At 32.4% G+C, this 57,671-nt stretch carries 59 protein-coding genes and 1 tRNA gene (1 of these 60 running past the window's edge); 32 read left to right on the top strand and 28 right to left on the bottom strand.

Annotation, left to right across the window (positions count from 1 at the left end):
• A protein-coding gene (locus ACIQ2J_RS08790) for a M1 family metallopeptidase (RefSeq protein ID WP_396168685.1) crosses the window boundary here: on the bottom strand, nt 1–492 show its 5' end (the start). Its footprint begins 1,758 nt before the window's first position; the window shows 492 of its 2,250 coding nt (coding positions 1–492); its start codon is at nt 490–492; its stop codon lies off the left edge, out of view.
• A gap of 96 nt (nt 493–588) precedes the next feature.
• Nucleotides 589–870, bottom strand: a complete 282-nt coding sequence (locus tag ACIQ2J_RS08785) for a hypothetical protein (protein WP_396168683.1) — start codon at nt 868–870, stop codon at nt 589–591.
• Between the two features lie 87 nt (nt 871–957).
• Here ACIQ2J_RS08785 and ACIQ2J_RS08780 point away from each other — a divergent pair, with 87 nt between their 5' ends.
• Nucleotides 958–1,812 carry an aldose 1-epimerase family protein gene (locus tag ACIQ2J_RS08780; RefSeq protein WP_396168681.1) on the top strand — a complete coding sequence of 285 codons (855 nt, stop codon included), beginning with the start codon at nt 958–960 and terminating at the stop codon, nt 1,810–1,812.
• 16 nt (nt 1,813–1,828) lie between these two features.
• The gene (locus tag ACIQ2J_RS08775) at nt 1,829–2,389 is read left to right on the top strand and encodes a GNAT family N-acetyltransferase (RefSeq protein ID WP_396168679.1); all 561 of its coding nucleotides are present in this window, start codon (nt 1,829–1,831) and stop codon (nt 2,387–2,389) included.
• Between the two features lie 2 nt (nt 2,390–2,391).
• On the opposite strand, the gene ACIQ2J_RS08770 is transcribed toward ACIQ2J_RS08775, so the two are convergent.
• From ACIQ2J_RS08770 to ACIQ2J_RS08760, 3 genes are all read right to left on the bottom strand, one after another.
• The gene (locus tag ACIQ2J_RS08770) at nt 2,392–2,625 is read right to left on the bottom strand and encodes a VF530 family DNA-binding protein (protein ID WP_396168677.1); all 234 of its coding nucleotides are present in this window, start codon (nt 2,623–2,625) and stop codon (nt 2,392–2,394) included.
• A gap of 95 nt (nt 2,626–2,720) precedes the next feature.
• The gene (locus ACIQ2J_RS08765; RefSeq protein ID WP_396168675.1) at nt 2,721–3,344 is read right to left on the bottom strand and encodes an outer membrane beta-barrel protein; all 624 of its coding nucleotides are present in this window, start codon (nt 3,342–3,344) and stop codon (nt 2,721–2,723) included.
• A 234-nt stretch (nt 3,345–3,578) separates the two neighbouring features.
• Nucleotides 3,579–4,259: a DUF4294 domain-containing protein gene (locus tag ACIQ2J_RS08760; RefSeq protein ID WP_396168672.1), complete on the bottom strand. Its 681-nt coding sequence runs from the start codon at nt 4,257–4,259 to the stop codon at nt 3,579–3,581.
• An 81-nt stretch (nt 4,260–4,340) separates the two neighbouring features.
• Between ACIQ2J_RS08760 and ACIQ2J_RS08755 the strand changes: the two genes are divergently transcribed.
• The 5 genes from ACIQ2J_RS08755 to ACIQ2J_RS08735 all read left to right on the top strand — a co-directional run bounded on the left by ACIQ2J_RS08755 (nt 4,341) and on the right by ACIQ2J_RS08735 (nt 8,397).
• On the top strand, nt 4,341–5,429 hold the full coding sequence (locus ACIQ2J_RS08755; protein WP_396168670.1) for a M42 family metallopeptidase: 1,089 nt from the start codon (nt 4,341–4,343) through the stop codon (nt 5,427–5,429).
• Between the two features lie 132 nt (nt 5,430–5,561).
• Complete coding sequence (locus ACIQ2J_RS08750) at nt 5,562–6,107, top strand: RNA polymerase sigma factor (RefSeq protein WP_396168668.1); 546 nt, start codon at nt 5,562–5,564, stop codon at nt 6,105–6,107.
• Nucleotides 6,104–6,634: an anti-sigma factor gene (locus tag ACIQ2J_RS08745; protein ID WP_396168666.1), complete on the top strand. Its 531-nt coding sequence runs from the start codon at nt 6,104–6,106 to the stop codon at nt 6,632–6,634. Before ACIQ2J_RS08750 ends, ACIQ2J_RS08745 begins: the two co-directional genes overlap by 4 nt.
• Complete coding sequence (locus ACIQ2J_RS08740; RefSeq protein ID WP_396168663.1) at nt 6,606–7,673, top strand: hypothetical protein; 1,068 nt, start codon at nt 6,606–6,608, stop codon at nt 7,671–7,673. The genes ACIQ2J_RS08745 and ACIQ2J_RS08740 overlap by 29 nt, the downstream gene beginning before the upstream one ends.
• Before the next feature lie 4 nt (nt 7,674–7,677).
• On the top strand, nt 7,678–8,397 hold the full coding sequence (locus ACIQ2J_RS08735; protein WP_396168661.1) for a head GIN domain-containing protein: 720 nt from the start codon (nt 7,678–7,680) through the stop codon (nt 8,395–8,397).
• Nucleotides 8,398–8,455: 58 nt separating this feature from the next.
• On the opposite strand, the gene ACIQ2J_RS08730 is transcribed toward ACIQ2J_RS08735, so the two are convergent.
• The 3 genes from ACIQ2J_RS08730 to ACIQ2J_RS08720 form a co-directional block, all read right to left on the bottom strand.
• Nucleotides 8,456–9,406 (bottom strand): phosphoribosylaminoimidazolesuccinocarboxamide synthase, encoded by a 951-nt coding sequence (locus ACIQ2J_RS08730; RefSeq protein ID WP_396168658.1) that lies wholly within the window; start codon nt 9,404–9,406, stop codon nt 8,456–8,458.
• A 76-nt stretch (nt 9,407–9,482) separates the two neighbouring features.
• Nucleotides 9,483–9,932, bottom strand: a complete 450-nt coding sequence (locus tag ACIQ2J_RS08725; RefSeq protein WP_396168656.1) for a hypothetical protein — start codon at nt 9,930–9,932, stop codon at nt 9,483–9,485.
• Nucleotides 9,933–9,989: 57 nt separating this feature from the next.
• Nucleotides 9,990–10,940 carry a PhoH family protein gene (locus tag ACIQ2J_RS08720; protein ID WP_396168654.1) on the bottom strand — a complete coding sequence of 317 codons (951 nt, stop codon included), beginning with the start codon at nt 10,938–10,940 and terminating at the stop codon, nt 9,990–9,992.
• Nucleotides 10,941–11,048: 108 nt separating this feature from the next.
• Here ACIQ2J_RS08720 and ACIQ2J_RS08715 point away from each other — a divergent pair, with 108 nt between their 5' ends.
• From ACIQ2J_RS08715 to dnaN, 7 genes are all read left to right on the top strand, one after another.
• Entirely contained in the window at nt 11,049–11,873 is an 825-nt protein-coding gene (locus tag ACIQ2J_RS08715) for an S-adenosyl-l-methionine hydroxide adenosyltransferase family protein (RefSeq protein ID WP_396168652.1), read from the top strand.
• 14 nt (nt 11,874–11,887) lie between these two features.
• Entirely contained in the window at nt 11,888–12,466 is a 579-nt protein-coding gene (locus ACIQ2J_RS08710; RefSeq protein ID WP_396168650.1) for a hypothetical protein, read from the top strand.
• Nucleotides 12,467–12,469: 3 nt separating this feature from the next.
• Complete coding sequence (locus tag ACIQ2J_RS08705) at nt 12,470–12,766, top strand: putative quinol monooxygenase (protein WP_396168648.1); 297 nt, start codon at nt 12,470–12,472, stop codon at nt 12,764–12,766.
• A gap of 98 nt (nt 12,767–12,864) precedes the next feature.
• Nucleotides 12,865–13,590 (top strand): gliding motility-associated ABC transporter permease subunit GldF, encoded by a 726-nt coding sequence (gene gldF / locus ACIQ2J_RS08700; RefSeq protein WP_396168646.1) that lies wholly within the window; start codon nt 12,865–12,867, stop codon nt 13,588–13,590.
• Nucleotides 13,590–15,281 (top strand): gliding motility-associated ABC transporter substrate-binding protein GldG, encoded by a 1,692-nt coding sequence (gldG, locus tag ACIQ2J_RS08695; RefSeq protein ID WP_396168644.1) that lies wholly within the window; start codon nt 13,590–13,592, stop codon nt 15,279–15,281. Before gldF ends, gldG begins: the two co-directional genes overlap by 1 nt.
• A gap of 145 nt (nt 15,282–15,426) precedes the next feature.
• Complete coding sequence (locus tag ACIQ2J_RS08690; RefSeq protein WP_396168642.1) at nt 15,427–15,564, top strand: hypothetical protein; 138 nt, start codon at nt 15,427–15,429, stop codon at nt 15,562–15,564.
• 62 nt (nt 15,565–15,626) lie between these two features.
• Complete coding sequence (dnaN, locus tag ACIQ2J_RS08685) at nt 15,627–16,745, top strand: DNA polymerase III subunit beta (RefSeq protein WP_396168640.1); 1,119 nt, start codon at nt 15,627–15,629, stop codon at nt 16,743–16,745.
• An 82-nt stretch (nt 16,746–16,827) separates the two neighbouring features.
• On the opposite strand, the gene ACIQ2J_RS08680 is transcribed toward dnaN, so the two are convergent.
• Entirely contained in the window at nt 16,828–17,658 is an 831-nt protein-coding gene (locus ACIQ2J_RS08680) for a universal stress protein (protein WP_396168638.1), read from the bottom strand.
• Between the two features lie 179 nt (nt 17,659–17,837).
• Here ACIQ2J_RS08680 and mnmE point away from each other — a divergent pair, with 179 nt between their 5' ends.
• The 4 genes from mnmE (at nt 17,838) to ACIQ2J_RS08660 (ending at nt 24,065) form a co-directional block, all read left to right on the top strand.
• Entirely contained in the window at nt 17,838–19,244 is a 1,407-nt protein-coding gene (gene mnmE / locus ACIQ2J_RS08675; RefSeq protein ID WP_396168636.1) for a tRNA uridine-5-carboxymethylaminomethyl(34) synthesis GTPase MnmE, read from the top strand.
• A 272-nt stretch (nt 19,245–19,516) separates the two neighbouring features.
• Nucleotides 19,517–21,430 carry a hypothetical protein gene (locus ACIQ2J_RS08670; protein WP_396168634.1) on the top strand — a complete coding sequence of 638 codons (1,914 nt, stop codon included), beginning with the start codon at nt 19,517–19,519 and terminating at the stop codon, nt 21,428–21,430.
• A gap of 6 nt (nt 21,431–21,436) precedes the next feature.
• On the top strand, nt 21,437–22,552 hold the full coding sequence (locus ACIQ2J_RS08665; RefSeq protein WP_396168632.1) for an endonuclease/exonuclease/phosphatase family protein: 1,116 nt from the start codon (nt 21,437–21,439) through the stop codon (nt 22,550–22,552).
• A 103-nt stretch (nt 22,553–22,655) separates the two neighbouring features.
• A complete protein-coding gene (locus ACIQ2J_RS08660; RefSeq protein ID WP_396168630.1) occupies nt 22,656–24,065 on the top strand; it encodes a TlpA family protein disulfide reductase in 1,410 nt (469 codons plus the stop codon).
• A 382-nt stretch (nt 24,066–24,447) separates the two neighbouring features.
• On the opposite strand, the gene ACIQ2J_RS08655 is transcribed toward ACIQ2J_RS08660, so the two are convergent.
• On the bottom strand, nt 24,448–25,488 hold the full coding sequence (locus ACIQ2J_RS08655; protein WP_396168628.1) for a WD40/YVTN/BNR-like repeat-containing protein: 1,041 nt from the start codon (nt 25,486–25,488) through the stop codon (nt 24,448–24,450).
• Nucleotides 25,489–25,612: 124 nt separating this feature from the next.
• On the opposite strand from ACIQ2J_RS08655, the gene ACIQ2J_RS08650 reads away from it, so the two are divergent.
• The 4 genes from ACIQ2J_RS08650 (at nt 25,613) to ACIQ2J_RS08635 (ending at nt 31,317) form a co-directional block, all read left to right on the top strand.
• Nucleotides 25,613–26,692, top strand: a complete 1,080-nt coding sequence (locus ACIQ2J_RS08650) for a hypothetical protein (protein WP_396168626.1) — start codon at nt 25,613–25,615, stop codon at nt 26,690–26,692.
• Nucleotides 26,693–26,863: 171 nt separating this feature from the next.
• Complete coding sequence (locus tag ACIQ2J_RS08645; RefSeq protein ID WP_396168624.1) at nt 26,864–28,849, top strand: KUP/HAK/KT family potassium transporter; 1,986 nt, start codon at nt 26,864–26,866, stop codon at nt 28,847–28,849.
• A gap of 149 nt (nt 28,850–28,998) precedes the next feature.
• Nucleotides 28,999–30,213, top strand: a complete 1,215-nt coding sequence (locus tag ACIQ2J_RS08640; RefSeq protein WP_396168622.1) for an RsmB/NOP family class I SAM-dependent RNA methyltransferase — start codon at nt 28,999–29,001, stop codon at nt 30,211–30,213.
• Nucleotides 30,214–30,219: 6 nt separating this feature from the next.
• Nucleotides 30,220–31,317 (top strand): endonuclease, encoded by a 1,098-nt coding sequence (locus ACIQ2J_RS08635; RefSeq protein ID WP_396168620.1) that lies wholly within the window; start codon nt 30,220–30,222, stop codon nt 31,315–31,317.
• A gap of 146 nt (nt 31,318–31,463) precedes the next feature.
• Here ACIQ2J_RS08635 and ACIQ2J_RS08630 read toward each other — a convergent pair whose 3' ends face one another.
• From ACIQ2J_RS08630 to ACIQ2J_RS08560, 15 genes are all read right to left on the bottom strand, one after another.
• On the bottom strand, nt 31,464–31,895 hold the full coding sequence (locus ACIQ2J_RS08630; RefSeq protein ID WP_396168618.1) for a hypothetical protein: 432 nt from the start codon (nt 31,893–31,895) through the stop codon (nt 31,464–31,466).
• A 1-nt stretch (nt 31,896) separates the two neighbouring features.
• The gene (locus ACIQ2J_RS08625) at nt 31,897–32,241 is read right to left on the bottom strand and encodes a YtxH domain-containing protein (RefSeq protein ID WP_396168616.1); all 345 of its coding nucleotides are present in this window, start codon (nt 32,239–32,241) and stop codon (nt 31,897–31,899) included.
• Nucleotides 32,242–32,265: 24 nt separating this feature from the next.
• Nucleotides 32,266–32,910, bottom strand: coding sequence for a porin family protein (locus ACIQ2J_RS08620; RefSeq protein WP_396168613.1), 645 nt, complete (start codon nt 32,908–32,910; stop codon nt 32,266–32,268).
• Between the two features lie 50 nt (nt 32,911–32,960).
• Nucleotides 32,961–33,119, bottom strand: coding sequence for a lmo0937 family membrane protein (locus ACIQ2J_RS08615; protein WP_396168611.1), 159 nt, complete (start codon nt 33,117–33,119; stop codon nt 32,961–32,963).
• 116 nt (nt 33,120–33,235) lie between these two features.
• Nucleotides 33,236–33,715 carry a universal stress protein gene (locus tag ACIQ2J_RS08610; RefSeq protein ID WP_396168609.1) on the bottom strand — a complete coding sequence of 160 codons (480 nt, stop codon included), beginning with the start codon at nt 33,713–33,715 and terminating at the stop codon, nt 33,236–33,238.
• A gap of 12 nt (nt 33,716–33,727) precedes the next feature.
• Nucleotides 33,728–34,198, bottom strand: coding sequence for a Dps family protein (locus ACIQ2J_RS08605; protein ID WP_396168607.1), 471 nt, complete (start codon nt 34,196–34,198; stop codon nt 33,728–33,730).
• Between the two features lie 241 nt (nt 34,199–34,439).
• Nucleotides 34,440–36,821: a glycosyltransferase gene (locus tag ACIQ2J_RS08600; RefSeq protein ID WP_396168605.1), complete on the bottom strand. Its 2,382-nt coding sequence runs from the start codon at nt 36,819–36,821 to the stop codon at nt 34,440–34,442.
• On the bottom strand, nt 36,811–37,845 hold the full coding sequence (locus ACIQ2J_RS08595) for a pesticidal protein Cry7Aa (RefSeq protein ID WP_396168603.1): 1,035 nt from the start codon (nt 37,843–37,845) through the stop codon (nt 36,811–36,813). Before ACIQ2J_RS08595 ends, ACIQ2J_RS08600 begins: the two co-directional genes overlap by 11 nt.
• A gap of 127 nt (nt 37,846–37,972) precedes the next feature.
• A complete protein-coding gene (locus ACIQ2J_RS08590) occupies nt 37,973–38,188 on the bottom strand; it encodes a hypothetical protein (RefSeq protein WP_396168600.1) in 216 nt (71 codons plus the stop codon).
• Between the two features lie 175 nt (nt 38,189–38,363).
• Nucleotides 38,364–38,924: a helix-turn-helix domain-containing protein gene (locus tag ACIQ2J_RS08585; RefSeq protein WP_396168598.1), complete on the bottom strand. Its 561-nt coding sequence runs from the start codon at nt 38,922–38,924 to the stop codon at nt 38,364–38,366.
• 43 nt (nt 38,925–38,967) lie between these two features.
• On the bottom strand, nt 38,968–39,321 hold the full coding sequence (locus tag ACIQ2J_RS08580) for a cupin domain-containing protein (protein ID WP_396168596.1): 354 nt from the start codon (nt 39,319–39,321) through the stop codon (nt 38,968–38,970).
• 124 nt (nt 39,322–39,445) lie between these two features.
• The gene (locus ACIQ2J_RS08575) at nt 39,446–39,883 is read right to left on the bottom strand and encodes a response regulator (RefSeq protein WP_396168594.1); all 438 of its coding nucleotides are present in this window, start codon (nt 39,881–39,883) and stop codon (nt 39,446–39,448) included.
• A complete protein-coding gene (locus tag ACIQ2J_RS08570) occupies nt 39,883–42,705 on the bottom strand; it encodes a response regulator (protein ID WP_396168591.1) in 2,823 nt (940 codons plus the stop codon). Before ACIQ2J_RS08570 ends, ACIQ2J_RS08575 begins: the two co-directional genes overlap by 1 nt.
• Nucleotides 42,706–42,709: 4 nt before the next feature.
• On the bottom strand, nt 42,710–43,276 hold the full coding sequence (locus ACIQ2J_RS08565; protein WP_396168589.1) for a helix-turn-helix domain-containing protein: 567 nt from the start codon (nt 43,274–43,276) through the stop codon (nt 42,710–42,712).
• 720 nt (nt 43,277–43,996) lie between these two features.
• Nucleotides 43,997–44,071 (bottom strand) — tRNA-Pro (locus ACIQ2J_RS08560).
• A 149-nt stretch (nt 44,072–44,220) separates the two neighbouring features.
• Here ACIQ2J_RS08560 and trxB point away from each other — a divergent pair.
• Nucleotides 44,221–45,168, top strand: coding sequence for a thioredoxin-disulfide reductase (gene trxB, locus ACIQ2J_RS08555; RefSeq protein WP_396168586.1), 948 nt, complete (start codon nt 44,221–44,223; stop codon nt 45,166–45,168).
• Nucleotides 45,169–45,270: 102 nt separating this feature from the next.
• Here the strand turns inward: trxB and ACIQ2J_RS08550 are convergent, their stop codons facing one another.
• Both ACIQ2J_RS08550 and ACIQ2J_RS08545 read right to left on the bottom strand, forming a co-directional pair.
• Nucleotides 45,271–46,947, bottom strand: a complete 1,677-nt coding sequence (locus ACIQ2J_RS08550; protein WP_396168584.1) for an amino acid permease — start codon at nt 46,945–46,947, stop codon at nt 45,271–45,273.
• 214 nt (nt 46,948–47,161) lie between these two features.
• Nucleotides 47,162–47,746, bottom strand: coding sequence for a hypothetical protein (locus ACIQ2J_RS08545; protein WP_396168582.1), 585 nt, complete (start codon nt 47,744–47,746; stop codon nt 47,162–47,164).
• Between the two features lie 260 nt (nt 47,747–48,006).
• Here ACIQ2J_RS08545 and ACIQ2J_RS08540 point away from each other — a divergent pair, with 260 nt between their 5' ends.
• The 8 genes from ACIQ2J_RS08540 (at nt 48,007) to ACIQ2J_RS08505 (ending at nt 56,641) form a co-directional block, all read left to right on the top strand.
• Nucleotides 48,007–50,379, top strand: coding sequence for a carboxypeptidase-like regulatory domain-containing protein (locus ACIQ2J_RS08540; protein ID WP_396168579.1), 2,373 nt, complete (start codon nt 48,007–48,009; stop codon nt 50,377–50,379).
• A gap of 4 nt (nt 50,380–50,383) precedes the next feature.
• Nucleotides 50,384–51,196 (top strand): DUF4249 domain-containing protein, encoded by an 813-nt coding sequence (locus ACIQ2J_RS08535; RefSeq protein ID WP_396168577.1) that lies wholly within the window; start codon nt 50,384–50,386, stop codon nt 51,194–51,196.
• A gap of 248 nt (nt 51,197–51,444) precedes the next feature.
• On the top strand, nt 51,445–52,107 hold the full coding sequence (locus ACIQ2J_RS08530; RefSeq protein ID WP_396168575.1) for a thiamine diphosphokinase: 663 nt from the start codon (nt 51,445–51,447) through the stop codon (nt 52,105–52,107).
• A 52-nt stretch (nt 52,108–52,159) separates the two neighbouring features.
• On the top strand, nt 52,160–53,113 hold the full coding sequence (rlmF, locus tag ACIQ2J_RS08525; RefSeq protein ID WP_396168573.1) for a 23S rRNA (adenine(1618)-N(6))-methyltransferase RlmF: 954 nt from the start codon (nt 52,160–52,162) through the stop codon (nt 53,111–53,113).
• Between the two features lie 38 nt (nt 53,114–53,151).
• The gene (locus ACIQ2J_RS08520; protein WP_396168571.1) at nt 53,152–53,370 is read left to right on the top strand and encodes a hypothetical protein; all 219 of its coding nucleotides are present in this window, start codon (nt 53,152–53,154) and stop codon (nt 53,368–53,370) included.
• Entirely contained in the window at nt 53,355–53,660 is a 306-nt protein-coding gene (locus ACIQ2J_RS08515; RefSeq protein ID WP_396168569.1) for a type II toxin-antitoxin system RelE/ParE family toxin, read from the top strand. Before ACIQ2J_RS08520 ends, ACIQ2J_RS08515 begins: the two co-directional genes overlap by 16 nt.
• A 42-nt stretch (nt 53,661–53,702) precedes the next feature.
• Nucleotides 53,703–55,691, top strand: coding sequence for an excinuclease ABC subunit UvrB (uvrB, locus tag ACIQ2J_RS08510; RefSeq protein WP_396168567.1), 1,989 nt, complete (start codon nt 53,703–53,705; stop codon nt 55,689–55,691).
• 62 nt (nt 55,692–55,753) lie between these two features.
• Nucleotides 55,754–56,641 carry a WG repeat-containing protein gene (locus ACIQ2J_RS08505; RefSeq protein ID WP_396168565.1) on the top strand — a complete coding sequence of 296 codons (888 nt, stop codon included), beginning with the start codon at nt 55,754–55,756 and terminating at the stop codon, nt 56,639–56,641.
• A gap of 11 nt (nt 56,642–56,652) precedes the next feature.
• Here ACIQ2J_RS08505 and ACIQ2J_RS08500 read toward each other — a convergent pair whose 3' ends face one another.
• Nucleotides 56,653–57,057 (bottom strand): TerB family tellurite resistance protein, encoded by a 405-nt coding sequence (locus tag ACIQ2J_RS08500; RefSeq protein ID WP_396168563.1) that lies wholly within the window; start codon nt 57,055–57,057, stop codon nt 56,653–56,655.
• A 48-nt stretch (nt 57,058–57,105) separates the two neighbouring features.
• Here ACIQ2J_RS08500 and ACIQ2J_RS08495 point away from each other — a divergent pair.
• The coding region (locus tag ACIQ2J_RS08495; protein ID WP_396168744.1) for an alpha/beta hydrolase at nt 57,106–57,671 on the top strand (566 nt) is incomplete at its 3' end.

The following is a 57,671-nucleotide window of genomic DNA, read 5'->3' as shown; positions in this document are numbered from 1 at the left end:
AGTATCTACAACTGTGAAAGTAGCCTCTTTTTCAACAGACTTACCTCCAACGGAAGAAATTATTTTAATGGATTTAATTTTAAAACCTCCATCAAAATCTTGCCCTTTGGCACCATTTCTACTTCCTTTTAAAGGAATAATTGCATTACCACGAGAATCTTTTTTGAATAAATTTTGATCTACATTCATCCACAAAAACCCTAATTTATCAGGACTATTGTTGGTATATGTCAAAATTTCAGAACCAATTATTTCTTTCGTTTGCTCATTAAGAGAAGCAGTTAACGAATAATCGGCTCTATTTTGCCAATATTTTGCACCTGGCTGTCCGCTTGCAGAACGAGTATAGGTACCATTTTTAGTATAAAAATTGTTTGCGAACGTTTCATTATAATTGTAGTTCGATAGTGGTTTAACTTCTTGTGCAAACACAGAAGAAAATCCAAAAAATAAAGCGCTTAATGTGAAGGCTTTAGTGAAAAAATTTTTCATAAATTGGAATTGGTTAATTGATAAAACAAATAAAAGAAAAAAATGCTTTTGTTTTTCACAAAAGCATCTTAATATGTCTTAATAAAATATTATTTGTTACACCGATTTGTAAATTCGGTTAATTGGTATCACATTTCCTTGTTTTAAAATCACTCTTTGGTCGGTTAATCCCCATACCGTTGTTTCCACAACTTTCTTAGATTGGTCGTCTTCAAAATAAATTTTAATTTTGGAGTGTTCTAGATTTCCCAATGAGAGTGCCCGATTCAAATTTGAAAATCGTTCTTTTATTTGTGCAGTATCCTGTAAAACATCCGTTTTTGGAAAAACCAATTGGGAGATGCTTTCTTTTTCTATGGTTTCAAATTGAAGATTCATAATTCATTTATTTAAAATTGGTTTAACTAAAATTAATAAATATATTTACCCTACACTAATATTAGACCTTAAATTTTTCTTAAAACTATGATTGTAACGCTTACAAACGCCTTTTTATCTGCACAAATTAATACCAAAGGTGCCGAATTATGTTCTTTAAAATGCCTAAAAAACAACCAAGAATACCTTTGGGAAGGCGATCCTAAACATTGGGGTAAGCACTCCCCTGTTCTGTTTCCTATTGTTGGAACTTTGAAAGATAATTCCTATTTCTATAAAGATCAAGAATATAGTTTGTCCCGTCATGGTTTTGCAAGAGACCTTGATTTTGAAGTAATTATCTCTACGGAAAGCCAAGTTGTGTTTTCATTAAAAGCATCGGAAGCAACTAAAAAAGTGTATCCTTTTGCGTTTGAATTGCAATTAACCTATACATTATTAGAAACTAAATTAGAACTAAAATATACTATAATTAATAAGGACTCTGTAGCAATGCCATTTTCCATTGGAGCGCATCCGGCATTTGCTTTGCCAAAGAATTTTGAAAGTTATGCTTTAGAATTTGAAGCACAAGAAACCTTAACTTGTTATGCTTTAGAAAACGATTTGGTATCGGATACCAAATTTGAAATTAATTTAACCGATAAAAAACTTCCATTGCATTATGCTACTTTTGAAAACGATGCCTTAATTATGAAAGCATTGCAATCTAAAAAAATTACTATTTTAGATAAAAAAACACCTTTGCTAAAAGTAACTTTTGAAGATTTTAATAACACTGGAATTTGGACCAAAGTTGGTGCGCCATTTATTTGTATTGAACCGTGGTTGGGCTATTCGGATACTATTTATTCTAATGGAAATATTTTAGAAAAAGAAGGAATTCAAATGGTGTCTCAAAATGCAAGTTTTATTTGCAAATTCTGTATCGAAATTTTATAAATTCAAAAAAACTCAAATGCTAGAAATTAATTTTCATCCTTTTAAAAATTTAGAAACCGAGCGTTTACTACTTAGAAGAGTTGCAGAATCAGATGTTGCGGAAATTTTGGAACTTCGTGGTAATCCAGAAACGATGCAATACATTCCTCGACCATTAGCGAAAACCAAAGAAGAGGCATTGGCACATTTTAAAATGATTGACGATAAAATTGAAAGTAATGAAGGTATTAATTGGGCAATTACTTTAAAAGGAAGTCCTAAATTAATTGGAATTATTGGGCATTATAGAATACAACCCGAAAACCATCGCTGCGAAATTGGTTATATGATTTTGCCACAATATAACGGACAAGGAATTACAACAGAAGCCATTAAAGTAGTTTTAGAATATGGCTTTGAAGATTTGCAAATGCATTCTATTGAAGCGGTAATTGACCCTGAAAACAAAGCATCGGAAAGGGTACTACAGAAAAATGGCTTTGTAAAAGAAGCACATATTCTAGAAAATTTACTTTATGAAGGAAAATTTTTAGATGCTGTAATTTATTCGATTTTAAAAAGAAATTTTAAAAGATAATTTTATTCTTTAGATAATTTAGGCAAAGTTCTAATATATAATTCTTCCACTTTTTTGCGCGCCCAATCGGTTTTTCTGAGGAAATTTAAACTCGATTTTATAGTTGGGTTATCTGTAAAACATTTAATTTTAATTAATTCACCCAACGTATCAAACCCGTAAAAAAGAACTAGTTGTTCTAGAATATTCTTTAAAGTGATTCCGTGTAATGGATCTTTTGATTTGTTGTTTTCCATGCAACAAATATACACATAAAAAAAAGTCACCACTATGAAATGATGACCTTTTCGTCCTATGTTACTCGGAACTAACCAATAAATTATTTTTTTTATTAGAAAATAAATTTGAATCCAAATGACAATGGAGTTGTTAAAGTTCCACCTTCAAGAAGATTAGCATTTGCAACGTGTGCTAATGCGAAATCTGTAGTTGTTGTTTTGTCACCTACTAAAGGTGTTGTTGTAGTTTGGCTTAGGTTAATCAAGTTGTAAGAAAACTCAACAGATAATGATTTAGTTACAAAATAGTCAAAACCACTTGAAACAGCTACACCATATTGAGAAAGTTTAGTTTCAGAAACTTTATCTTTTCCAGAAATAATTGGTAAAGCAGCTTGTCCAAAAAAGTATAAACTTCCAGCAACATTATAATATTTTCTCACTAATGGTTGAGCAACAAAAAGGGAATAATTTGCTGTAGTTGTTGTTGCATTATCTATTTTATATCCAATAGTACCAATTCCAACTCCTACAGCAACTGATGGTGAAACAAAAGTCCCTACGATAGGTAAAATTGTAGAACCTGTTATTTTGTTATCACCAGTTTTAGATTGGTTATAACCCACTTGTGCAGTAGCAAACCAAGCTCCTTGTAATCCTTTACTTTCTTTTTTGTCTTGCGCATTTGTAGTTAACGTTACTAAAGCGATAGCTACAACTAATAAAATTTTTTTCATTTTGTTTGGGGTTTTAAATTTTCGATTTAAATTATACTGCAAATCTATTACCCTTGGATAAACTAAAAAGTGATATTAATCATGTAATGTGATTTTTTTCTTACATTTTTTCTCGATGCTGGAAGTTTAGCCCTGATTGAGCCGATAGCTCTCGTGGAGGAACGGAACGAGACTAAAGGCGAAAGCAGGAATTACCTTTACTAAAATGCCCAAGCCATTCGCTCCTGAAAAAAATTATTTTATATTAATTTGTTGCGCAAGTTTTTCCCAATGCTCATTTAGTTCGTCTATCTCAACTGGATTAGCAGCTTTTTGTTCTTGCAATCGACCATTGGAAAAGGCTCTATATAAGATAGTCTCAATTAGATAATCTTCGTTGTTGTTTAGTGGTTCGTAAATTTCTTTAAGATTAATATCGAAAAGGCGTGCAGCATTGTTAGACCAAAAGGCTTTCCAGCCACTTTTGTAGTCTTTGATAAGGTTATAAGTGGAGATTCCGGTTTGGCGGTAGATTAGTTTTACTAATATTTGTCCTTGTTTGTGGGATAATTTTTTTAGTTTTTCTTTGAATTCGTTATTGATAAAGTCTTCTACAATCTTAAAATAGCGCTTTTTTTCTTTGTTAGACTGAAGCACTTCCATATTTTTATTCAATAATGAAAGTCTGTCGGAAGCGGTTTTTGCAAATGGATATACTTTATAAACTCGGTTTTGGAGTAGCAAGAATTGTTTTTTTTGTTCGGGATCCATTTTTACTTTAGAAAACGAGACATCGCTCAATAAAATAGTGTCCATTTTTATGGAGTCGAATTCTTTAATATTGATTTCTTTTTCGGGAACATTGTTAGTAATAACCTGTGCAAAAGTTGGTGCCGATATAAAAAAAACGAATAGAAAAAATGCTTGCTTGAACATAGCTGTTAATTTTAGTGTAAAAATATAGAATATACTTAACAAGTGTAATGCCAAATTTATATTTTAGCAAAAAATAATTTTATGTCAACAAAATCTATACTTACAGAATCGTCTATTGCTTTTTTAGAAAAATACTTAAACAATCCTTCGCCAACTGGCTATGAAGCTGGTGGGCAGAAGATTTGGATGGAGTATTTAAAACCTTATGTAGATACTTTTATTACGGATACGTATGGAAGTGCCGTGGGAATTATAAATCCGGATGCTAAATTTAGAGTGGTGATTGAAGGACATTCGGATGAAATTTCTTGGTATGTTAATTATATTACGGACAATGGATTGATTTATGTAATTCGCAATGGTGGTTCCGACCATCAAATTGCGCCTTCCAAAAGGGTGAATATTCATACTAAAAACGGAATTGTTAAGGGGGTTTTTGGTTGGCCTGCCATTCATACTAGAAATCGTGGCAAGGAAGAAGCTGCTACTATCCACAATATTTTTATTGATTGTGGTTGTGAAACCAAAGAAGAAGTAGAAAAATTAGGGGTTCATGTGGGTTGTGTAATTACGTATCCTGATGAATTTATGATTTTGAACGAGAATAAATTTGTTTGTAGAGCCATCGATAATCGAATGGGCGGTTTTATGATAGCCGAGGTTGCTCGTTTATTGAAAGAAAACAACAAGACGTTACCTTTTGGATTGTACATTGTGAATTCGGTTCAGGAAGAAATAGGTCTTCGTGGTGCTGAAATGATTACGCAAACCATCAAACCCAATGTTGCTATTGTGACGGATGTTTGCCACGACACTTCTACTCCGATGATTGAAAAAAAGATAGAAGGCGATTTGCAAATGGGTAAAGGCCCAGTTATTGCTTATGCTCCTGCTACGCAAAATATCCTTCGGGAATTAATTGTAAGTACTGCTGAGGAAAAGAAAATTCCGTTCCAGCGTCATGCTACTTCCAGAGTTACTGGTACCGATACGGATGCATTTGCCTATAGTAATGGAGGCGTTGCTTCGGCATTAATATCCCTTTCGTTGCGATACATGCACACCACTGTAGAAATGGTGCATCGTGAGGATGTGGAAAATGTAATTCAGTTGATTTATGAAAGTTTGTTGAAAATTGAAAATAACCATGATTTTTCTTACTTTAAATAGTATTTACAGCATCTAACCAACTTTAAAATCCGAAATACTACTTCGGATTTTTTTATTTTATATATTTATGAAATCAAACTGTAACAATTAAAACTTTCAAGTGTCTTTAGTATAGATAAACCTACCAACTATTTGAAAAACCAAAATCTGGATATAGCAATTCTTCTAGAACGCTGTGCGGCTAATGATGAAAAAGCACAACTCGCACTTTATAATAGATATTATAAGGCTATGTTCAACGTGTCTTATAGAATTATAAGCGATCACGCTTTGGCGGAAGATATTATACAAGAGTGTTTTTTAAAAGCATTTAAAAAACTAGATTCCTTTAGCGGAAACGTAACTTTTGGAGCCTGGTTAAAGAAAATTGTAGTGAATGCAAGTATTACGGAATTAAAAAAAACCAATAAATATCCTGTAGAATCGATATCGGACGGAATGGAAATTGCCGATTGGGAGGCTGAGGAATCTATTAATTACAACGAATTAAAAGTAGAAACTGTTTTGAAAACGATACAAAGTTTGAAACCTAATTATAAAATAATCTTAACACTATTTTTTATTGAGGGCTACGATTTGGAAGAAATAACTGGTATATTAAATATTACCAATGAAAATTGTAGAACGATGATGAGCAGAGCAAAAGAAAGTTTACGAAATAAAATGTCTCAATTATGAATAATCTAAACAACCTGAATTCTTTTTTTAAAGACCAAGATTCTTGGGATTTGGAAGAACCTATTACCGGTCATGAAAAACGATTTTTAGATAAATTAAAAATAAACAAACCAAAGAAAAATCAAAATTGGATTCCGTTATCTATTGCGGCTTCCCTCCTGCTTGGATTTGGTATTTTATATTTGAATTTTATAAATCCTACTAAACAAGAAATTGTTTTTTCTCCACAAGTACAACAGGCCCACGACTCTATTTCCTCAATAATAAACAACGAATTATTAGCATTAAAAGAAAAGGAAACTCCAAAAAGCAAAGCACTTATTGTGGATGCCATGAAACAAATGAATTCCTTAGAAAAAGATTATGATAATCTAAAACTTGAAATTGCAAAAAATGGGGAGAATAAACAAATTGTTTATGCCATGATTACCAACATGCAAACTAGAATTTCTTTTATAAAATCGGTTTTAGACCAGGTGGAAAGTGTTAATAAAATTAATGAAAACGATAATGAAAACCGTATTTAAATTACTGCTAATCCTCTTATTTCCGTTATTTTCTTTTGGAAATAATTACGAAGATTATGCCTATACTAAAGAAAAAAATGTATCAAAATCATTTATTGTAACTTCGGATGCTATGTTACAAACATCCAATTCTTATGGAAATATTAATGTGTATTTGTGGGATGAAAACAAAATTTTTATTCAAGTGATCATTAAAGTTTCTGGAAACAATGAAAACAAAGTAAATGAGAAACTCAATTCCATTGATATTGCATTTGATGCTTCCGATTCTAAGGTAAGTGCTGCAACTATTTTTGGAAATAGTAATTGGAAAAGTGGTACCAACCTAAACTATGAAATTAATTATACTATTAAAATTCCAAGAAATGGCAATATTTCTTTAGCAAATAAATACGGAAATATTGGCATTGAAAAATTAAATGGAACTTCAAGTATAACATGCCAATACGGAAATATTAGTTTGGGAAGTTTTACCAATAAATCCAATAACATTTCGCTTTCCTATTCGGGAGATTCCTCTATAACTTCCATTGACAAATTGAATATTAACAGCCAATATTCGCAAGTGGAAATTCAAAATATAAACCAACTAAATATTGATGGAAACTATAATGGTTTTGTTTTACAAAATGTGGGAACCCTTATGATGTCTTCTAATTATACTAAAATAAGTTCGAAATCCATTCAGAAATTCAATTGTAATGGAAATTATCTGACGCTTAAATTGGGAGATATTGGACAAAGTTTGGACATAAATTCTAATTACAGTGACATTAGTTTAAACACTACTTTTAAGACTAAAGATATTGTCATTAACGGAAATTATTCTACTACTAGAATAACCTGTGCACCAGAGGTTCCTTTTGATTTTGATATTAACTTGAAATATGGTGGTTTTAAAGATCAAATTGGTTTAAAATATTCTGAAAAATCAGAAAAAAATAATTCAAAAAATTATAGTGGTTATAATATAAGTACTGGAAAATCTTCAATTTCGGTAACCACCAATTATGGAAGTGTTCAACTTTTAAACAAATAAAACAATGAAAAAAACAGCAGTATTAGTAGCCTTTTTATTTATTTCAATAGCAAATGCTCAAAATTGGGATAAAGAAAAAATTAAAGGAAACGGGAATCCAACTACAATCTCTAGAACTACAGAATCGTATGATGAAATTAGCGTTACAGGGTCTTTCGATGTAGAATTAGTTTCTGGAAAAGAAGGAAATATTACGATTAATGGTGATGAAAATATCATAAATCATATTATTACCGAAGTTGTAGGATCAAAGCTTAAAATTCACTTTGAAAAAAACAAAAGTTATTCTTACAATTCAAAACTAATTATTACTGTGCCATTTGAAGAAATAAGCAAGGTATCGTTAAACGGTTCGGGGGATATTGAAACAAAAGATACAGTTAATGCCAAAAAATTTGAAATTAATTTAACCGGTTCTGGTGATGGTATTTTTAATGTAAATAGTACCAACTTAAATGTATCTTTATCTGGTTCGGGTGATGTAAAAGTAATAGGAATTACCAAAGATTTAGATGCTAAAGTTGCAGGATCTGGTGCTATTGATTGTTCTAAATTAGAAGCTCAAAATGCCGACGTGAATGTTGCGGGTTCTGGAGATTTAAAAGTAAATTGTATTAAAAACCTAACTGCTAGTGTTGTGGGAAGCGGTGATATTCACTATAAAAACAAACCAGAAACAGTAGATAAAAAAATAGTGGGTTCTGGCGATATTACAAGTTATTAATTGGGTTAGTTATTAAGAAAAAAAGTCCCAAAACTTAATTGTTTTGGGACTTTTTTCTTTATTTATTTTTCAAATATTCAGTGACATTTTTTTCAATTCGTTCTTGGATATTAGTGATATCTGCTTTAACAAATTTTTCTCCTAGTATATTTTCATACAACTCAATATAGCGATTGGAAACGGTTTCTATATATTCCTCTGTCATATCTGGAATTGTTTGCCCTTCTTTACCTTGGAAATTATTTTCTATCAACCAACGGCGCACAAACTCTTTAGACAATTGTTTTTGTTCTTCTCCACTATCTTGACGCTCTTGGTAGCCATCGGCATAGAAATAACGAGAAGAATCGGGAGTATGAATTTCATCAATTAAAACAATTACACCGTCTTTGGTTTTTCCGAATTCGTATTTGGTATCCACCAAAATTAATCCACGGGAAGCAGCAATTTCGGTTCCCCGTTGGTATAAAGCAAGAGTGTATTTTTCTAAAACTAAATAATCTTCTTCCGTTACAATTCCTTCTGATAGAATGGCTTCGCGAGAAATATCTTCATCGTGAACACCCATATCGGCTTTGGTGGTTGGAGTGATTATTGGCGTTGGAAATTTATCATTTTCTTTCAAACCTTCTGGCATCGTAACGCCACAAAGTGTTCTTTTTCCTAAAGCATATTCTCTAGCAGCATGTCCCGATAGGTAGCCACGAATTACCATCTCCACCTTAAATGGATCACATAAATGCCCAACTGCCACGTTTGGATCTGGAGTAGCAATTAACCAATTCGGAACAATATCTTGCGTTAATTGCATGAATTTAGTTGCAATTTGGTTTAAAATTTGTCCTTTGTAAGGAATTCCTTTTGGCATTACCACATCAAACGCAGAAAGCCTATCGGTGGCAACCATAACCAAAAGTTCGTCGTTAATGTTATAAACCTCGCGAACTTTGCCTCGGTAAACTGATTTTTGATTAGGAAAATGAAAATTAGTAGTAGTTATAGTGTTCATTTTAGTAGTTAGTTGTTTTTGCAAAAATAGATTGTTTCGCTATAATACACAACGAAGAAACCGTTTTTAATGAAATTTAAGAAATTAGTTGTTTCCATTGGGATAAAATATCCAATCCTTTGGTTTCAACGTTAGTGAGTTTTTCAGAATCTTCTATCCCATTAGCGTTATAAAAGTGAATAGTAGCCTCATTTTCCTGAAGAATAATATTTATAATTTTGGAGGTTGGAATTTTATACCGTTTTCCCGTTTCTCTTTTTAAATAAGCAAAAGTTCCAAGTCCTAATAATACAATTCCAAAAGGTATGGAACCACTTTTGGCTTTAGAAAGTATTAGAATTATTAAACAGGCAACTACAAACAAATAGATATAAATTTTAAATTCTTTAAAGTTGTTTTGCCGAATAGACTTTGGAGATTTCTCTAGTAAATTCAAGGTTTCCGACCAGTTGCCAGAATTAGTTAGAAATAAATTTTCATCGTTAAGGTTTACAAAACCATTGGCATATTTGAAATATTCTTTCATTATTTATTTTAAAATGAGGCATTAAAAAAGGTAAGATTAAAATTATTCAACCTTCTTCTAATCATTATTTTCTATACTCTTGTAAGCATCAATTACTTTTTTCACCAAACGATGGCGCACTATATCTTTATCGTCTAAATATATTATTCCGATGCCTTCAATATCTTTCAAGACTAGTATGGCTTCTTTTAACCCAGAGATGGTTCTTCGAGGTAAATCTACTTGTCCAGGATCGCCGGTAATAATGAATTTGGCGTTTTTACCCATACGGGTTAAAAACATTTTCATCTGCGAATGGGTGGTGTTTTGCGCTTCATCCAAAATAACAAAAGCATTATCTAAAGTTCGTCCACGCATGAATGCCAAGGGCGCAATTTGAATAATTCCTTTTAGAATATAATCTTCCAGGGTTTGCGGAGGCAACATATCGCGCAAAGCATCGTACAAAGGCTGCATATAAGGATCTAGTTTTTCTTTCATATCGCCAGGCAAGAAACCCAAGTTTTCTCCAGCTTCAACCGCAGGACGGGTTAAAATGATTCGCTTTACTTGTTTTTCTTTAAGAGCTTTAACTGCAAGAGCAACACCAGTATAGGTTTTTCCAGTACCAGCGGGACCTACAGCAAAAACCATATCGTTTTTAAAAACCGATTCCACCAATTTATGTTGGTTGGGCGTCATGGCTTTAATGAGTTTACCTCCTAGCCCATGCACCAAAATCTTTTCGTGATCGGGCATGCGCTGTTCTTCTACCGAATTGCTTTGAATTACCCTTTCAATAACATTGGAATCAATATTATTATAACGGGTAAAATGCAGCATCAATCGGTTGAATCGGTTTTCAAATTCATCCAATTCGGCTTTTTCTCCAAATGCTTTTAGTGTAGTGCCGCGTGCAACAATTTTCAATCTAGGATAGTATTTTTTAATGGTTTCAAGATGTGCGTCTTGCGTGCCCCAAAATTCTTTTGGAGCGATGTCGTGTAATTCAATGATACGTTCGTTCAAATGGGTGGAGTTTTTTAATTATTTTTTTATTAAATAGTAGTAGCTTTGCAGTCATTTCAAATTTAAGAAATAGAGCAGTACAAATCGCATTTAGTTATAAACAATTTTATGTCAATAATTACCCTTACTACCGATTACGGACTCAAAGACCACTTTGTTGGTGCTTTGAAAGGGAAAATTCTATCGCAACATCAAGATGCTGTGTTAGTTGACATCACCCACCATGTAGATCCCTTTAATATTAGTGAAGCGAGTTATCTCATTCAAAGTGCGTATTCTAGTTTTCCTAAAGGAACGGTGCATCTTATTGGTGTGGATATCGAATTAAAAGAGAACAACCAACATATCGTAGTGCAATGGAACGACCATTATTTTATTACTGCCGATAATGGTATAGTAAGTCTTTTAATTGCCAAATTTAAACCCCAAAAAATGGTCGTTATTAACATCCACGACCGTTTATTACCCGAAGCAACCGATATGGATGTTTTGGTAACGGTAGCGGTTCATATTGCTAAAGGTGGTTCGCTAAATGTAATTGGGAAAGAGATAAAAACTCTAAAAGAAATAACCGAATTGCAACCTGTGGTGGCATCGGATGCCAATTCTATAAAAGGATATGTAGTTTATATTGATAATTTTGGAAATGCAATTTCTAATATTTCTAAAAATTTATTTTTAGAAACTGCTAAAGGAAGACCTTATGAAGTGCATTTTAAAAACAAAAAAGTAAAAACTATTTTCGCTAAATATTCGGATATTGAAACCATTGAAAAGCAATCTTTATCTAATATTATGGGGAAATCTTTAGCAATATTTAATGAAGCTGGATTTTTAGAAATAGGAATCTATAAAAGCAACCCAAAAATTGGTTCAGCTACTAGCTTATTAGGATTAGAATACAGGGATTTTGTTATGATTTATTTCAGTTAATTTATAATCTTTAAATGAAGAAAATCAATCTCCTTATAACACTGTTATTTCTTTCCACTTTTGCTAAAGCACAAAACTTAGATAGTATTTATGTGAAATTCTACACCTATTCTGACTATCTAAAATCGAATGCTAAAGCAGGAGAAATAAATTCAAATGTCTATTCCATTGTAGCAAAATTTAATTCGCTTTCGCCAAAAGAATATATAACGGAAACAATTTCCTTGTTGAAAAAGGAACAATTCAACGAAGCTAGTTTTATTTTTTTATTGGGCTCCATGCGTTGGAAGTATTATGAGAATTTTTCTAAATTCAATCCGGAACAATACCAAGAAAAAGATGAAATTGAAAATATTATTTATGCGTTTTTAAGAAGCAACGTTTGTAATTTTGCAGCCATTATTAAGATTGCTTCCCAATACCATTTAACTAACGATTATGTTTTTTGTTCCCGAAAAAAGAAACCATTATATTATGATGAAGCTGCAGGATTTTATTCTAGATTGGGCACTCAAATAATACTAAATGAAGCTTATTTTACCACTATGTGGAGCAAGGAAAGACGCGATTTTGAAAACGATTTAAAAAAATAACATATGTTTGTACGAATAGTAAAAATGTCTTTTCACGAAGAAAACATTCCAGCATTTCTAGAAAATTTCGAATTAATGAAATCCCACATACGAAATGCACCAGGAAATCGTTTTCTAGAATTGTATCAGGACAAAAATAATCCAGGAATTATGTTTACTTATAGCTATTGGGAAACCGAAGACGATTTGGAAAACTACCGAAAATCGGCTTTATTTGATGAAGTTTGGACGTTTACCAAAAAGTTATTCAACGATAAACCCGAAGCTTGGAGTGTAGATAAATTAGTTTCTTTAGAATAGAATATAGAGAATAGAATATAGAGAATAGAATATAGAGAATAGAATATAGAGAATAGACAAAACCTTTGTGACTTAGAGCCTTCGTGGCAAATTAAAACATGAAATCAATACTATTAAGAGAAATAAAATCCTTTTTTGGTTCGCCAATTGGGTATTTGGTAATCGCAATTTTTCTATTGCTTAACGGATTATTCCTTTGGGTTTTCGTAGGAGATTACAACATTTTAAACAGCGGATTTGCCGATTTATCGCCATTCTTCACTATTTCCCCCTGGATATTAATTTTTCTGATTCCTGCCGTTACGATGCGCAGTTTTTCGGATGAAATGAAACAAGGAACCATCGAGTTATTACTTACCAAACCAATTTCTATTTGGGAAATTGTAGGCGGTAAATTCATTGGTGCTTTCTTATTGATTGTAATTGCCATTATTCCAACCTTAACATACGTTTACGTACTTTATGGTTTGGGAATGCCCGCAGGAAATATCGATATGGGAAGCACGATGGGATCGTATTTTGGGTTGTTATTTTTAATTTCTGGATATACCGCAATTGGGGTCTTCACTTCTACCCTATCCGAAAATCAAATTGTTGCCTTTATTGTTTCCGTTTTCTTGTGTTTTATACTTTATTTCGGATTTCAAGGAGTGGCATCGCAATTTAAAGATTGGCAGGAATTAATTGCTTTCTTCGGAATGGATTACCATTTTAAAAGTATGAGTCGAGGAGTTATTGATACTCGGGACACCCTTTATTTTATAAGTATTACCTTACTATTTTTATCCTTGACTGTTTACAAACTTAAATCGCTAAAATCGTAATGGAAAATAAGAACTTAAAAAATCTGCTTACTATTCTAGGGATTATAGTATTATTAAATTTTGCTGGGCATTTCTTTTTTAAACGTTTCGATTTAACTGCCGATAAACGCTATACCCTTTCTCAAACTTCTTTAAACATTATAAAAGAAGTTAAAGAACCTTTGTATGTGGATGTATTTTTGGAAGGAAATTTCCCGGGAGAATTCAAGAAATTACAAACGGAAACCCAACAATTATTAGAAGAATTCAAGGCCTACAATCCGAATGTAATTTTCCAATTTGTGAATCCTTTAGACAAAGAAGAAGATCGCGATAAAATCATGCAGAAATTTTACGACAGAGGCTTAACTCCTTTAAACGTAACAATGGACGAAAAAGGAAAGCAAACCCAAGAAGTGGTTTTTCCATGGGCAGTGGTAACTTATGGCAGTAAAAGTGCCAAAGTACCTTTGTTGAAAAACATGATGGGAGCCTCTACAGCTCAAAAAGTGGTAAGTTCGGTACAACATTTAGAATATGCTTTTGCAAATGCTTTCAACACCGTTTCTAAAACCCGGGAGAAAAAAGTAGCGATAATTAAAGGAAATGGCGAACTACACGATTTGCTTATTGCCGATTTCTTAAAGTCGGTTCGAGAGAATTATTACATTGGGCCATTCACTTTAGATTCGGTTGCTAAAAGCCCTGAAAATACTTTAAAAGCTTTACAAAAATACGATTTAGCTATTATTGCAAAACCTACCGAAGCCTTTACGGATGAGGAGAAACAAGTGCTAGATCAATATCTTATGCATGGCGGAAAAACGCTTTGGTTGGTAGATCAAGTGAACATGGAAATGGACAGTTTGATGGCAACAGGAGAAAATTTAGCTTATCCAAGAGATTTGAATTTGAACGATATGTTCTTTAAATATGGCGTTCGAATTAAGCCCGATTTGATTAAAGATGTCATGGCTACTCCTATTTCGTTGGCTACTGGCCAACAAGGAAGCGCTACCCAATATACTAAATTTCCTTGGTTGTATTCGCCTATGATTTACCCTGTGGCGACTGTGGATAAATCGAAAATAAGTCCGATTGTGAGTAATTTAGATGGTATTAAATTTGAATTTACCACTCCGATTGAAGTGCTTAAAAACGATATTAAAAAGACTGTTTTATTACAAAGTTCTCCGTATTCTAAATCGGTGGGAACGCCGGTAGAAGTGAATTTGAAAATGGTAGAAGACCGACCAAATCAAAAAGATTTTTCGGGAAGCGGAAATATGCCTGTGGCGGTCTTGATGGAAGGGAAATTCCATTCGGTGTATCAAAACAGAGTATTGCCTTTTAAAGATAATGGCTTTACTCCTATTGGAAAAGACTCTAAAATGATTGTCATTTCGGATGGGGATGTGATTAAAAACCAATTGGATAAAAACTTTCAACCCCTAGAGTTAGGCTTTGACAAATGGACCAATAATCTGTATGCCAATAAGGAATTCATGATGAATTGCGTGAATTATATGTTGGATGATAACGGACTTATTAACATTCAAAGTAAGGAAGTGGACTTGCCTATTTTGGATAGCCAAAAGGTTACTGAGGAATATACCTATTCCCAAATTCTAACTATTGGAGTACCTTTGGTGGTATTATTAATCTTTGGATTGGTGTTTACGTTCTTGCGTAAAAGAAGGTATAGTAAGTAGTTTTGTAGGTTTGGGGTTTGGGGTTTGGGGTTTGGGGTTTGGGGTTTGGGTTGTAGGTTAATATAATAACTTGTTGTTTTTTATATTGGTTTTGTTTTGAAACTTTTTTTTCACAATAGACAAAACCTGCTTAGCCCTGACAGAAGTGGAAATCCTGGCATTGCGAACCGATTTAGTGGTATTAAACTTCTTGGTTCTTAGCAATGACAGATTGCAACGGATGGCAGGAATTACCTTTACTAAAATGCCCAAGCCTTTCGCTCCAGAAAAAATAATTGCATAAATGTTAATAAAAATCTTTTTGAAATCTATTTCTTTAAGATATATTTGTAAAAAATAAAGAAAATGAAGTTTATTGTATCGAGCTCGTATTTATTAAAACAACTACAAGTTTTAGGTAGTGTTATCAATAGTAGCAATACCTTACCAATTTTAGATAACTTTTTATTTGAATTGAATAAAAAAGAGTTGACTGTTTCGGCTTCGGATTTAGAGACTACTATGTCGGCTACTTTAGAAATTGAGTCCACCGATAAAGGAAGTGTGGCAGTGCCTGCTAAATTGTTGTTGGATATCTTGAAAACGTTTCCAGAGCAACCGTTAACGTTTACTGTAGAAGAAAATAGCACTATAGAAATAAGTTCTAATTCGGGGAAATATGCTATTGCGTATGCTCCTGGTGAGGAATTCCCAAAATCGGTACAATTGGAAGATCCTTCTTCTACTTTGGTTCCGGCTGAAGTTTTGGCAACTGCAATAAGTAAAACTATTTTTGCTGCAGGAAATGACGATTTAAGACCGGTTATGTCGGGTGTTTTCTTTCAGTTTTCTCCAGAAGGTTTGATTTTTGTGGCTACCGATGCTCATAAATTGGTTAAATATACTCGTACGGATGTGAAAGCGTCGCAAGTTGCTGATTTTATTATGCCTAAGAAACCTTTAAATATTTTGAAAAGTATTTTGGGTGCTTCGGATGCAGAAGTTAAAATTGATTACAACGATGCTAATGCAACGTTCTCGTTTGAAAATTACTTGTTAATCTGTAGATTGATTGATGGGAAATATCCAAACTATGAAGCGGTAATTCCGAAAGAGAATCCAAATAAATTATTGATTGATAGAGCACAGTTTTTTAGTTCGGTTCGTCGTGTAGCTATTTTTTCTAATAAAACTACACACCAAATTCGTTTGAAAATTGCGGGTGCCGAATTGAATATTTCTGCAGAAGATATTGATTATTCTAATAAAGCCGAAGAACGATTGACTTGTGATTACCAAGGTGATGATATGCAAATTGGTTTTAACTCTCGTTTTTTATTGGAGATGTTATCCAATTTACAATCGGATGAAATTCAATTGGAAATGTCGATGCCAAATCGTGCCGGAATTCTTACTCCTGTTGATGGTTTAGACGAAGGTGAAACGGTTACTATGCTTGTGATGCCAGTAATGCTGAACAACTAAAAATATAATTACCCAACCTAAACCAAAATAAAAACCGTTTTCAGAAATGAAAACGGTTTTTTAGTTTTAATGAAGTCCCTACTTATTCATGCATAGCTAAAACTGGAATTGTAGATTCAAATGCCATTTCTTCGGTAAAACTTGAAGTAAACAACCATTGGAAGAAAGTTCTTTTATAAGAAATCATAGTTAGTACATCAATCTCTTGGCTAGTAATAAAATCTTCAATGGTTTCGCGTGCATATTCACTAGGAATTATAAAAAATTGCACGGGCTCGTGTTTGAACAAGGTTTCCCATTCTTGATACACCGTTGCGCTATTATCAGACTCATTAGTCTCTACATAAAGACATTTTACCACCGCTTTGGCAGCTTTAGCAATTTTAATAACATTTTGTAGGGCTACTTTATCTTTCTCTCTAAAACGTGTAGTAAAACCTATAGTATCTATTTTAGAGTACTTTGCTCCTTCTGGAATGCTAAAAACTGGAACTTTTAAACTTGTAATTGCCTCGCCAGTATTGGTGCCAAAAAGTTTTTCAAACCATCCGCTAGCACCAGAAGTTCCCATTACTACATAATCTATTTTTTCTTTTTTGACTGTTTCTTTGATGCTGTGCAATAAATCGCCATCGGTAAGAATGTGACTCATTTTAATAGATTCAAAACCATTTTCTTCGGCAATTTTACGAAGTTTTGGAATTTCCTCTTTAAACATATCCAAATTAGATAACTCAATGGAATCATAGACCTCTTTGTAATTTTGGATACCAAATTGATTATCCATAATTGGTAATTCGTAAGTGTGAAGCAAAATCAATTCACCGTGAACCAATTTAGCCAATCCTAATGCATGCAGAAAGGCATTTGTTGCCACATTAGAAAAATCTGTAGGGAAAAGAATTTTTGTCATTTGATTTAAATATTAGTTTGTACACTAAAGTTACTCATAAAATTTTAAATGAAATAGGACATTTATCATATTTACAAATATTTAACATTATGGATATTGGATTTAAATAGTTCTGATTTTTGTGTTTTAAGAAGCATATAAAAATGATACCTTTGCAATTCAATAAAAAAGAAACAAACATGATAGATTCAAATACTATTGTTGCTCTAGCAACGCCTTCTGGTGCTGGTGCTGTGGCAATCATCCGAATGTCGGGTGTAAATGCTATTAGCATAGCATCAGAAGTATTTCAATCGGTTTCTGGAAAAGACATTACCACACAAAAAACACATACCATTCATTTGGGAACTATTGTAGATAACGGAAAAATTTACGATCAAGTACTGCTTTCTATCTTTAAAAACCCCAATTCGTATACTGGAGAAAATGTAATTGAAATATCGTGTCATGGATCTACTTTTATTCAACAACAAATTATTCAGTTGTTGTTGCGAAAAGGTTGCCGAATGGCGCAAGCCGGTGAATTCACGCTTAGAGCCTTTTTAAACGGCAAACTAGATTTATCTCAAGCAGAAGCCGTTGCCGATTTAATTTCGTCGGATAACGAGGCTTCACATCAAATTGCGATGCAACAAATGCGTGGCGGATTTAGTAGTGAAATAAAAAAATTACGGGAGGAATTACTCAATTTTGCTTCGTTAATTGAACTCGAATTGGACTTTGCTGAAGAAGATGTAGAATTTGCAGATAGAACCCAATTTCATGACTTACTGAACCGAATTGAGTTTGTATTAAAACGATTAATCGATTCGTTTGCGGTGGGTAATGTAATTAAAAACGGAATTCCGGTTGCTATTGTTGGTGAACCTAATGTAGGGAAATCTACTTTATTGAATGCTTTATTGAATGAAGAACGTGCCATAGTATCTGAAATTGCAGGAACTACTCGCGACACTATAGAAGACGAATTGGTAATTGGCGGTATTGGTTTTCGATTTATTGATACTGCAGGAATTCGGGAAACAATGGATGTCATTGAAAGCATCGGGATTAAGAAAACGTTCGAGAAAATTGAGCAAGCGCAGGTGGTTCTTTTTATAATTGATAGTTTACAATTGATAATTGATAATGAAAATAATTTGAAAATTGAAATTGAGAAAATCAGAAATCAATTTCCACTAAAACCGCTAATAGTTGTTATTAATAAAATTGACTCCTTAAATAAAGAGCAAACCAAACTACTCCTAGAAAAATTATCCATTATTAATTATCCATTATCCATTAAAATATCCGCTAAAAACAAAACCGGAATTGACGAACTTAAAAATCAATTGCTGTCATTTGTAAATACTGGCGCATTGCGCAATAACGAAACTATCGTCACGAATACAAGACATTACGATTCTTTACTTAAAGCATTGGAAGAAATACAAAAAGTAAAATTCGGATTGCATAGTGGCATCCCTTCCGATCTTATGGCGATAGATATTCGTCAGGCTTTGTACTACTTTGGGGAGATTACGGGTGAAGTTACTAGTGATGAATTGTTGGGTAATATTTTTGCGAACTTTTGCATTGGCAAGTAAAATATACTTTTTAATTTCCAATTTAATTAATTTTTTTGCGGTAAATAACGCTACTAATCACCGCAATATTTGCGGGGATTAGTAGCGTTATTTAATTTAATTTCCAAAAACAATACATTTTCATCAAATTCATCATTATTTCCATTTTCTAAATCACCTAAAAAAACAACTTAAATTTTCATTTTAACATGAAAATTTATTTGTAACTACTTGACTGGCTTTATTATTTTTTTTAAATTTAATAGTAGTATTAATTTTTAAAAATAAATGATATGGCTACTAACACTACTAAAACCGAGGATTTTCATGTAGGACTAACGATGGCTGGAGCAGTTTCTGCAGGATGCTATACCGCAGGAGCAATGGATTATCTTTTTGAAATTTTGGATTTGTGGGAAAATTCCAAAGAAAATAAACTTCCAGAAGGATGGAGTGAAGAAATTTTAAAATTCATCCCTAAACACAATGTAATTATAGATGTAATGGGTGGTGCGTCTGCTGGTGGAATGACCACGGCAATGGCTGCCATTTATGCTTTGAAAGGAAAAATAAATCCTGTTGTTGACCCTGCCAATATTACTGCTATTAAAGATAATTTGCTTTATGATAGTTGGGTTTTAATGGGAGATTCGGATAATGAAAGAGCAAAATTATTTGAAAAAACATTAGCTCTAGACGATTTATCATCAGATAAAATTCCATCACTTTTAAATTCCAATTTTATTGATGCCATTTGTGATGCTGCTTTTATTGATGATGTGGGAGAAAGCAAAAAAATGCCAAACTATATTTCTAAAGAATTAGAGATTCTTTTGTCGCAAACCATGTTAAGAAGTGTGCCTTTACCAATTGATTTTTCTACTCCGTTTGGAACTTTAAAAATTAAAAAGGAGAATCCAAAATACAACACTTTTGAACATTTCGTTATTTCACATTTCAAATTAGATTACGATGCTTCAAATCCTTTGCACAAAGATTTTTATCTCCCGTTAGACCCTTTTGATAATAAAAAAGAAGTCGAACGATTAAAGTTGGCAACCATTGCTACGGGTGCTTTTCCGATTGGTTTAAGTTTTAGAAAGTTTTTTAACGATGAGTTTACCGTTGAATATATAAAAAATAATTCCAGAAAATTAATTAACGATAAAATACAACCCGAGAATATTCCGCAAAATCCTAGAATTGAATTTGATACTCTTTCCAATCCTTTTCAATTTATTGGTGTTGATGGTGGCGCAATAAACAACGAACCCATCGGTGAAGTGTTGAATGTATTAAAAGAGCGTTATGGCGAGAAAAAAGAAGGCGATTACGATAAGTTTGGATTAATCATGATTGATCCTTTTCCTGATCATGATTATAACATTACGGAATACAAACAACCTGACGATATTTTTAGTGTAATTCCTTCCATAATTGGCACACTTCATGACCAAGCAAAAGTGAAAAGAAGAGAAATGCTAGAATTTCATACCCAACATTATTTGCGTGGTGAAATTTATCCGGTTAGGTATTACAAAGATGAAGTCGATGCTAAATTCAAATTGGAACCCAATGCCATTGCTTGTTCGTCTGCATTTGCCTTCGGCGGTTTTTTGGATATTAATTTTAGGCATCACGATTTTTTCTTAGGCAGAGATAATGCCCGTAATTTTTTTAAAGTTTATTTCTCCTTTGAATACGATCCTGAAAATAATAATGTCCATCCCATTCATAGAAATTGGACAGCCGAAATGGTGGGATATTTTAAATTCAACAGAAAAGATTTAGCCACAGGAAAAGATAAAGTTTTCCTACCTATAATTCCGAATCTGTACGAATTGAATGATAAATTAGAAAAAATAAATCGAAATCCGTATCAAAGAACCGTTAAAGAATGGCCTATCTATAATCCAGAAGGATTGTTTGCAATAGCACCCAAATTGGAAGAACGAATAAAAAAAATGGTAGATTTAACTATTACTAAATATAGTGATTCGACTCCTGATAAAAAACATCCGCTTACCGAAAATTGGATGGAAAAGCACTACCACCAAGGATTTTTAAAAAAAATTACAGGTTGGATGGGTAGCAAAATTTTTAATGTGATACTTGCTACTAACAAAGGAACTATAGCCAAAAAAGCAGCTAAAGCAGCAATTTCTTGGATACTAAAAGATTTGGAAGATAAAAAACTAATACAATAAAATACTATGCCTAACTACAAACCCTTAAAGTACATTGCGCGGGAAGATAGAGTACATATTATTGAAAATCTTCAAAAGTTACGCTTGAAATTGAAGGACGAAGTGCCCAACAGAACCAACAGAAGTACTTTACTTCTTAGCACTTGGAATTTAAGAAAATTTGCCAATAGTGAAAACCGATTGGAAGAATCGTATTGGTATATTGCTGAAATTATTTCGTTTTTTGATTTAATTGCAGTTCAAGAAATTGGAAATGACATGAGTGCTTTAATGAAACTAATGAGCATTTTGGGCTATAAATACGATTATATAGTTACTGATACTCCCAATGCCGAAGGTGGCGGAGAACGAATAGCCTTTATTTTCAATATTGGAAAAGTAAAATTTAAAAACATTGCGGGAGAAGTTTATTTAGATACTAAAGAACGAAAAGCGTATGATTTAGAAGAAGGTTTTGCTCGACCACCATTTACTGTGGCCTTTCAAGCAAGTTGGTTTAAATTTAATTTATGTAGCGTACATATTTATTACGGAACAGAAGAAAAAGAAGCCACAACAGGCGAAAAAGATAATGTGCGCAGAGTAAAAGAAATTAAGGCTATTGCCACTAAACTAAATGAAAGAGCTAAAAAAGAAGATGTGTCCTATATTTTATTGGGAGATTTTAACATTGAAACCGTTGGAGACCAATATTATAAAGCACTTGTAGGGGATGATAAAAACAAAACAGGTTTTTTCATACACCCATTAAAAGATAAAATTTTCACCAATTCTAGCAAGACAAGGGCCTTTGATCAAATTGCTTTTAACATGAACAATGTAACCCTTACGGATATTGACATAGATCAAGAAAATAAAGACGTTAAAATTGGCATCGTTAATTTTTACGATGCTGTTTTTAATGATGCCAATTATTATAAAAATGTTGCTACTGATTTATATAAAAAAGAAAATAAAGCCATGCCCAAAAATTGGAAATTAGAATCTTGGCGCACTTTTCACATGAGTGATCATTTGCCTTTGTGGATTGAATTAAAAATTGATTTCACCGATCAATTTCTTGAGACTTTAAAAACTAAAGGGGGTAAAAGTACAGATTTAAAAACCGAGACACCTAAATAATAATCGCATTTACTTTAGCCTAAAATTTTAACCTTTTATTTAACTATTGGTTAACAAAATATTCAAAATCATCTAAATACATTTGTTTTCAATAAAATATTAAATGAAAGAAGTCCCATTCTACAAAATATTAGTATTACCGGCATTACTGCTATCCTTATTAACTTCCTGTAAAAAGGAATTTTCAGGGGAGAACTATGTAGCTTATTTTGGGGGAGAAGTTTCTAATCCTACAAGTCCTTTTGTTCTATTTTGCAAAAATAATGTAGTACTTGATTCTATACCGCTAAATAAAGACAATACCTTCTTTATCAAATTTGACTCCCTAACTCCAGGCTTATATACATTCAAAAACGAACCAGAATACCAATACGTTTATTTTGACAAAAATGATAGTATTAAAGTGCATATTGATTCGAAAGATTTTGATGAATCCATTAATTTTTGTGGTCGTGGCGATCAAAAAAATAATTATTTGATGGAAATGTACCTCCGAAACGAGAAGGACAAAAACAATATGTTTGAAGTTTTTGACTTTGGAATTGACAAATTCAACAATTACATCAATAAAACGAATAAAGAAAATGAGAAATTTTATGCTTCTAAAAAAGAAGAAATAAAATGGAGTGAGGAATTTGATATATATGCCAAAGGGATTGTTAATTTTCCATTTTATACCAAAAAAGAAATTTATCCAATTATTCACAAAATGAGAACTGGAGAAGACGTAACTTGTAAATTACCTAAAAACTATTATTCTTTTCGAAAAGACATTAATTTCAGTAACGAATCTTTAGTAGAATTTTCTCCATTTGTAATGTATTTAGATCATATGCTCAACAATGTTGGTGCAGTTAATTATCATAATCATTTTACGGATGTTGATTTGGCTTTAAAAATAAATATTAATAAACTAAACATTGCAGACACCCTGATAAAAAATAAAAGAGTAAGAAATATTGTTATTAATAATATTGCTTTAAAATATTTATTGGAAGATCAAAACATGGTGAACAACCAAGAATTTTTAAAAACCTACTATAAATATTCGACAGACACGAGCAAAAAGAATGAAATTTTAAAAATAGGAAATGCCATTCAATTGCTTACCAAAGGCAAGAAACTTCCGGACGTGCAATTAGTAACACCTGATGGAAAAAGTATTTCTTCGAATGCTCTGATTACAAAAAATACCGTTTTATTCTTTTGGACTGAAAAACTAACTTCCCACCTATTGGCAGCTCATAAAAAAGTATTAGACTTTAAAACTAAATATCCCAATTATAACTTTATCGGAATCAACTTAGATGATGATTCCAACAAATGGAAATCTGCTTTGAAAAAATATAATTTCGGAACTATTACTGAATTGCACTGCGCAAATTTTGAAGATATTAAGACCAAATGGGCAATCACTAAAGTACACCGCACGCTAATAATTAATGCCGATAAAACGATTAAAAATGGTTTTACAAATATGTTTGATTTGCATTTTGAAGAGGATTTGAAATAGAGTTTTGGGTATTGGGTTAAAAAAAAGCGATTTCTTAAATGAGAAATCGCTTTTTTTTTGGAATTTTATTTATGTTAGATGTTAGCTTAATTGAGGATTATTCTTTTTCTTTTTGGTATTTCTCCTGGATAGGAAATTAAATTGGAGATTTTAAAATTCTAATTTCACAAAAGACAGAAACCGCTTAGCCCCGATTGCAGTGGAAATCCTTTTTCAACTCCGACAGAGTTTCGAACTCTGTCGGAGTTGAAAAAGATTGTAACGAAAAGCGGGAATTACCTTTACTAAAATGCCTACTTTTTCGCTCTTAAAGAAAAAGAAATTAGTAATTAGTGAATATTTATTGATGATTAGTGAAATGCTGAACACTGAGCACTGAGCACTAATTACTAAAAACCAATTTTACGATCTTGTCTTTACCGGCGGCAATTGCAGTGGTATTATCAATAAATCTTAGGGTGTATAAAGAAGTTTCGGTGCTGAGTTGTTGCCAAGATTTTCCGCTATCTTTGGAATAATAGAGACCACTGGCACCTACTGAAACTAATTGTTTTCCGTTGCTATTGGGTACGAATTGCACACAGGATGCATAACCGAAGCCTTGATTTTCGGCAACTAGTTTCCATGTTTTTCCGCCATCGGTGGTTAGGGCTTTGTTGCCAAAATTTTGTTGGGGTTTTTCGTAATTTCCTCCAGCAATAAATCCGATTTTTTCGTTATAGAAATCGGCAGTGAATATACCAGTCATGGCTTCCCCTTGTATTATTGGGGTAGTGTAAACTTTCCAAGTAATTCCTTTGTCGGGAGAAACAAAAACTCTAGATTTCTTGCCTCCAGAGACTATCCAAGTGGTATTTCCTTTGATGACGATGTTGGTATTGCTTGCTGCAAAAGCGGCTTCTCCTTCGGCTACTTGGGGTAAATTATCGCAAGACACTTTGGCCCAAGTAGAACCGCCATCTCGGGTGATCAAGATGTTTAAACAATTTTCGATTGGATCGCCAACTGCAATGCCTTCTTGGTCGTTCCAGAACTGCATGCTGTCGTAGAATACTTTGGCATTGTGTTCTTCATATACCAGTTTTTTTATCATTAAATCTTTTGAAAATTTATAAATAAGGGCTGGGTTTCCAACATTTAAAACAAAAATAGAATTGGTAGTTTGAGCTATGCTTCGGAATTCTAACTTTAAAGAATCTTTCAGGATGCTGCGTTCTAATTTGCGAGAATCTTTTAATTGGATGCTTCCTACTCTATTTTTATCGGCAGCATACCAAACTTTATCTGCTTCGACTGTTATAGGACGAATGCTAATTTTGTCTACTAATAGAGTATCGATTTTCACGGATGTAAAACAAACCTGAGCGGGTTTGCAAGAAATTAGGAAAACGGAAAGGACAATTGAAATTGTGAGTTTTTTCATAAATAACAATAAATAACCTTGCTAAAATACCGTATTTTTTGTTAATGATTTGTGAAAATTTATTCTTGGCACAGATATTGGATTGTTGGTAGTAAAACTATTATGAATCTTAAAATTAATTGCTATGAAAACTAAACTATTACTTTCGTCTTTTATGTGTATGTTGTTTGCAAGTTCTTTTGCACAAGACAAAACCACGGTTAACGCTACTAGTTCTGAAATAAGCGACAATCTAGATCTTAGAGCCGTTGCTTCTATTTTTGGGGAATCCAAAGATTTAGCCGATTTTGAATTTCGTTTAAACGATCCTAAAGAACAAATATCTAATTTGGATTTAAACAATGATAATCAAGTAGATTATTTACGAGTAATTGAATCTATTGAAGGTAAGGTCCATTTAATAGTGATTCAGGCAGTCTTAGGTAAAGACCAATTTCAAGATGTAGCAACGGTTGAAGTAGAGACAGACAGCAACAATCGTATGCAGGTACAAGTGGTGGGAGATGTATACATGTATGGAAAAAACTATATCTACGAACCTGTTTATGTGGGTGTTCCGGTGATTTATAATTATTTTTGGGTTTCTAATTACCATCCGTATTATTCTTCTTGGTACTGGGGCTATTATCCAACCTATTATTATGGATGGAATCCTTATCCAATTTTTAGATACAGACGTCATATAGGTGCGCATATTAACTTTAGTTTTCAATATAATTATGTTCGAACAAGACGATTTGAATCTGCTTACAATAACTATTATGGTAGAAGAAGTAACTATTACGAAACACAATATCCAAATCGTTCTTTTGAACGAAGAAACTCTGGCTATACTAATAGATATGATTTAGACCAAGCTAGACCAAGTCGCGATGTAACTAATGGAAATAACCCGAGAAATTCTGTAAATCCGAGAGGTAACACTACTAATGGAACTAGAAGTACTACTAATCCTAGAATTAATAGCACTTCGCCAAGAAGTACTACTACTCCAAGAAGTAACACCACAACTTCTCCAAGAAGTAATACAAGTACTCCAAGAAATACTACTACTCCTACTAGAAATTCTGGAAACAGCACACCACGAACTTCAGAACCTAGAAACAATAGCAATCAAAGCCCTAGCCCAAGAGCTAATGAAGGAAGCGGAACTAGAACTAATACTGGTAGTGGAGAAAGAAACTCAGGTGGTGGAAGAAGATAAACCAACTACTTTAAGAACTAAAAGCATCGATACTATCGGTGCTTTTTTTTATGCTTAAATTATAATTTATAGGACATTCTTAAAATAAGTTATTTAAAATGAATATTTATTTCACAAATTGAGTTTCAAATATCTAAAAGTAATACATTTGCATTCTTTTAATAAAATAGTATGAGTTCGCATAGTCATCAAGATCTTCACAGCAAGCTTTCAGCAGCAGGATTATTAATTACATTAGGAATTATTTATGGGGATATTGGAACTTCTCCTTTATATGTAATGAATTCCATAATTGGAAATAGTATTATTTCTAAAGATTTAATTTTAGGAGGTCTATCCTGTATCTTTTGGACCTTAACCTTACAAACTACTTTAAAGTATGTAATTATTACTTTAAGTGCCGATAATCATGGCGAAGGTGGAATTTTTGCACTATATGCTTTAGTAAAAAGAACCAAAATTCAATGGCTTATTGTTCCGGCTATTATTGGAGGAAGTGCCTTACTTGCTGACGGAATCATCACCCCTCCTATCTCGGTTTCATCGGCTGTAGAAGGATTGCGAATTTTTAAACCAGATATTCCAACTGTTCCAATTGTAATAGCAATTCTATTTGTATTATTTACAATACAGCAATTTGGCACCAAATTAGTTGGTAAATTTTTTGCCCCAATGATGTTAATTTGGTTTTCTATGTTGGCCATTTTAGGAATACTTCAAATAGGTACTAACGTAGAAGTTTTCAAAGCACTAAACCCTTACTACGCTTACCATTTATTAACAAGCGATGTAAGCAATCAAGGATTCTTTATCTTAGGTGCTGTATTTTTATGTACTACAGGTGCAGAAGCTCTTTACTCCGATATGGGGCACTGCGGTAGAAAAAACATACGAATTAGCTGGGCTTTTGTAAAAACAACCTTAGTTTTAAATTATTTTGGGCAAGGTGCTTATTTATTATTACACTCTGGAAAAAAATTATCAGAACTTGGTGCTAATAACACAAATCCTTTTTATTTAATCATGCCGGAATGGTTTAAACCAGTAGGAATTGTTGTCGCAACTCTTGCTGCGGTAATTGCCTCTCAAGCCTTAATTAGTGGTTCATTTACTTTGATAAATGAAGCCATGCGCTTGAACTTTTGGCCTAAAGTTAAAATCAAATTTCCTACCGATGTTAAAGGGCAATTATACATTCCATCCATCAACTGGTTGTTGTTTTTTGGCTGTGTAGGAATAGTTTGGCACTTTCAAGAATCTAGTAAAATGGAGCATGCTTATGGTTTAGCAATCATTTTATGTATGATAATGACCACCATACTGCTTAATTTTTATTTGATAATGAAAAGAGTAAAATGGTATTTTATTGTACCCTTGATCTTATTGTATTTGGTAATTGAATTTAGCTTTTTGGCAGCCAATGTTACTAAATTCATGGATGGTGGTTATGTAACCTTATTTATCGCTACGGTCTTAATAGGAATTATGTCAACCTGGTATTTAGCTAAGAAAATTAGTAAAAACTATACTAAAATGGTTAAGATTGATTCGTATAAAAAAGTGTTGGCAGAGTTAAGTTTGGATTTATCCATTCCAAAATATGCTACCCATTTAGTTTACATGACCAATTCCAACCGAGTGGATGAAATTGAAGAAAAAGTAATGTATTCTATTCTTCAAAAACGACCAAAAAGAGCCGATTTATATTGGTTTGTTCACGTAAATATTTTAAGTGAGCCTTATAAAAAAGAATATAAAGTTACCGAAGTTATTAAAGACGATTTGTACCGAGTGGATTTCTATCTTGGATTTAGAGAGCCTACCAAAATCAACTTAATGTTCAAAGAAGTTATTAAAGATATGGTTAGTAAAGGGGAAATGGATATTACCAGTCGCTATGAATCTTTAAATAAAAACAATATTATTGGTGACTTTAAATTTGTGCTTTCTGAAAAATTCCTTTCTAACGATAGTGATTTAACCTTCTTTGAAAATATCGTGATGAATGCCTATTTCTTTATGAAAAAATTCAGTTTGTCTGAAGAAAAAGGATTTGGTTTGGATAGTAGTTCGGTGAAAGTGGAACAATTCCCAATGGTTCTTCACCCACCAGAAATTATCAACATGAGGCGAATAGATACGCATCATAATCATTAAACAATAGAATAAAATATAGCGATTTGAAGAAGTATTCTTAATTCCAAAGGTTTTTAAGAATACTTCTTTTTGTTTCTATAAAAAAGCAATACCTTTGCAGGCTGACCCGAGGACAAAGTCCGAATGAATGAAGTTATTTTTATTACACTATGAGATTACACCGAAATTTAGTTTATACTACAATTGATTCCCTAAATGCTATTTTTAACGAAAGTGAATACGCTGATAAAGTGGTTGCACGCGCTTTGAAAAAAGACAAACGTTGGGGAAGTTCCGATAGAAAATTTGTTGCCGAAACCATCTATGAAGTTGTTCGTTGGAAGCGACTTTATGCTGAAATTGCCGAAGTTAAAGAACCTTACAATCGTGAAGACATTTGGAGAATGTTTGCCGTATGGGCAGTTTTACGTGGATATCCTATTCCCGATTGGAGACAATTGGAAGGAACGCCCGAACGTAAAATTAAAGGCCGATTTGACGAATTATCTAAAGTTAGAAAAATGCGTGAATCTATTCCAGATTGGATGGATGAATTAGGTGCAAAAGAATTAGGGGAAGAACTTTGGACTAAAGAAATTGCGGCCCAAAACAAACAAGCTCAAGTAATTTTAAGAGTAAACACTTTAAATACGACTAGAGAAAAATTGCATGCTATTTTAATGGATTTGAATATCGAAACCGAATTCTTACCCAACCAACCCGATGCCTTAGTACTTAAAGAACGTGCAAATGTTTTCATGACCGATGCTTTTAAACAAGGACTCTTCGAAGTGCAAGATGCTTCTTCGCAATTGGTTGCGGCGTTTCTTGATGTACAACCTGGAATGCGAGTGGTAGATACTTGTGCTGGTGCGGGCGGAAAAACATTGCACATGGCATCCTTAATGCAAAACAAAGGGCAATTAATTGCAATGGATTTGTATGAAAGTAAATTAAAACAATTGAAACTTCGTGCCAAAAGAAACGGCGCTTTTAATATTGAATATCGAATAATCGACTCTACGAAAGTTATTAAAAAACTGTATGAAAAAGCCGATAGAGTTTTAATTGATGCGCCTTGTAGCGGATTGGGAGTTCTAAAAAGAAACCCAGATGCCAAATGGAAATTACAACCCGAATTTATTGATAACATCCGAAAAATTCAAAGTGAAGTATTAGAAAGTTATTCTAAGATTGTAAAGCCAGGGGGTAAATTAGTGTATGCTACTTGTTCTATTCTTCCTTCAGAAAATCAAGAACAAATTAAGAAATTTTTAAACACTGAAATAGGAAAAAGTTTTACCTTTATTAAAGATTCCAAAGTTTTGGCTTCTCAATCAGGTTTTGATGGATTTTATATGGCACTTTTAGAACGAAAATTATAAAACAATATGAAAAAAATATATACATTACTATTAATTTTATCGATAACTATTGGTTTTGCACAAATCCCAACTGGTTATTATAGTACTGCTACTGGAACTGGTTTTGCTTTAAAAACACAACTTTTCAATAAAATAAGTCCTCACACTACCTTAATTTATGGTTCTGGATTATGGAATTTATACCTAACATCAGATGCAAGACCTAATGGGTATGTTTGGGATATTTATTCTACCTGTAATTTTGTTTTTGGTACAGTCGCTAATGGTGGAAATCAAGACGATGGTTTATTGGGAACAGCAGAATGTCAACGATATAACAAAGAACATACCTTCCCTAAAAGTTGGTTTGGTGGGGTTTCTGGTACCCAAATGTATTCGGATGCGTTTCATGTAATGCCAGCAGATAAATTTGACAATGGTAAGCGAGGAAGTTTGGCCTATGGAATGGTTGGAATACCAACCTATACTTCTAGTAACGGGAGTAAAATTGGAAATTGCATTACACCAAATTATACCTCTTCCTTAAAAGTTTTTGAACCAGCAGATGAGTTTAAAGGAGATATTGCTCGTAATTATTTTTACATGGCAACTTGTTATGAAAATGTAATTGATAGTTGGCAAAATTTAGATTCAACAGGAAGTGGAGATACTGTATTAGATGGTTCTAATGATAATGTATTTGAAGCTTGGTTTTTAAATCAGTTATTAATTTGGAACAATCAAGATCCAGTTAGTCAAAAAGAAATTGATAGAAATAATGCTATTTATGCAGCTCAAGGAAATCGTAATCCATTTATTGATCATCCTGAATATGTTTGTCAGATTTGGAGTACTGCTTGTACTAATTTGAATATGAATTCTATAGAAAACACTTCTATAGCGGTTTTCCCAAACCCAAGTACCGATCATAAAATTACTATAAGTTCTACTATTACTCTAGATTCTATTCAATTAATCAACCTTAATGGTCAATTGCTATTAGAAATAAATAATCCAGCATTTAACAATAATTCTTATACTTTAGAGAATTTACCACAAGGCTTTTATTTTCTTAAACTAAGTTCTAATAACCAATCGTTGACTAAGAAAGTTATTATCAATTAATTATTACTGAAATTAATTTTTGCAGCCAGTACTTAATTCAAATTCTTTATTTAGACACCTTTATTAATTTATTGGTACTTTTAAAACAAGAAAGAACTGCCCGAGAGCAGTTCTTTCAACCAAAAACCAAAAACCAAAAACCAAAATTAAAAATTATCTGTTTCCAAAACCACCATATTTCCTGGGAATTGGATACTTGCATCGTTTTCTGCAGTTACAAAAATTCTTTTAGGTTTTGAAGCTGTAACTGTTTCGAATTTAACTTTCAGTTTTGAAGTTCCAACTACTTGTCCGAGGTTAACGGGCAAATCACTTTCATCTGAAACCATCCAAACTACGTAGGTGTTTTTAGGTGGTGTTAATCGATCCGGTTCTGCTAAATAGGAAAGCTGCAATTGAACTTGATAATTATTATTTTTATCTTTTTTTATTGCTACGTTACCTCTTGCTGCTGGAGCTACTGAAGATGTTGTAAAAGCTATTTTCTTAGCACAAGAAACTATAGTTAGCAATAGTAAAAGTGATGAAATTACTAGAAAAAAATTATTTATTTTCAATTTATTTTTAAAGGTTTTCATGTTATTTTTTATTAAATTCATGATCTGAATTCATTTGTAAAAGTGTATTCGCTTTTTCTTTTATAGAAGCAGTAACATTTTCCATTTTTTCTTCTACCATATCTTCAAGTTTGGCAGCTTTATTTTTTAGAGATTTTGTTTCTTTAGAGAAACTTCGTTTAAAATCTTTAGCTTCATTTTTAATTTTTTTGTTTAAATTTTTAGCTAATTTATCGGCACCTCCTGTAATTTTACTTCGCGTTTTGGTTCCTTTTCTTGGTGCAAACAATACACCCAAGGTTGCTCCTGCTAAAGCTCCGATTACTAAAGATCCAATAATTTTTCCTGTGTTTTTTGAATTGTCCATTTTGATATGTATTTAAAATTGTTTTTAAAATCTAAAACCTACTGTAGCTTGATACCACATATTTTTATATCTTGGAGTTGTTGAAGTACCATCGCCATTGTTGTTTTGAACATCCCATCCTGCTCTTAATCCAATTACTAAATGTTCAATGTTCAAATCGGCTCCACCTGTTAAACAAAATGTATTTTTACGAATGTTGTCGTTAGTGTAAATTTGTTCTTGACTAGAAGTTAAGGTTCCTCCAGTAAAGTCATCTTTTTGTTTCAACAAATAAGAATATTGGGGCCCGAATAAAAGTGTTACATTTTCAATTGGTTTAAAAGCTACCAAAATTGGAATATCCAAATAATCCGTAGTTCGAGTCATGCTATAAGAACTTCCGAAAAATGTTCCTGTTGATTTATATCCTTTTTGAGAAAACAATACTTCGGGTTGTATACCAAAATAAGTTCCAATTGGAATGGATACAAATCCACCTGCTGCTAATCCAAATTTAGCATCTGCAACAAAATTTTCTCCTTGTGAATCGTACACATTGGAATAATTGCTACCTACTTTCAATCCGAAAAATAGTTTATCTCTATTATCCGTTACTAAGGTAACTGTTTGTGCATAAGAGTTGGTTACTGTAAGAGTTACCAAGGCGATCATTAAAATTAAATTTTTCATTTTTTTATTTGTTAAGTTATATGCGTATTATTTGGGGGAGTAATTTGGGGTTATTTCATTACACTTTTTCCACTAATTATTCTTAGAAGTACTGCAATTACTGCAATTACTAGTAAAACATGTATTATTCCACCAGGGTTATATAAAAAGAATCCAAAAGCCCAAAAAAGGACGAGTACCACTGCTATTAAATAAAGGAAATTGCTCATGATGTTTGTTTTTAAGTTAGTATTTGTATTGAATTATTATACTACAAAGGTGACTTAGAAAGTATTGAAAAAGTTACGCTTTACGAAGTATAAATTACACAATTACCACTATTGCACTACTTTTTTCTCTTGGTTGGAATGATTAATAATGGAATTTTTGTTTGGTTTAACACCTCTTTGGTAGTACTACCAATCAAGACCTGTTCTAGCCATTTCTGGCTATGAGACCCCATGATAATTAAATCAACATTTAAATCCTTAGCTGATTTTAAAATTACTTCTGCAAAATTTCCAGTTTCAATAATGGTGTTAATTTTAGTGTCTTTTAAATGTTTTTTTATTTTTTCCAAATAATAGTTGGCCGCAGAAATCAAATTTTCATTATTCATGAATTGATAAAATGTAGCGCTATCAAAGTCCCCTATTCCAGTAATTGGAGAAGTGATAAAAGAAGTATAATACACTTCATTTTCAACTACATGTATTAAGGTGATTTCAGCATCCATAGCTTTTGCAAATGAATAAGCAATATCTGCAATTGTTGAAGCATTGGTGTTATAATCTAAAGCAATTAAGACTTTTTTTTGTGTTTTCATTTTTGTTGTGTTTTATAAATGTGAGCGTAATAACCAGGCCATTTTTTCGTGTTCTTCCATTAATCCTGTAATAAAATCGCTAGAACCTAAATCGTGATATTCAGTAGCGAAACTGATAATGTTCTCCCTTAGCTTGAAAATAATACTTTCATGATCCATTAATAATTCTTTAACAAAACCTTTACTATCGTTATTTTCTCTGCTAAATTCTGTTAGTTGGGTTAAATTCAAGAAAGCCGCTAAAGTTGCCGGAGTATAATAACCTAGAGTACGAATACGTTCTGCAATTTTATCGATAAACTCTTCTAATTGCATGTATTGCATTTCAAAAAATTTATGTTTTTCATAAAAATCATCTCCCTCAACATTCCAATGCGCATTTCTAGTTTTAGTATACAATACGTATTCATCTGCTAAAATTCTTGCTAATTGATCTACAACTAACTGGGAGTTTTTGTCTGTAATTCCAATGTTTGTTTTCATAATAGTATTTTTTATTATTATTAAAATTGTTGTAATCCAAAAAAAGAAAAGAATAGTAGTTACTAATTTTCATTACTTTTATCATAGATTCCACTCTGTTTTTTCATACAATAAATATCCTTATTATATATCAAATTAATTTACATCAAACTCTAATTGAATTACATAAATCACATATTCTACAGTTTTCAAAAAAAGCTAACTAATAAAAATGCTATTTGCTAAAATTGAAAAGATTTATTTAAGCAGTTTCCAGAACATCATCATAAAGCTGTATTTCTACTTTTGAATTTTCAATCTCTTCAAAAACAAGGCGAGCCAATAAATAACTTATGGTAGATTCTGCTCCTTGATTAAGATTAACATGGTATTTTTCTAGACCATCATAACATCCTCCTGTTTTGGGGTTATATATAATTTGATTCAAATGATTTTTGCCCAAAAACCAATCAAAAGCAGTATTCATTTTATCCAAATAATCTTGTTCATTAAATATTTTATAAAATGTATTTAAAGCTAAAATAGTGTAGGCTACATCAATCGGTTGTTCACCAAAATGATTAACTGCTTTGTCTTTCAAGTGCCATCCTTTATTAGAAACTACCTTAATTTGGTTGTTTTGAAAAATAATTGAAAGTAAAAAGTCAAAAGAAGTTTTAGCAATTTTTATATACAATTCACTTCCTGTGCTCATCGAGGCATAGAGCATTGCTTCGGGTAAAACGCTATTAGCATAAGTTAAATAATTTTCATACCAATTCCAGTTTTTTTCTGAAACACCTCTGTATTTGGAAACTAAATTATCTGCGAGAGAGGTTATTAATCTTTCTATTCGGGGTGATTTTTTATTTAAATTATAATAATACAATCCCTTAATTGAGAATGCAATTGCTCTTGGCGATTGAAATTTTGCAATGATTTGTAATGATTTTTCTAAAGCAATTTTAGCTTTTTCAATTTGTTGTTGATTTAAAAGTGCTTCATGAGATAGCAATTCACCCAAAGCCCATATAGCTCTTCCATTCGAATCTTCTAAATTTTCATCCCAGTTTTTGGACATATAATTACCAGCTATGTCTACATAATTTATAAAATCGCCGTTATCTTGCTGACAAAAAAGTATAAAATCTAAATAAATTTTAATTAAATTAACATCGTTACTATTGCCAGTTAACGCATAATGTTTAGAAATTGCAATTAAAGCTCGAGCATTGTCATCTAGGGTATATCCTGAGTTCAAATCTGGAGTAGCTATGGAAGAAAACTGAATCATCCCTCTACTAGTAGTCATATTTAATATGTGATCCAGTGTTATTTTTGGAATTTCATATTTTAATGAAATGCTATTTTTTTTAATACTATTTTGAGAAAATTCAAGATGAGCAATAGCCGAATTTTGCCAAGCTGTAGGGTTAATTTTATGCAAAGCATTAAGACGCATTCCATCTAACAATTCAGGGTTGTATAACAATTTTATAGTTGCCGTAGCCAATTGTTTTGAATTTTGAAAATCAAAATTAAAGCCAGCTCCATCTAGAAATTCTTTAGCGTGTGGAATGGGGGTTGAAATAACTGGACATCCACAAGCCATAGCATAAGCGAGAGTTCCGCTCACTGCCTGATTAGGGTCTTTGGAGGTGAATAAATAAATATCCGTACGTTGCAATTGTGCCACCAACTCATCTAATGATAAGTATCTATTAATGAATCGAACATTATTTTGAAGATTCAATTTATTTACTTTATCGTATAAAAAATCACGGTATTTTTCACCATCTCGTTTTTTTACTTCAGGATGTGTTTTTCCTATTATCAGGTATATAACATTTGGAAAATGACTAATTATTTCTGGTAATGCCTCCAAAGCAGTTTCAATACTTTTTCCTTCATTCAATAATCCAAAAGTGGAAAGTACTATTCTATCTCCCAAATGAATTCGGGACTCCTTTTTATTTTCAGTTAAAGCAGGTACTAAATGAGTTCCATGTGATATGACCTTTATTTTTCTTTCAGCTATGCCATAATCTCTTTTCAAAATAGAAGCAGATGTATTGGTCATTACTATAACAAAATCGGAACAATCAACAATTTTTCGAACGACTTTTTTAAGTTGCTTGTTTGGATTTGGCAATACGGTATGAAAAGTAGTAGAAATAGATCTTTTCAAATGGGTCATGAATTTCAATAAATAGGCACCATATTCTCCGCCAAACAAGCCAAACTCATGTTGTAAGAAAATCATTTTAATGTTTTTATCCGCATTTATTTTTTTTGATAATAAAACATATTGATCTTCTTCTTGTGTTTGCAAAATATATTTCACTTCAGCAGGATATATAAAATTAGATTCATTAGCTTCAAGTGCGCATACTTTTAATGACATACTATGTCCGAATTTTTCTTGAATCGCATTTTTTAAATCTTGCGTATAAGTAGCAATGTCACATTCTCTTGGAGGGTAGGATGAAATAAATAAAACCTCAGGCAATTCATTATTTTGAAATGGAACTATCTTTTTCTGAATTTCATCAGAATTGGTGAAGTTTAAATTTGAAATGTTCTTAATTGCTTCTTTATAAACAATTAAACTGTTGCTTAAAATAGGGAATATATTAGTTTTCATAATTGATTTTATTTAGAAGTAATTCATTTAATAACTCTTTTAAACTTACTGATGCACATGCAATACATTTGTCTGCAGCACCATAATAAATGTATAATGTATCGTCAAACAAAGCAGTTCCTGTAGGGAAAACAACATTGTTGACTACACCATTTAATTCGTATTCATATTCTGGAACAAATAAAGGATCTACTAAACGAGCAATAACTTTGGTAGGATCATTAATATCTAGCAATGCTGCAGCTGCTGAATAAACATAACCATTGGGAGTGTCATAAACTCCATGATAAATAAGTAGCCATCCCAATTCAGTCTCAATTGGTGGTGCACCTGCTCCTATATAACTTGATTCGTGGTTTATTCCCACTGGGTCCATTACAATATGTTGGTCGAAATGCAGAAAATAGTGGTTCCAATATTCTTTAGTGAGTTCTTCTAAACTTGTAACCATTACCAACTGAATTCCAGGACGTATTCTATGTAAAAAGGCAAATTTTCCGTCAATCTTCCTTGGAAAAAAAAGTAAATCTTTATCCCACAAATACACTTCTTCATTGGGTTCAAAGTGTCGAACGTGTCTAAAATATTTAGGATTAACCAAATTATTGCATTCTGCTAAAATCTTGAATTCGTCAAAAGTAAACTTTGGAACAATAATTCCTTTACGTTCAAAAGTTATTAAATCTGGCGATTTCACTAAAGCACCAAGGGCATTTATGCCATTGTAAGCCGTATAGGTAATGTAATAAACCCCTTCAATCATTACAATTCTAGGATCTTCAATTCCTTTACTAGCATCCTCAGAATAAGGAATAATTAGCGGTGTGTAGTTTCGATCCACTATTGTTAATGGCCCCTCTAATTTGCAATATCCAATAGTAGAATAATTACCATTTCTAACTGCTCTATACAACATGTGAATGGTGTTTCCATCTTGAAAAATCCCTGGATTTAAAACACTATCATTTTCAAATGCTAAATCACTTTTTTTAAGAATAACACCTTCTTTTTTAACTTTTATCATAACTATTGATTTTATTAAATAAAAAAGCGCAGGCTTTTCAGTTTCTGCGCTTTAATTGATTCTTACATGTATTCGTAGTATCACGTAAATTCTACGTTGCCCACATAATCAAATCAATTGTTTACTGTTACAGGTTGTATTTTTTTTTGTTACTTTTCACTTCTTCCAAATTTTTATAGACACGTAAATCATTACTTATAGTCCATTGTTCTTCTTTCTCTTGTTCCAATTTCAAATTGGTTTCTGTTATATGAGAAAATTTGTCGTTTATCGAATTGGATTTGTTATTTCTACCTCCCGAAATGTTGAACGCTTCACTATTTTTATTGCTATTTGCTTCCATAGTATAAGGTATTTTGTTATTGATTTCCTACACCACAAAGATGCGATGACTTAACACGTAATTTCTTACAAGCTAAAATTAAAATATTACACATATCTCACATTTTCAAATATTTAAGAATAAAAAAAGCACTATAGTTAAATAGTGCTTTTTAGTATTCTGAAAGAAAGAATTATTAAATGTTTTCTAAATTCTGATGTCGTTTTTGTTTTAATTTTTTAAAAAAGGTAGGAGAAAGTCCTGTTATTTTTTTAAATTGGTTGGAAAGATGAGCTACACTACTGTAGTTGAGCATGTAAGAAATTTCCGTTAGATTCAATTCGCCATACAATAGTAATTCTTTTACTCTTTCAATTTTATGTACAATAATATATTGTTGAATTGTTGTTCCTTTAACTTCTGAAAAAATATTGGATAAATAAGTATAGTCGTGGTGTAGTTTTTCGGCTATATAATCGGAATAATTTACTTTAGGAATTTCATCTGTGTAGTGAACCATTTCAATAATTACATTTTTAATTTTTTCAATTAAAACTGATTTTTTATCATCTAATAGTTCTAATCCAGAAAGAGCTAAATTATTTTTTAAATCTTGGAATTTTTCGGCAGATATATCTTCCAAAATCTCAACCATTCCTAAATCTACAATGACATAGTGTAAACCTAATTTTTTAAGTTCTTCTTTAACAAGCATTTTACAACGAAGACTAACCATGTATTTTATGTAGAGTACCATATAGCAGGAATATGAATTACACTTATTAATTTTAGTTGATTATTTAATCTTCATATCCACTTTTTATTACAGTAGAAATCATTTTAAATTGCTCGTTGGCATTAAAATGGTGTTTAGAATGTGCTGGAATAATTATGCCGTCACCAAGTTTTAATTTGTATTTTTTATCATTGATACTCAATTCTGCAACACCATCAATTATTTGTATGTAAGTATCAAATGGGGATATTTTTTCGTCTAATTCTTCACCAGCATCAAAAGAGGAAACAGTAACGTTACCAGTTGTTTTTTTAATTATAGTTTTACTGACTATAGCATTAGCCATATATTCAATAATTTCAACTACAATGTGGACTTTACCTTTCTCGAGTTCGGCAATGTCAATATTATTTTTCATGTTTGTATTGGTAATTATTCATTGTATAAATAGATAGTCAAACAAAGGTGATTTAAATTAGTTCATGCAGGTTACATAATTACACAAAAAAGTTACATAAATCACACATTTTTATTAAGCTAATCTATCCCATTTTATTCACATACCAGTGCAGTGTTTTTTCAATCTTTTGAGAATGAAGCACATTTGTGACAATTTGTTTTAATCTAAAAAATGCCGTCTCACTTTTAACAACATAATCGGTTGCTTTATGGTGCATGCATTTAATTGCCACATCTATTTTATCTTGTGAAGAAAGCATAATAACAATTATAGATTCGTTAAAACTTTTTATTTTATCTAGCGTTTCCAATCCATTAATTGCACTTTTATTTATACCGTTAAGGTGAAAATCTAAAATAACAATATCTGGATTTTCTTTAAGATTTTCTAGGCACAATTCACCTGTAGCAAAAGTATGTATGTCAAAATCGGCAGGATCTAGAAACTCAATTTCTAACGATTTTAGAAATAAGGCATCATCATCTACAAGGAAAAGTTTTATTTTTTTTTCAGTTTGCATTAGTTTAAATTTTTTATAATAATTAATTCTTCTTCTAATTCTCTACAGGCTTGAAAACAAATATTTTCTAATTGAAAAACCATATCGGGAATCGAATCTACTTCCGACTGCATATTGGCGAAATCTTGAAGTTTTTTGGCCATAATTTCAAAATCATGATTAATTCCAACAATAGAAAAAGATGGTATCATTTTGTGGACCGAAGAGTATAGGGTTTCCCAATCTTTTTGATCGTAACTTGTTCGCATACTTTCTATTAAAGGAGGCGTTTGTTCAAGATATAGGGTAATCATTTCCGACATTAATTTAGGATTTGATTTTGTTCGTTGCATTAGATAATTCAAATTGATGCATCTAGTTATTTCTTTTGATTTAGGAACAACAAACCCAAGATTACGAGAACCTGTTTTCTTTAAAATACCAATAATTTTATTATACAATAAACGTTCGTCAACTGGTTTAGAAACATAATCATTCATTCCTACTGCTTTGCATTTTTCTAAATCTACTGTAGTAACATCGGCAGTTAATGCAATAATTGGAATTTTAGAATGCAAGGTGTTTCTTATGTATTCCGTTGCTTCAAATCCGTTCATAATAGGCATTTGTAAATCCATCAAAACAATATCATATTCTTGCAGTTGGAATTTTTCAATTGCGATTTTTCCATTGGCAGCAATATCACAATTAAAACCAAAATCGTCTAACAAGGTGCGCATTAATAGCTGATTTAAAGCTATATCCTCAACAACCAAAACATTAATATCCTTTAAATCGGTTTCTAAAGGAAGAAACTCTTCTACTACTTCCACATTTTTATTTGTTTTTTGAAAAGTTAAATTAAAACTAAAATTGGAACCTTCGTTTATAACACTTATCACATTTATAATTCCGCCTTGAGCTTCTACCAATTGCTTTACAATTGCAAGACCCAAGCCGGTACCTCCATATATTCTAGAGGTTCCGCTGGAGGCCTGCTGGAAATTTTCAAAAATACTTTCAATTTTTGTTTCTTTAATACCAATTCCTGTATCGGAAACTGAAAAATGAATTACTACATCTTGATCCGTTTCTTCTACCAATTTAACGCTAACAATTATTTTACCACGCATGGTAAACTTTACCGCATTGCTCACTAAATTTAAAATAATCTGATTTAGTCGAACTGGATCACCAATAACAATTTCAGGAATTAATAGGTCGTATTCTTTTATTAATTGTATATTTTTTTCTTGGCTTTTAATCTCAAATAGGTGCAACATTGCTGCTATAGATTTAGCCATTTTGAAGGGTACTTTTTCAAAGGACATTTTGCCAGAATCTACTTTAGCTAAATCTAAAATATCGTTTATTAATACTATCAATGCATCGCCGCTAGTTTTTATAGCTTGTAAATATTCTTGCTGTTTAGCTGTTAATTCTGTTTTTAAAATCACTTTGGTAAATCCAATAATAGCATTCATTGGAGTTCGTATTTCATGACTCATGTTAGACAAAAACTGTTGTTTCGCCTTTACAGAATCGATAGCTAATCGGGTAGCATCTTCTGCTTTTATTAATGCTTTTTCGGCTATTTCTGTTGCTAATTCCGCGAATAATTTGGCTTCTATTAACTCATTTTGAGCTCTTTTTAATTCAGTAATATCTCTAGCTACCAACACAGCACCAATTACTTTACCTTCTACATCTTTAAAAACAGAACCATTAAACAATACATTAGTTAGTTGGCCATCAATTAATATTAGTGGAAAATCTACAATAAATTCTTTTGAGAATACTTCTTCACATCCTTTTTTAGCTAATTCAGGATCGGTGAAATATTGAATAAAATCCGATCCTATTAAATTTTCTTTTGAAACATCCGTAACTCTTACTGAGGCTTGGTTGGTATCCATAATTTTACCATCCAAACTAATGGTAAATAAAGGGTCACGACTGGCTTCAATTAAACTTAACGAATATTGAGAGGCCAATTTTAAGGAAAAATTATTAGCTAGAAGTGCATTACTTTCAGCAACTCGTTTTGCCTTTTCAACGTTTTGAAAGTTAAGTTCAATATCTGCAATATGCAATTCATCTGCTCTATGTTTTTTCTCTCCTGTTTGAAAAGCAAGTTCTTTATTAGCTATTAATAGCTCATTAGCGCGTTTCTCTTTTTCTTCATTTTGAAAAGCAAGTTCTTTGTTAGCAATTAGTAATTCATTGGCACGTTTTTCCTTTTCATTATTCTGAAATGCAAGTTCTTTATTAGCAATAAGTAATTCATTGGCACGTTTTTCCTTTTCATCATTCTGAAATGCAAGTTCAATATTTGCTACCCGAAGTTCATTGGCACGTTTTTCCTTTTCATTATTCTGAAAAGCAAGCTCTTTATTCGCAATCCGAAGTTCTTTGGCACGCTTTTCCTTCTCTTTATTTTGAAAAGCAAGCTCTTTGTTAGCAATTCGTAAATCGATCGCCCACTTTTGTTTTTCAACCTCTCTTGCTATAATCAATACACCATGTATAGCTCCTGTATTATCTTTTAAAATAAAACTGCTAATTAATACGTCTGTCAGGGTACCATTACAATGTTGCATTGTCATATATAAATCTTCAATAACCTCTTTATCGAAAATATTTAGATAAACTTCAATCGCTTTATTTGGATCCTTAAAATAATCAGAGAAATTAGAATTAATAAGTTCTTCTCTTTTCAATCCAGTAACATTAATAGTACCTTGATTCAAATCGGTTATTTTCCCTTCACTATTCAAGGCTACCACAGGAAATGTACTCGCCTCAATTAAGCTTCGTGCATATTGATTTTGTATATTCTTCATAACATTAGTCTCCTATTTCTTCTATCGGGTTTCTTCGTTTTTCTTTTAATTTTTTAAAATGGGATGGTGTTAAACCAGTCACTTTTTTAAATTGATTCGATAAATGAGCTACACTACTATAATTCAACTTGTAGGAAATCTCGGTCAAATTGTATTCGTCATAAAGAAGCAATTCTTTAGCACGCTCAATTTTGTGATTTATTATGAATTGTTGGATGGTCATTCCTTTTACTTCCGAGAAAATATTCGATAAATAGGTATAATCATGGTTCAGTTTTTCACTAATAAAATCGGAATAATTTACTTTCGGAATATCCTCAGAATAATGCACCATTTCAATAATTACGTTTTTAATTTTTTCTATTAAAATTGCTTTTTTATCCTCCATCAATTCCAATCCAGAATTAAGTAATCCTTTTCTTAAAAGCGCTCTTTGGTCATCAGAGAGGTCTTCCATAATTTCTACTTCACCTAAATCGACAAAAACAAAATGAAGTCCAATTTTTTTAAGCTCTTCTTTCACAACCATTTTGCAACGAGTGCTTACCATGTACTTGATAAATAACTTCATATAAATATTGATTTATGTCCATTTTGAAAATTAATATTACAAGAGACAAAGTTGTAACTAGTAACGCATTAGTAATTGCATAAATTCATAAAAAAGTTACATAAATCCCATGTTTTTTTCAACCTTTGTTATTTTAAAACAATCGGAAATAACGTTAAAATCAATTTAAGAAAAAATATAGATTTTAAGAAAAAATAGAAACAACAAATTTCTATAGGTAGTAATTGTTTAAAGATAGTCTAAAAGAAAGGTTGAATTACAAAACGCCGAAAAATAAACAATTGTTAATTTTATTTAAGAAAGGTCAAAATCATAATCAATATGGCGTGCCCCTTCGGGTCGGGCTGTCCGCTGTATCTTTGCTTTTTTGCTCGTGACCTCGCAATAAAAAGCAAAGGATGCCGCTTCCATCCCTCACGCAACACGAAAAGAATTTTACTAGAAATTTAGAATAAATAATAGCGAATCCTATTCATCCCAAAGTACGGACAGATCGCGACCTGTCCCTACCATCCGAACGAACACGCCGTACCTAACAAAAAAACTCCAATCTTTTGCTTCGCCAGTTCGCTAAGCTCGTGTAAGATTGTAGTTAAATAAAAAAACGTCGACATACTCTCCCAAATTATTGTCTTCACACAGGTTTTGGGATTTATCCAAATTTACTCTTAGAATCTTCATACAAAAAAAAGTCTTTTCAAAAAAATGAAAAGACTTTTGTCGGGGTGGCAGGATTCGAACCTGCGGCCTCCTGCTCCCAAAGCAGGCGCGATAACCGGGCTACGCTACACCCCGAAAGCGAGTGCAAATATAGACACAATAAATCGGTTCTCAAAATGTTTTCAACTATTAATTCAATTTATTTTATAGTGATATTTATAATCGCATTTTTAGGAATATATTTTAATAAAAACTTACCTTTGCATTAATTAATAAATGAAGTTATGTCTGAAACAATTGAAAAAATAAAATGTCTTATTATAGGCTCTGGTCCTGCTGGTTATACCGCTGCAATATATGCTTCAAGAGCCAATATGAATCCGGTTTTGTACCAAGGCACACAGCCTGGCGGACAATTAACAACAACCAATGAGGTAGAAAACTGGCCTGGAAATCCTGAAGGAATTACTGGACCCGAAATGATGATCAATTTACAACTACAAGCACAACGTTTTGGTACCGATGTACGAGATGGATGGGCTACTAAAGTAGATTTTTCTGGACCAATTCATAAAGTTTGGATTAATGACACCAAAGAATTGCATTGCGAAACGGTTATTATTTCGACTGGTGCCTCTGCAAAATATTTAGGATTGGATTCGGAACAACATTATTTAAAAATGGGTGGTGGTGTATCTGCATGTGCTGTTTGCGACGGATTTTTCTATAGAAATCAAGAAGTTGTAATTGTTGGAGCTGGAGATTCGGCTTGTGAGGAAGCGCATTACCTTTCTAAACTTTGTAAAAAAGTTACTATGTTAGTAAGAAGTGAACAATTCAGAGCTTCTAAAATCATGGCAGAACGCGTTAGAAAAACTGAAAATATTGAAATTTTATTAAACACTGAAACTGATGAAGTTTTAGGAGATGGACAAGTGGTAACTGCTGTTCGTGTAAAAAATAGAACCACGGGAGATACTAATGAAATTCCTGCTACTGGATTTTTCGTAGCAATTGGACACAAACCAAACACCGATATCTTTAAAGACTTTATCACCCTAGACGAAACTGGATATATAGTAAGCATTCCTGGAACTTCTAAAACGAATGTTGATGGTGTATTTGTAGGTGGTGATGCCGCCGATCATGTATATCGCCAAGCAATTACTGCAGCTGGAACGGGTTGTATGGCTGCTTTGGATGCCGAAAGATATTTGGCAAGCAAAGAATAATTTATTTTCCTTATTCGATTTAGAACAAAAAAATCCTTCAAAATAATTTAAATTTTGAAGGATTCTTTTATTAAACCTATTTAGAATTTTAAGTCTTTTGAACTAATCAGATGTATTTAACTTACTATTCTTAAAGCTATAAGCAAAATAAATTATTAATCCAATTACCAGCCAACAACCAAACCACATCCAGTTAGAAACTGCCATTCCTGTTAGTAAATAACAACAAGATACCAGTCCTAGAAGCGGAATTAGAGATAAATTTTTGATAAAAGATACAACCATCATAACTAAACAAACTAGTAAAAAAACTAACATTGGTAGATTAGTAGCCATTTTACCATCCGAAAAATCAAAAATATCAGTGAAAAAAGTTGGTAAATATTTTAATGTTAATCCGGTTCCAATAATAACTAATAACGGAAAAATATACTTAGAATTAACATAAGGAATTCTGAACTTTCCTTTGGTGGCTCTCTCTGCAAGTTCCGATTCACTTTGAGGCGAAAGCATTAAAACACCTCCACAAACCAATACAAAAGCAAATAAAGTTCCTATGGATGTAAAGTCTAATACAAAGTTTTCATCGGTGAAAAATATTGGAATTCCAACAACCAAACCGGTTACAATTGTAGCAAATCCAGGGGTTTTATATTTTGGATGAATTTCTGAAAATTTCTTTGGCATCAACCCGTCTCGGCTCATGGTCATCCAAATTCTAGGTTGCCCCATTTGAAAAACCAATAAAACACTGGTCATAGCTACAACAGCTGCTATTGATACAATAAACAACATCCATTTAACTCCTTTTAAAGCAAAAATTTCTGCCAATGGATCACTTACTCCAAGTAATTGATAAGAGACCATTCCGGTAATTACTAATGCTAAAACAATGAAAACAATGGTACAAATTACCAACGAATAAATCATTCCTTTTGGTAAATCGCGTTGCGGGTTCTTACTTTCTTCTGCCAAAGTTGAAACCGCATCAAAACCTATGTAGGCAAAGAAAACCGCCGAAACACCTCCCATTACGCCACTAAAACCGTTGGGCATAAATGGTGTCCAATTGTCAATATCAATATAAAAAGCACCAACCACAATTACTAAAGCAATAATGGCTAACTTAATATAAACCATTACATTACTAAAGTTTTTTGATTCTTTGGTACCACGATACACCAAATAAGTAATTAATAGATTAATTACCACAGCTGGTAAATCAAAAATTATTTTTAATCCGCCAAAAATGGGCGCATTTTTCCAGGCCATCAGACCTTCAGTTCCTTTATTGGCAATAACCGCATCTTGCGCCGATTTGTAATTTATTGTTAACCATTCCGGCAAATGAAGTCCAAAAGTATCAAGTAAATTAGTGAAATAACCGCTCCATGAAAAAGCAATATAAATATTTCCTATCGAATATTCCATAATTAATGCCCAACCAATAATCCATGCAAAAATTTCACCAAAAGAAACATAGGCATACGTATAAGCACTCCCAGAAACCGGAACTCGAGAAGCAAATTCGGCATAACACATAGCAGTAAATCCGCATGCAATAGCACACATAATATACAATATGACAACTGCAGGACCACCAGAAAAACAAGCATTACCAATGGCACTAAAAGTGCCACCACCTATTATAGCTGCTATTCCGAAAAAGGTTAAGTCTTTAACGGTTAAGACTTTATTTAAGCCAGAGTGTTCACCATCTCCGCCTTCTTGAAGGATAACTTTAGTAGATTTTTTTCGAAATAAATTGGAAAAATTCATGTATTATAAATTGTTTTGTAAAAAATTATGAAAAAACAAATATAATACAATAATAGTTGCTTTAAAAAAAATATAAAGAGGTAAGTTTGAGTTGCAATCAATGGGGATTTATTTCGAAATTTTGACCTTGATTTCTATAATTTTTTAGGTCACTAATTTTTCATTATCATGTAATTTATTAATTATTAAAAAACTGGTGAAATGAAATGAAATTTTATTTTTCGTCTATCTTTTTTAAAAATTTATCTTTATATTCTATCAATATCCTGGCTTTAAAGCCAATTCCTAAATTCCAATATTGATTCGTAACAAACTCTTTGTTTTCATCATAAAAGGTAAACTGGCCGGTATTTGGAGATAATTCACCATAATTAAGAGCTTCAATTTCTATAACATTAACACCTTTATCCAAATCTAAAACAATTTCTTGGAATTTAGCATCCAAATAAATTCGATTAGTATCAATTTTCCCATTAACCCAAACCCGAACAATATCGCCATCAATAGCACCATAATCTCGGGAATTTAAATTTATCTTGGGGGTATAGACTACAAATTGCCCTAAATTCATATCCCTGTTAAACAACTCCGGGCGAATACCATCTTCCTTCAGTTGTTGGTTAAACTTCTCGGTATAATCTTCAGCAGGATTTTTTAAAGCATACGATTTTGGGTTTTGAACCTCCCCTACTTTAGGAATCTCCGGTAAACCTTTAAGGAATTTATCGTCTGGTTTTTTTAATATATGACTTTCAAATTTAAAATCAGGAAAAATTGATTTAGGTAATTTGTCAGACACTTTAGCTTTCTGTTTAGGAGCCTTATCCGGAATTGCACTAATATTTACCTTCCTTTTAGATGCTTCAAATTGTGCTTGAACATTAAAAGAAAAATAAAACAAAAAAATAACTAGAAAGTAAATCCTCATTGGCACTAATAAAGATTGTAAAAGTATCTAAAAATTATTTACAACCTCTTAATTATTAACCATACATTAACATTTTTATAGCTTTGTAAATTATATATTTTTATCAAATTTGCAAATCTAAATTAAGTACTATGCGTTTAAAAAATATAGTTATACTTCTGCTTTCTTTATTTGCCTTTAGCAGCGGTTTTTCTCAAGAAAAATTTACCTTGAGCGGCACTGTTTCGGATAAGAAAAATAACGAAACTCTAATTGGTGTAAGCATTGCCATTAAAGGAGCTAATGCTTTTACCACAACCAATGAATATGGCTTTTATTCGCTAACGTTACCCAAAGGGGATTACGAAATAAACATCCGTTACGTAAGTTATGAAACCATTACAGAAAAAATATCCCTCACCCAAAACGTCCGAAAAAACTATAGTTTGATAGAAGTTGGTCAGGTTTTAGAAGATGTTGTCATCTCAGAAAAAAACAAAACCAACACTCGAAAGCCCGAAATGAGCGTTAATAAATTGTCCATTTCAACCATTAAGCAAATGCCTGTGGTTCTTGGCGAGGTAGACATTATAAAATCTATTTTGTTTTTACCGGGCGTTACAAATGCTGGCGAAGGTCAATCGGGGTTTAATGTTCGTGGAGGTGGTGCCGATCAAAATTTAATCCTTTTAGACGAAGCTACTATTTTTAATTCCTCCCATTTATTTGGATTCTTTTCGGTTTTTAACCCTGATGCAATAAAGGATTTGAAGCTTTATAAAGGTGGAATTCCTGCACGATTTGGCGGAAGAGCCTCTTCCGTTTTGGATATTTATCAAAAAGACGGAAACAGCAATAGTTTTCACATGAACGGAGGTATCGGATTAATTTCAAGCCGATTACTTGCCGAAGGTCCTATTGTAAAAGACAAAGGATCGTTTCTTATTGGCGGTAGGGCATCGTATGCGCATTTATTTTTGAAATTATCCAACAATAAAAACTCGGCTTATTTTTATGATTTGAACACCAAATTAAATTATAAATTCAATAAAAGTAATAGTTTGTTCCTTTCGGGATATTTTGGTAGAGATGTGTTTTCTTTAAACCAAAGTTTCACCAATACCTATGGAAACTCTACCTTGAACTTGCGTTGGAATCATTTGTATACCGATAAGTTATTTTCTAATTTATCGATGATTTATAGTGACTATTACTATGGTTTGAATTTAGATTTTGTAGGATTCAACTGGGATTCCGGAATAAAAAATTATAATTTGAAATACGATTTTAAATACTATTTATCTAATAAAATCAAATTGAATTACGGTGCTAATGCTATTTATTACGACTTCAATCCGGGAACTATAAACCCTTCCAATTCTAATTCTGGCATTAATTTCAAACAAATAGAAAAGAAATATGCGTTGGAACCTTCTATTTATGTAGATGCTGAGCAAAAAGTAACCGATAAAATCAATGTAGAATATGGTTTTAGATACAGTATGTTTTCCAGATTGGGAAGTTCTACCAAAAACTTGTATGCCAATGATCAAGCGGTAACGTACGATTCGGATTTAAAAATTTACGAAAAAGCAACGCCTATCGGCACCGAATTCTACGGCAGAAATAAATCGATGGCCAATTTCAATAATTTTGAACCACGTTTTTCAGTAGCCTGTGAATTAGCAGAAAATAAATCCGTAAAAGCGAGTTACAACCGAATGGTGCAATATTTACAATTGGTTTCTAATACTGCTTCGCCAACACCACTAGATGTTTGGACGCCAAGTGATAGTTATATAAAACCTCAAATTGCCGATCAATTTGCAGTTGGTTATTTTACCAATTTCAAAGACGATGCCTATTCAATAGAAGTAGAAAGTTATTACAAGAAAATTAAAAATCGTATGGATTATATTGATGGTGCGAATTTAATTGCAAATGAAGCCATCGAGCAAGTAGTTCTAAACGGGGAAATGCGTTCGTATGGTCTAGAATTCATGCTGCGAAAAAACACCGGAAAACTGAGTGGCTGGATTGCCTATACCCTTTCAAGATCCGAACAAAAAACTCCAGGAAGAACAGCTACTGAAACCGGAATTAACAATGGAAATTGGTACCGTTCTGCATACGATAAAACCCACAATTTAGCCATTACAAGTTCCTATAAATACAATAAAAAATGGAATTTTGGAGCCAATTTCACCTTACAAACAGGGCAACCCGTAACTTATCCGAATGGGCAATACACCTACCAAGGAATTACAGTGCCAAGTTATGGCTTGCGCAACGAAAATAACCTTCCGTTGTACCACCACTTAGACATTTCGGCGACTTTAACTCCAAAACATAATGAAGCAAAAAAATGGAAAGGCGAATGGGTTTTTAGTATTTATAACCTTTATGCTAGAAAAAATGCCGCATCCATTAGTTTCCGTCAAAACCAAGATTCAGGGCAAAATGAAGCAATAAAATTATCCATTTTCGGAATGGTTCCTGCCGTTTCTTATAACTTTAAATTCTAAAAAAATGAAAAATATAATCTACCTTTTAGCAATCGTATTATTTGCAAGTTGTGAAACTATAGTGGATATTCCTTTGGATACTGCAAATCCAAAACTAGTAATTGATGCCAACATTTTATGGCAAAAAGGAACTTCTGGAACTACCCAAAAAATCAAACTTACCACCACTACCGATTTTTATAGTTCGGCAATCCCAGTTGTTTCAGGTGCAACGGTACTAGTTACCAATAGTACCAATACCGTTTTTACATTTACAGAAACGCCTAATACAGGTGAATATATTTGTACTAATTTTATTCCGGTAATTAATGAAAGTTATACTTTGTCTATTCAATATGCAGGACAAAACTATACTGCAACCGAAAAACTTTTGGCTACTCCAACCATTGATTCAATAGCACAAACCACGGTTCAAGGATTTGGAGGCGATGTAATTCAGGTGAAGTTCTTTTTCCAAGATAATGGTTCAGAAATAAATAATTATCTAATTGGCGTTAAAAACCCTACCGTAGTCGCTCCAAAATACCGAGCACAAAAAGATGAATTTTTCCAAGGAAATCAAATGTTTGGCTTTTATTCCGATGAGGATTTAAAAGCAGGAGATCAATTGTTTTTTAGTTTAGAAGGGATTTCTTTGCGGTATTTCAATTATATGGAAAAATTACTCAACATTGCAGGAAGTGGCGGCGGAAGCCCTTTCTCTACTCCACCAGCAACCCTTCGTGGAAACATTTTAAATCAAACCAATGAAAACGAGTATCCTTTAGGTTACTTCCATTTATCGGAAATAGACACGAGGAATTATATAGTTAATTAAAAGTACGAAATACGAGGTACGAAATACGAGTTACGAGTTACGAAATATGAAGTTTATAAGCAGGAAGTTAATAGTATCAAATAAATTGCTATTTTTACAATCCTATTAATTTTTAATCTTTTACTTCGCACTTTTTTAACTTAGTACCTCGTATTTCTTACCTCGTAAATCTTTTTAACTTCGTACCTCGTATTTCTTACTTCGTACTTTCAACTTTGTATCTCTAATTTCAAACCTCGTACCTCAAAATGTCCTCCCACCATATAGTCCGCGACGATCAAGAACCTGCATTAATTATTGCTAATGGGGCTTCTTGTAGTTTTGAATTGTTAGGACAACTACTTGAATGGTCGCCAATTGTGGTAGTTTTAGATAGTGCCATCGAACGCGTTTTACAATTAGACATAAAGGTGGATGTACTATTAGGAGATTTTGATCGCGATTTTAATCCCGAAATTTACAAAGAAAAACAGTATCCGTTAGAGATTGTGCATACTCCAAACCAAGACAAAACCGATTTAGAAAAAGCATTAGATTACCTTATAGAAAAAGGACATCAGGCGGTAAATATCGTTTGGGCTACTGGTAAACGAGCCGATCATACCATAACCAATATTACTAATATTATTCGGTACCGAAATAAACTTAAAATTGTTATACTAGACGACCATTCGAAAATATTTTTATTGCCAAATAAATTCGAAAAATGGTATACTGCTAGCACTCCTATTTCGTTAATTCCGATTGGAAAAGTATCTGGAATAACAACCCAAAACCTATTTTATCCTTTGCAAAACGAAGAACTAACCATGGGATACCGCACTGGAAGCAGCAACCACGTTACTATAGACGGCATCGTTACCATAACCCATCAAGAAGGCGATTTATTATTAATGGAATGTTTGGACTAAATCCTTTGCATTAAGAGTAACTTTTCTTACATTTGATACAGAGAAAAATAAAATGAAGAATAAAATTACAGTCGAAAAAACTACCTTACACCCAAGAAATATAAATCGATTTTCTTACGATTTCAAAAAATTAATTGACAGTTCCCCCGAATTGGAAGCATTTGTTTTTACGAACGAACACGAAATTGAATCTATAGATTTTAGTAATCCCAATGCGGTAAAAGCGCTTAACAAAGCATTACTTATTTCGGATTACGACATCATCAATTGGGATATCCCTAATAATTATCTTTGCCCACCTATTCCAGGAAGGGCCGATTACATTCACTATTTAGCCGATTTATTAGGCGAATCCAATAATGGAATTATCCCCGAAGGAGAAAACATTATCGGCTTGGATATTGGCATTGGAGCCAACTGTATCTATCCAATTATTGGTTTTTCTGCCTATAATTGGAGCTTTGTTGGAACGGATATTGATGAAAATGCAATTCAAAATTGTAAAAAAATCATATCGGAAAACCCTAAATTAATTGATTTTATAAGTTTGCAATTACAAACTGAACCAAGATATATTTTCAAAAACATAATTCTTCCTGAAGATAAATTTGCTTTTACAATTTGCAATCCGCCTTTTCATTCCTCACAAGATGAGGCTACCAAAGCAACAATACGAAAACTAAACAATCTCGAAAATACTCGAACTACTAAGCCCATTTTAAATTTTGGCGGACAAAATGCGGAACTTTGGTGTGAAGGTGGCGAATTTGCATTCATTACTCAAATGATTTATGAAAGTGTAAAATATCCATTGCAATGCTTTTGGTTTACTACATTAGTTTCTAAAAAAGACAATTTAAAAAGCCTTTACAAAACCTTAAACAAAGTTGGAGCCGTTGCAATAAAAACTATCGAAATGGCTCAAGGCCAAAAAACTAGCCGCATTGTAGCATGGACTTTCTTGAGCGAAAAACAACAGAAAGATTGGAAGTTTAACATCGACTAATTAATATTTTTATTAAATTTGTTTTAAATCCTATTATTATGAGTACCGTTGAATTACAAAATCTCTTAATTTCTAAAATATCCAAAATTGATGATGAAGCCTTTTTGACTGCCATTAATACTGTTTTGGACGAGAAATCTGAAAATATTGAAAACTATAATTTAGATTTACAAAAGTCGGAAGAGGATATTAGAAATGGAAATACAAATACACACAAGCAAGTTTTAGATAAAATTGCTCTATGGAAAAAGAGATAGTTTGGACAGAAGCTGCTCAAAATCAACTTGAATCAATTTATTTTTATCTACTAACAGAAACAAAAAGTTTCACAATTGCTGATAAAGTTATAGATTCAGTTGTTTCTTCTGTTGAAATTCTCAAAACAAATTGGGAAATATTTGAAACCGATGAAAGGAGAATTCCTAAAGATGAAAATTACAGGGCATTTGAAAAATTCAGTTATAGAATTTCCTATAAAATAACTCCTGAAATAATTTACATAATAAGAGTTAGGCATACGAGTAGAAATCCAAAATTTTATCGATAAACAAGATTTTTATTCCAACCTTTGTAACTCGAAAAATTCCAAATGAAATTCCAAGTCGTATCCGATTACAAACCTACAGGCGATCAGCCACAAGCCATTGAAAAACTTTCAAAAGGAATTATTAATGGCGAAAAATACCAAACTTTATTGGGAGTTACGGGCTCGGGGAAAACGTTTACCGTTGCCAATGTCATTCAAAATGTAGAAAAACCAACCTTAGTTTTAGCACATAATAAAACTTTGGCTGCTCAATTATATTCGGAATTCAAACAGTTTTTTCCGAACAATTCGGTACAATATTTTGTTTCCTATTACGATTACTACCAACCCGAAGCCTTCATTCCGGTAACGGGAACCTATATAGAAAAAGATTTATCCATTAACGAAGAACTAGAAAAACTCCGATTAAGCACAACTTCGGCATTGCTTTCGGGCCGTCGGGACATCATTGTTATTTCTTCGGTTTCTTGCCTTTACGGAATTGGAAATCCAGTTGAGTTTCAAAAGAACGTCGTTACGGTAGAAAAAAATCAAATCATTTCCAGAACCAAATTATTACACCAATTGGTGCAAAGTTTGTATTCTAGAACCGAAGCCGATTTCACTCCTGGAAACTTCCGAATTAAAGGCGATACCGTAGAAATTTTTCCAAGTTATGGGGATGAACCTTTTAGAATTCATTTTTTTGGAGATGAAATTGAAGAAATAGAAGCCTTTGATGCTCGAACTTCGCAAGTATTAGAAAAATACGAAAACCTAACTATTTATCCCGCCAATATGTTTGTGACGTCGCAAGATGTTTTGCAAGCCGCCATTTGGGATATCCAACAAGATTTGGTAAAACAAGTGGATTATTTCAAGGAAATTGGTAAACATCTGGAAGCCAAACGACTCGAAGAACGCACCAATTTCGATTTAGAAATGATTCGCGAATTGGGCTATTGCTCTGGAATTGAAAATTATTCTCGTTATTTAGATAGACGTCTTCCTGGCACAAGGCCTTTCTGTTTGCTGGATTATTTTCCAGATGATTTCTTGATGGTAGTAGATGAAAGTCACGTAACGATTTCGCAGGTGCATGCCATGTATGGTGGCGATAGAAGCCGAAAGGAAAATTTGGTCGAATATGGTTTCCGACTTCCGGCAGCAATGGACAACCGTCCGTTGAAGTTTGAAGAATTTGAAAGCATGCAAAACCAAGTAATATATGTATCGGCAACCCCAGCCGATTATGAATTGCAAAAGTCCGAAGGGGTTTATGTAGAGCAAGTAATTCGACCTACTGGATTGCTCGATCCTGTCATAGAAGTACGCCCAAGTTTGAATCAAATTGACGATTTAATTGAAGAAATTCAATTGCGATGCGAAGTAGACGAACGTGTTTTGGTGACTACTTTAACCAAAAGAATGGCGGAAGAATTGACCAAATATCTAACTAAAGTTTCTATCCGTTGCCGCTATATTCATAGTGATGTAGACACTTTAGAGCGTGTGGAAATCATGCAGGATTTGCGAAAAGGATTGTTTGATGTTTTGATTGGAGTTAACTTACTCCGTGAAGGATTGGACTTACCCGAAGTATCTCTAGTTGCTATTTTAGATGCCGATAAAGAAGGATTTTTAAGAAGTCATCGTTCGCTTACGCAAACGGTTGGTCGGGCGGCACGAAACATTAATGGGAAAGCCATTATGTATGGGGATAAAATTACGGCTTCCATGCAAAAGACCATTGACGAAACCAACTACCGCAGAGAAAAACAAATTAATTACAACACCCTTCACGGCACCGAACCTAAAGCCTTAAATAAAAGTTTGGGAAGTGCTTTAGGAAACAACTCGGTTTCTACGCAATACTACGAAAACCAAGCCTTAAAAGCAGCCGAACCCGAAAGTTTGTACCTATCCAAACCTGAAATAGAAAAGAAAATCCAGGAAGCCCGAAAAGCCATGGAAAAAGCAGCCAAAGATTTAGATTTTATGCAGGCTGCTAAATTTAGAGATGAGATAAAAATGTTGCAGGAGAAGATTTGATTGTATTTTATTTTGATTTAGGATAATTCAACAAATTAATGTAAATATTAAATATAGAAATCATGAAAAACATTATTACATTATCATTTTATCTATTTTTTTCGACTTTAATTTATTCGCAAAATCTTATTACAAAGATTGCAGATAATAGATTTATTGAAAGAAAAGATGAAAAATATGGAGTTACTGATAGCCTAAAAAATATTGTAATATCCTTCAAATATGATTTTATAGAATATAAAAATCAACGACTTATTATTCGGAACAATAAGTTAAATGGACTTTTTTCTATAAATAATAAAGAACTAGTTCCTATAGAATTTGAATTTATTTTACCCCTTAAAAATGACAGATTTATACTTTGGAAAAATACTTCATTAAATGGAATTTGTGATATTAACGGAAAAATTATTATCCCATTAAAATATAAAAGTATATTTCCTATAGAAAATGATAATTATTATATAACACGAAACGAAAATAATCTTAATGGAGTATACGATTTTAATGGAAATAACATAATACCAGAGGAATTCAAATTTTTCACAGTTGATAAGAATAGGATATTTGCAACAAAAAAAAATAAAACACAAATTATAGACATTCTTAATTTTAACAATAATATTAATCTGGATGAAAAAATAGAATTAATAGAAACGGTTAGGCACTATTCAATGGGTGAAAATCTATTTCAAATTATAAAAAAGGAAAATAAATATGGTATTTTAAACTCAAAAAACGAAACCATAATTCCAATTATATATGATGAGATTATATCTTCTCAAAATTGGAATTACTTTATTATTAAACAAAAAAACAAATTTGGATTAATAAATATAAAAGGGGATTTAGTTAAAGAACCAATTTATGACAATATTCAATTAAAAAAAGAAATTATTGTATTTGAAAGAAAAAACTTTAAAGATGAATATTACTTGTATGAAAATTAATATTATAACCCCTAATTACTCTGCTCTTGAAAAACTTCCAATAAATAATCTGGAGAAACCATTCGTGTTGGCGATTGTTCCATTGCTTTTAAAACACGTTTCATAGCAAACGGATTTAGCCCCATGGTAATTCCTATTTCATGAATTTTAATTTCTTCCCTCTTGTGTAAAACCCCATCGCAATGCATCAACAAGGCTAATCGATAAAATTGTTGGATACGTTCAAATTCGTTTTTGATCACTTCACTCGGATTTTCCTCATGAAATAATTGCTTGAATTCCTCTTTGTCAATTCCTAATTCTACGGCAATTAACGAAAGAAAATTATATTCTCTCTCGTGCAATTCGCCATCTACAATTGCAAATGCAATCATGTCTAGCAATAAACTTACCTTTTGTGCTTTAGTTTTACTCAAAATGATTATTTTGGCTAAAATATTCTTTTTATTTATATTCTAAAAATTATTGAATTGAAATTTGCTATAACTTTTTTATCTCTACTCTTTTTTGGATTTGCCAATGCACAGCAAAGTACCGCTTGCAAAAACGTAACGACTTTCTCAATAGAAGCGCCGCAACTAAAAACTAGTAAGAAAATCTGGGTATATCTGCCCGAAAATTATGCTACTTCAACCAAAAGATTCCCTGTTATCTTCATGCACGATGGGCAAAATCTTATGGATGCCAAAACTTCGTATGTTGGCGAATGGAATGTTGATGAAACCCTAGACAGCATTCATGGCCAAGTAATTGTTATTGGCATGGAGCATGGCGGAGAAAAACGTATGGAAGAATTAACGCCTTACAAAAACGAAAAATACGGTGGAGGAAACGCCGATAACTATCTGAAATTTATAGTAGAATCCCTAAAACCTTATGTAGATAAAACCTACAGAACCAAACCCAATGCTAAAAACACCTGTCTTTGGGGTAGTTCCCTTGGCGGATTGGTTTCTTTTTATGGCGCTTTAAAATATCCAGAAGTATTCGGGAAAATTGGTTGCTTCTCCCCTTCTTTTTGGTTCAACCG

This window comes from Flavobacterium sp. (genome assembly GCF_044357305.1).
In the GTDB taxonomy this organism is placed as follows: domain Bacteria; phylum Bacteroidota; class Bacteroidia; order Flavobacteriales; family Flavobacteriaceae; genus Flavobacterium.
The sequence above is the reverse complement of the archived record's forward strand: the minus strand, read 5'-3'. Positions and strand labels throughout refer to the sequence as shown.

Excerpts from the sequence above, each read along its gene's own strand:
- ACIQ2J_RS08785 (WP_396168683.1), bottom strand. The coding sequence starts at position 870 with ATGAATCTTCAATTTGAAACCATAGAAAAAGAAAGCATCTCCCAATTG.
- ACIQ2J_RS08780 (WP_396168681.1), top strand. The coding sequence starts at position 958 with ATGATTGTAACGCTTACAAACGCCTTTTTATCTGCACAAATTAATACC.
- ACIQ2J_RS08775 (WP_396168679.1), top strand. The coding sequence starts at position 1,829 with ATGCTAGAAATTAATTTTCATCCTTTTAAAAATTTAGAAACCGAGCGT.
- ACIQ2J_RS08770 (WP_396168677.1), bottom strand. The coding sequence starts at position 2,625 with ATGGAAAACAACAAATCAAAAGATCCATTACACGGAATCACTTTAAAG.
- ACIQ2J_RS08765 (WP_396168675.1), bottom strand. The coding sequence starts at position 3,344 with ATGAAAAAAATTTTATTAGTTGTAGCTATCGCTTTAGTAACGTTAACT.
- ACIQ2J_RS08760 (WP_396168672.1), bottom strand. The coding sequence starts at position 4,259 with ATGTTCAAGCAAGCATTTTTTCTATTCGTTTTTTTTATATCGGCACCA.
- ACIQ2J_RS08755 (WP_396168670.1), top strand. The coding sequence starts at position 4,341 with ATGTCAACAAAATCTATACTTACAGAATCGTCTATTGCTTTTTTAGAA.
- ACIQ2J_RS08745 (WP_396168666.1), top strand. The coding sequence starts at position 6,104 with ATGAATAATCTAAACAACCTGAATTCTTTTTTTAAAGACCAAGATTCT.
- ACIQ2J_RS08740 (WP_396168663.1), top strand. The coding sequence starts at position 6,606 with ATGAAAACGATAATGAAAACCGTATTTAAATTACTGCTAATCCTCTTA.
- ACIQ2J_RS08735 (WP_396168661.1), top strand. The coding sequence starts at position 7,678 with ATGAAAAAAACAGCAGTATTAGTAGCCTTTTTATTTATTTCAATAGCA.
- ACIQ2J_RS08730 (WP_396168658.1), bottom strand. The coding sequence starts at position 9,406 with ATGAACACTATAACTACTACTAATTTTCATTTTCCTAATCAAAAATCA.
- ACIQ2J_RS08725 (WP_396168656.1), bottom strand. The coding sequence starts at position 9,932 with ATGAAAGAATATTTCAAATATGCCAATGGTTTTGTAAACCTTAACGAT.
- ACIQ2J_RS08715 (WP_396168652.1), top strand. The coding sequence starts at position 11,049 with ATGTCAATAATTACCCTTACTACCGATTACGGACTCAAAGACCACTTT.
- ACIQ2J_RS08710 (WP_396168650.1), top strand. The coding sequence starts at position 11,888 with ATGAAGAAAATCAATCTCCTTATAACACTGTTATTTCTTTCCACTTTT.
- ACIQ2J_RS08705 (WP_396168648.1), top strand. The coding sequence starts at position 12,470 with ATGTTTGTACGAATAGTAAAAATGTCTTTTCACGAAGAAAACATTCCA.
- gldF (WP_396168646.1), top strand. The coding sequence starts at position 12,865 with ATGAAATCAATACTATTAAGAGAAATAAAATCCTTTTTTGGTTCGCCA.
- gldG (WP_396168644.1), top strand. The coding sequence starts at position 13,590 with ATGGAAAATAAGAACTTAAAAAATCTGCTTACTATTCTAGGGATTATA.
- dnaN (WP_396168640.1), top strand. The coding sequence starts at position 15,627 with ATGAAGTTTATTGTATCGAGCTCGTATTTATTAAAACAACTACAAGTT.
- ACIQ2J_RS08680 (WP_396168638.1), bottom strand. The coding sequence starts at position 17,658 with ATGACAAAAATTCTTTTCCCTACAGATTTTTCTAATGTGGCAACAAAT.
- mnmE (WP_396168636.1), top strand. The coding sequence starts at position 17,838 with ATGATAGATTCAAATACTATTGTTGCTCTAGCAACGCCTTCTGGTGCT.
- ACIQ2J_RS08670 (WP_396168634.1), top strand. The coding sequence starts at position 19,517 with ATGGCTACTAACACTACTAAAACCGAGGATTTTCATGTAGGACTAACG.
- ACIQ2J_RS08665 (WP_396168632.1), top strand. The coding sequence starts at position 21,437 with ATGCCTAACTACAAACCCTTAAAGTACATTGCGCGGGAAGATAGAGTA.
- ACIQ2J_RS08660 (WP_396168630.1), top strand. The coding sequence starts at position 22,656 with ATGAAAGAAGTCCCATTCTACAAAATATTAGTATTACCGGCATTACTG.
- ACIQ2J_RS08655 (WP_396168628.1), bottom strand. The coding sequence starts at position 25,488 with ATGAAAAAACTCACAATTTCAATTGTCCTTTCCGTTTTCCTAATTTCT.
- ACIQ2J_RS08650 (WP_396168626.1), top strand. The coding sequence starts at position 25,613 with ATGAAAACTAAACTATTACTTTCGTCTTTTATGTGTATGTTGTTTGCA.
- ACIQ2J_RS08645 (WP_396168624.1), top strand. The coding sequence starts at position 26,864 with ATGAGTTCGCATAGTCATCAAGATCTTCACAGCAAGCTTTCAGCAGCA.
- ACIQ2J_RS08640 (WP_396168622.1), top strand. The coding sequence starts at position 28,999 with ATGAGATTACACCGAAATTTAGTTTATACTACAATTGATTCCCTAAAT.
- ACIQ2J_RS08635 (WP_396168620.1), top strand. The coding sequence starts at position 30,220 with ATGAAAAAAATATATACATTACTATTAATTTTATCGATAACTATTGGT.
- ACIQ2J_RS08630 (WP_396168618.1), bottom strand. The coding sequence starts at position 31,895 with ATGAAAACCTTTAAAAATAAATTGAAAATAAATAATTTTTTTCTAGTA.
- ACIQ2J_RS08625 (WP_396168616.1), bottom strand. The coding sequence starts at position 32,241 with ATGGACAATTCAAAAAACACAGGAAAAATTATTGGATCTTTAGTAATC.
- ACIQ2J_RS08620 (WP_396168613.1), bottom strand. The coding sequence starts at position 32,910 with ATGAAAAATTTAATTTTAATGATCGCCTTGGTAACTCTTACAGTAACC.
- ACIQ2J_RS08615 (WP_396168611.1), bottom strand. The coding sequence starts at position 33,119 with ATGAGCAATTTCCTTTATTTAATAGCAGTGGTACTCGTCCTTTTTTGG.
- ACIQ2J_RS08610 (WP_396168609.1), bottom strand. The coding sequence starts at position 33,715 with ATGAAAACACAAAAAAAAGTCTTAATTGCTTTAGATTATAACACCAAT.
- ACIQ2J_RS08605 (WP_396168607.1), bottom strand. The coding sequence starts at position 34,198 with ATGAAAACAAACATTGGAATTACAGACAAAAACTCCCAGTTAGTTGTA.
- ACIQ2J_RS08600 (WP_396168605.1), bottom strand. The coding sequence starts at position 36,821 with ATGAAAACTAATATATTCCCTATTTTAAGCAACAGTTTAATTGTTTAT.
- ACIQ2J_RS08595 (WP_396168603.1), bottom strand. The coding sequence starts at position 37,845 with ATGATAAAAGTTAAAAAAGAAGGTGTTATTCTTAAAAAAAGTGATTTA.
- ACIQ2J_RS08590 (WP_396168600.1), bottom strand. The coding sequence starts at position 38,188 with ATGGAAGCAAATAGCAATAAAAATAGTGAAGCGTTCAACATTTCGGGA.
- ACIQ2J_RS08585 (WP_396168598.1), bottom strand. The coding sequence starts at position 38,924 with ATGGTACTCTACATAAAATACATGGTTAGTCTTCGTTGTAAAATGCTT.
- ACIQ2J_RS08580 (WP_396168596.1), bottom strand. The coding sequence starts at position 39,321 with ATGAAAAATAATATTGACATTGCCGAACTCGAGAAAGGTAAAGTCCAC.
- ACIQ2J_RS08575 (WP_396168594.1), bottom strand. The coding sequence starts at position 39,883 with ATGCAAACTGAAAAAAAAATAAAACTTTTCCTTGTAGATGATGATGCC.
- ACIQ2J_RS08570 (WP_396168591.1), bottom strand. The coding sequence starts at position 42,705 with ATGAAGAATATACAAAATCAATATGCACGAAGCTTAATTGAGGCGAGT.
- ACIQ2J_RS08565 (WP_396168589.1), bottom strand. The coding sequence starts at position 43,276 with ATGAAGTTATTTATCAAGTACATGGTAAGCACTCGTTGCAAAATGGTT.
- trxB (WP_396168586.1), top strand. The coding sequence starts at position 44,221 with ATGTCTGAAACAATTGAAAAAATAAAATGTCTTATTATAGGCTCTGGT.
- ACIQ2J_RS08550 (WP_396168584.1), bottom strand. The coding sequence starts at position 46,947 with ATGAATTTTTCCAATTTATTTCGAAAAAAATCTACTAAAGTTATCCTT.
- ACIQ2J_RS08540 (WP_396168579.1), top strand. The coding sequence starts at position 48,007 with ATGCGTTTAAAAAATATAGTTATACTTCTGCTTTCTTTATTTGCCTTT.
- ACIQ2J_RS08535 (WP_396168577.1), top strand. The coding sequence starts at position 50,384 with ATGAAAAATATAATCTACCTTTTAGCAATCGTATTATTTGCAAGTTGT.
- ACIQ2J_RS08530 (WP_396168575.1), top strand. The coding sequence starts at position 51,445 with ATGTCCTCCCACCATATAGTCCGCGACGATCAAGAACCTGCATTAATT.
- rlmF (WP_396168573.1), top strand. The coding sequence starts at position 52,160 with ATGAAGAATAAAATTACAGTCGAAAAAACTACCTTACACCCAAGAAAT.
- ACIQ2J_RS08520 (WP_396168571.1), top strand. The coding sequence starts at position 53,152 with ATGAGTACCGTTGAATTACAAAATCTCTTAATTTCTAAAATATCCAAA.
- ACIQ2J_RS08515 (WP_396168569.1), top strand. The coding sequence starts at position 53,355 with ATGGAAAAAGAGATAGTTTGGACAGAAGCTGCTCAAAATCAACTTGAA.
- uvrB (WP_396168567.1), top strand. The coding sequence starts at position 53,703 with ATGAAATTCCAAGTCGTATCCGATTACAAACCTACAGGCGATCAGCCA.
- ACIQ2J_RS08505 (WP_396168565.1), top strand. The coding sequence starts at position 55,754 with ATGAAAAACATTATTACATTATCATTTTATCTATTTTTTTCGACTTTA.